Genomic DNA, 55,602 nt, shown 5'->3' with positions numbered 1-55,602 from the left:
GCGATCTTCTGGCCGATATGGCCGGACTTGCCGACGCCCGCGACAATGACGTGCCGGTCGGTCGCCATGATCAGGTCCGCAGCCTCGGCGATGGACGGACCGATGCCCGCCTCCAGCTGCTCCAGCGCGTCCCGCTCGATGCGGATCGTGTTGCGGGCGAGATCTAGATCGGATTCCTGGGCCACGGGCACTGCTCCTGCTGGACTGGCGCCCGCGTTTTCCGGCAAGCCGGACGCGGTGACAAGCCTACTTGGCCAGTTGGCGGCGGCGATACTCCTCCGGAGAGAAGGCTGGCGCCTCCAGGACCGGGGCTTCAGCATAGTAGCGTCCGAGCGAGGTTTTCTCCGGATCGATCGGCAGGGCTTGCTCTACCGCCTCAGATGCAGACTCAGCTGCCAGGACAGGTGCGTCCATCGCGGGGGCTGCCGGTGTATCGTCGGCGTCGCCCTGTGCGGATTCAGCCGGCAAGGCATCGCTTGCCGCCAGTTGTTGGGCAGCGGCCTCCGTTGCGAGGATGACCGACAGCGGCTTGCCGTTCAGCATGGGCTCTGCGGCGGCTTCGGGGCTGAGCGGCTCCTCCAGCATGGCGAAGGCGAGGCGTGTGCGCAGCTCCGGATCGTCGGCCGGCAGCGAGTAGGAGCTGAAAGCGGCTTCCAGCAGGGCTTCGACGTGGCGGTCGCGGGCACGGGCCGTCGTACCGCCAAGCATGACGGCAATGATGCGGTGGCCGTCGCGTTTGGCCGAGGCCATGAGATTGAAGCCTGAGGCGCGGGTGTAGCCGGTCTTGATCCCGTCCACGCCGTCCACATCGCCGAGCAGGTTGTTGTGGTTCTTGTAGGTCTTGCCACCCCAACTGAACTTCTCGGTCGCGAAATAATGATAGTAGTCGGCGTGATCCGTCAGCATCGCGTCGGCCAGCAAGGCCATGTCCCGCGCTGTGCTGAGCTGGCGGGTGTCTGGCAGGCCGGATGCGTTGACGAAGCGGGTGTTCTCCAGCCCGAGCGACTTGGCCTTCACGGTCATCAGCTGGGCAAAGCGGCTTTCGGTTCCGCCCAGACGCTCGGCGACGACAACGGCGACATCATTGGCGGATTTGGTGATCAGGGCGCCGATGGCATCGCGCACCTTGATGGTGGAGCCGGTTCTCAATTTGAGATTCGATGGGGCCTGGGCTGCGGCATAGCGGGAAACGACCATGCGCTCATCCAGGGAGACTTCGCCGCTCTTGAGCGCGTCGAACAGCATGTAAAGCGTCATGACCTTGGTCAGCGAAGCCGGGTAACGCGGTTCATCGGCGTGGCGATCATGCAACACCTGCTGGGTGTCGGCATCGATCACGATCGCGGCATATTTTTCTGCCAGGGCCGTTCCGCCACCGAACGCCATGACCATCATGATCGCTGCGGTGCACACGGCTCGGGTCAGGGCTGCGAAAGCGCGCAGGAACATTCAGGTCTCCCGATTGTTAACCCCGGCCCTCCGGGATTTAACTTAGAATCGTGCAAATCCCTTGACCACACCTTAACGGCACATGGGCGCCCGGATTGCGAAATCGTAATCGAAGCGATGCAATAAACATGCAGAATGCCTTATGCTGCAGCGCACAAAAATTTATTGCGGGAGCGAAGAAAAAGCGGTATAAGCTCCCCTAGGGTAAGCGCAGGGTAGTATATAAAGGAACGATCGATGACGAAGGCAAAGACGGCCACCACCACCGCAAAGCGCGCAAAGGCCGAGGCGAGTGCAAAAATGGACACCACAACGAAAATGCTCGACGAGGGCATGGAACAGCTTTCCGGTTTTGCAGGCATGTTCGGCGAGTACGCCGAATCCGGCCTGAAAGCTTTCAGCGAGCGCACGGCGGCTTCGACCGACATGGCGCGCCAGCTGGGCAGCCGGAACATGGATTTCTTCACCAAGTCGCTGGAACAGGGTGTTGAAGCCACTCAGGCGATCACTTCGGCGAAAGACGTTCGCGAAGTCATGGAAATCCAGGCTGGATTTGCGAAAAACATGTTTTCCGCGTATACGAAGGAAATGAATGCGCAGGCAGAACTCTGCATGTCTGCATGGCGCAGCGCAGCAAAGCCGTTCATGGGTTTCGCTGCGAAGTAAGCTTCTGGGATCGGGCCTCACCGCTTGGTTGTAGAGTGCAGTAGACTGGAAAGAGCCGGACCTGATTGGTCCGGTTCTTTTGTTCTGGAAACGCGTTTTCGCCGATCCGTGCCTGGGAAAATTGCCGGAAAAACAGGATTGGCGAGTCTCGCCGCACACGGTTAGATGCCTCTCATGTCACGACTGCCTGATCTGATCGAGTTTCCGGCGCTGAAGCGCCCCGCCCGGCCGAACAATTGCCTCGTGGCGCCGGAGGGGTTCACCGGCATGGTTCAGATTGATGAGACGGCGCCTGTCTTCGACAAGACGCCGAAGCAGGTCTTCAATGCCGTGATGGACCTGGTGCTGGAACGGGTCGAGTGGCGCTTGCGGGCCTCGGACCCCGATACGCTGCGGATATCCTTCATTGCGGTGACCCCGCTGATGAAATTCAAGGACGATGTCTATGTGCAGGCTGTGCCCGTGGACGGGCAGGCTGACCGCTCCAGTGTGGCGATCTATTCCGGTTCGCGTATTGGGTATTCCGATCTCGGAACCAATGCCAAACGGGTGAAGGAACTGCTCGAATTGATAGGTACACGCTGAGCACGCATGCCCTAAAAGCAGGCAGGAAATGAATTTGCGGCCTGTCACATCTTCAATCTTGCCCTGAACCGTATATCTTAAGAGTCATGAGCAAGGGCATTCCGCATTTCCGAATGAACGATCCCGAGCCGCCGGCACCGCCCGGCGACGGAGGAACTGGCGATGATGGGATCGAGTATGGCCTGTCCACGCAAACGCGTGTGCGGACCAAGAAACCCTCGCTCTATCGTGTGCTTTTGCTCAACGATGACTACACGCCGATGGAATTCGTCGTGTTCATTCTCGAACGGTTCTTCAACCGATCGCGCGAGCAGGCGACCCGCATCATGCTTCACGTGCATCAGAAGGGTGTCGGACTGTGCGGGGTCTACACATATGAGGTGGCCGAAACAAAGGTTGCCCAGGTGCTTGACCTTGCGAAGCGGCACGAACACCCTCTCCAATGTGTCATGGAGAAAGACGACTAGACCTCTAACCCCGGAAGGCTTCCACATTGCCACGCTTGTCCCCCTCCCTGGAAACGGCTCTTGAAAAGGCCCTCACCCTGGCCTCCGAACGGGAGCATGAGTACGCCACACTCGAGCACCTCCTGCTGGCTCTGACAGAGGATGAGCACGCCAAAGAAGTGATGGGGGCCTGCAAGGTTGATATAGAGACCCTGACCTCGGAACTGGTCCGCTACATCGATGACGAGCTGACCAGCCTGATCGTGGAAGACGGGGAAGGCCGCGTTCAGCCGACGGCCGCCTTCCAGCGCGTGGTTCAGCGCGCCATCCTTCATGTCGAAAGCTCTGGCCGGGATGAAGTGACCGGTGCCAACGTGCTGGTCTCGATCTTCTCCGAGCGCGAAAGCCACGCTGCCTACTTCCTGCAGGAGCAGGACATGACCCGCTATGACGCGGTGAACTTCATTTCCCATGGCGTTGCCAAACAGCCTGGCATGTCGCGCCCGTCCAGCCCGCGTGGCGCCGAGCCGTCCGAAGAGGAAGCGGTGAAACAGGGGCACGAGGCGCTCGATGCCTACTGTGTGAACCTCAACGCCAAGGCCCGCGCCGGCAAGATCGATCCGCTGATCGGCCGCGACATGGAAATCAATCGTTGCATCGAAGTTCTTTGCCGGCGGAACAAGAACAACCCGATCCTCGTGGGTGACCCGGGCGTCGGCAAGACGGCCATTGCCGAGGGCCTGGCCAAGAAGATTGTCGACGGTGAAGCCCCGGAGATCCTGGATGAGGCCATCATCTGGTCGCTCGACATGGGGGCCCTCCTGGCAGGTACCCGCTATCGCGGTGACTTCGAGGAACGCCTGAAATCGGTGATGAAGGAGCTGGAGCAGCAGGATAAAGCCATCCTGTTCATCGACGAGATCCACACGATCATCGGCGCCGGGGCCACTTCCGGCGGCGCAATGGACGCGTCGAACCTGCTGAAGCCCGCCCTTCAGAGCGGCGGTTTGCGCTGCATGGGCTCGACCACGTTCAAGGAATACAAGCAGCATTTCGAGAAGGACCGCGCCCTGTCCCGCCGGTTCCGGAAGATCGACGTGGTGGAGCCGACCGTGGCAGACGCCATCAAGATCCTGACGGGTCTGAAGTCCCGCTTCGAGGATTTCCACGGCCTTCGGTATACCAATGACGCGATCAAATCGGCGGTCGAACTGTCTGACCGCTACATCACGGATCGCAAGCTGCCGGACAAGGCCATTGACGTCGTCGATGAGGCAGGCGCCGCCCAGTGGCTGCTGCCGACCAGCAAGCGGAAGAAGACGGTTGGCGTGCGCGACATCGAGGCCGTCGTGGCCAAGATTGCCCGCATTCCCCCGAAACAGGTGTCCAGCGACGATGCCGAGGCGCTCCGCTCGCTGGAGACCGATCTCAAGCGTGTGGTCTATGGCCAGGATGAAGCCATCGAAGCCCTGTCTGCCTCGATCAAGCTCGCTCGGGCAGGCCTGCGCGAACCGAACAAGCCGATTGGCTCCTACCTGTTCGCCGGTCCGACCGGTGTCGGCAAGACCGAAGTGGCCAAACAGCTCGCCTCCATCATGGGCGTCGAGATGCTGCGCTTCGACATGTCGGAATATATGGAGCGGCACACCGTCTCCCGCCTGATCGGCGCGCCTCCGGGCTATGTCGGTTATGATGAGGGCGGCCTTCTGACCGATGGCGTGGACCAGCACCCGCACTGCGTGCTGTTGCTCGATGAGATCGAGAAGGCTCACCCGGACCTGTTCAATATCCTGCTTCAGGTGATGGACAATGGCTCGCTGACCGATGCCAACGGCCGCAAGGTCGACTTCCGCAATGTGGTTGTGATCATGACCACCAATGCGGGCGCATCGGACGCGGCGAAGAACGCCATTGGTTTCGGTGCCGGCAAGAAGGACGACGAGCAGGACGAAGCGATCAAGCGCCTGTTCACCCCGGAATTCCGCAACCGCCTCGATTCGATCATAACATTCGGCGGCCTGACGCCGGAGATCATCGACCGCGTGGTCGAGAAGTTCATCCTGCAGCTGGAAGTCCAGTTGGAAGACCGCAACGTTTCGATCGAGATCTCCAAGCCGGCCCGCGACTGGCTCGCCAAGCGCGGTTTCGACGCCGACATGGGGGCCCGGCCGCTGGCCCGGACGATCCAGGAGCACGTCAAGAAGCCGATGGCGGAGGAACTCCTCTTCGGCGAGTTGCAGAAGGGCGGCGTTGTCCACATCGACATCGACAAGGACGACGACAGCAAGCTGGCCTTCAAATACGTGGCCGAAAAGCCGAAGAAGAAGAAACCGGCTGCGAAGAAAGGCTCGCAGGAGCCTGCATAACCTGATCAACGGCGGGCGCTTCAGTTGCCGCGACGTTATGGGGCCGTACCGGAGGGTACGGCCCTTTTCGTACTCGCATCCGGCGTGAGCGGTGCTTATGCTCCCGGCAAAACATACCGGGAGGAATTCAGATGACAGCGAACGTCGACGGGCGGTGCGATCCGCGTTTTGAGGAAGTGAAACGCGAATTCGAAAAGAACTTCGCGGAGCGGGAAGAAGTCGGCGCGTCGGTCTGCCTGTCCGTGAACGGCGAAACGCTTGTGGATCTCTGGGGCGGCATGGCCAATCCGGAAACGAATGACCCGTGGCAGGAAGACACGATCTCCATTGTCTTTTCCTGTTCCAAGGCAGCCACCGCGATCTGTGCTCATATCCTGATCGACCGGGGGCAGCTCGATCCCGAGGCGCTGGTTTCGGAATACTGGCCGGAATTTGCGAAGAACGGGAAAGAGAAGACGACGGTTCAGATGATGCTGAACCATGAAAGCGCCCTGCCAACACTGCGCGACCCGGTAAAGCCGGGCGGCTTTGCCGACTGGGACTATATGGTCCAGCGCATGGCAGATGAGGAACCGTTCTGGGAGCCCGGCACACGTAATGGCTATCACATGATCAATTTCGGCTGGACGGTCGGCGAACTCGTCCGCCGTGTGTCCGGCAAGTCGCTGGGCACATTTTTCCGGGAAGAAGTCGCTGAGAAGACCGGTGCCCGCTTCTGGCTGGGCCTTCCGGAAACGGAGGATGTGCACATTGCCCCGATCCGCCAATATGTGCCGAAGCCGGGTGACGAGGCGACCGAGTTCGGGATCAAGCTGATGACAGACCCGGAATCGATCCAGCACAAGAGCTTCATGAATAACGGCGGATGGGACTTCAATGACCGCAAGGGCCAGACCGCTGAAATCGGTGGCGGAGGCGGCCTGTCGAATGCGCGCGGACAAGTGGCGATGTACACGCCGCTCGCCACGAATGACGGGTCGCTGGTGTCGGAAGACCGGCTCAACAACATGACCATGGTGTCGACCGCGACCCATCGCGATGCGACGCTTCTGATCCCCACCCGGTTTGCATCCGGCTTCATGAAGTCGATGGACAACCGGCGGCGCAAGATGGGGCCGGGCACCAGCGCCATTCTGGGAGAGCGGGCGTTTGGCCATGTCGGGGCTGGCGGCTCCATCGGGTTTGCCGATCCGGATTGCGGACTCGCCTTCAGCTACACGATGAACCAGATGGGCAATGGCATCCTGCTGAACGACCGTGGGCAGAGTCTCATTGATGCGGCCTACCGCTCGCTCGGTTATCGGACGAATTCGCCCGGCGCCTGGGTGAAATAGTCCGCGTTTCCGGATTCGCCTGCTGCATGATACTCTTTCCGCGAGGGTGGAGGAGGATCAGGCGTGATGCGCTATGCCGGACTGTGCTCAGTACTGCTTTTGATTCCTGCTGCATGTGACGATGCGGTGGGGTCCGGTTACCCGGATGACACCTCCTCGGCCGTGATCGAGGCGACCAGGGCGGAAAGGGCGCCTGCGGAGGCGCCGGTCAGCGGGTCTGAAGCAAATGCTGCAGACACCGATGATATGTCTTCCTCACGCTCAGTGAGCGATCCGGAAGAGCGGGCCGCTTCACTCGGCCTGACACAGGAAGCCGATTACACGTGCAACCAGGAGAGTGTCAGCGCGCACGTCGTGTTCTACGGCGATGAAGACCTGACAGCTGTTCTGATTCCGGGCAAGGTGAATGTCCCGCTTTACCTCGACTGTTCACCTACCCGGATTGGTCCGGAGTGCAGCGACGGCCAGTTCACAGCCCAGTTCAACGTGCTGGATGACACGGCCCTGTTCTACGCGCTGGAAGACGGGGCGCCGCTGACATGCTCGATGGCGCAGCCCGATTTGCCGCCAGACCTGGAATAGCTGCTGCCCGTATCGACGCCGGACATCAGCCTTCGTCGTCGGCTTCGCCCATGCCGCGGCGCTTGCCGCTCTGTTCGATCATCTGCTGTGCCCGGGCGACACGCTCGCTGCGAGCGGGCGGTGCCATGATTTCCGGCGGATCGGTTTCCTGCATATAGATCGTCCGGCTCGGGAAGGCGAAGCTGGTGCCGGCCTTTTCAATGATATCCATCACCGCGACGGCAAACTCTTCCTTGATCGCCAGCCACTCACCCCAGTCCTTGGTCTTGGTGAAGGTGTAGATGAGGAAATCGATGGAGCTGGCATTGAAATTGTCGACCCGCACGAAGAGCGCCGCTTCCGGCGGTTTGACGAACCGGTCATCGTTCCAAAGCCAGGCTTCGATCTCGTCGCGGACATATTTCAGCTGGTCGACCGTTGTGCGGTACTCAACGCCAATGGCCCATTTGATCCGCCGGTAGGTCATCCGGGAGAAGTTTGTTACGGCCGCATCGGACAAGGCGCTGTTGGGCACATAGACCGGGCTCTTGTCGAACCGGCGGACCAGCGTGGAGCGGAAATTGATCTTCTCCACCGTCCCCTCGACGACGCCATCCACCTTGATCCATTCGCCGGGCACGAAGCGTTTTTCCGTAATGATCAGGATGCCGGATATGAGGTTCTTGAACAGATCCTGCGCGCCAAGACCGACGGCGATGCCGAGGACGCCAAGGCCGGCCAGAAGCGGCGCAATCTGGATCCCCCATTGTTCGGCTACCGCGCCAAGACCCAGAACCACCAGCAGGACCTGAAGCGCCTTTACCATCCAGTCGACCGCGGCTGAGGAGAGCGCGTTGCGCAGTGTCCCGAACATGAACTCGAATGCGTTCACGGCGCGGGCCAGTGTCCAGAAAACGGCTAGCGTGATTACCGAGCGCAGGATGCGGTTGGCATAGACTTCCGCCTCACCGGAAATATCGGTGACCTGCAGCGCGATATAGATGCCGATGATCACCGGCACGACTTTCAGCGGGGTCGAGATCGAATTGACCAGAGCATCATCAAGACGCGTCTTGGTGCCCGCTGTGAGCCGCATGATCGTCGAGACGATGATCCGCGCGAACAGGCCGCGTACCAACAGAGCAATGACGACGATCAGGACGGCGGTAAAAATCTCGCCATAGGTCAGGCCGTAATCGCCCTGGTTCCATACCGTGGCGATATAGCTGGCGGCGTCCCGGGCCCATTGCGGTGCATTCTGGTCAAACCAGCCGCCGATGGACTGGAACTGGGCGGTATTTTCCATTCTGAATTCCCCCTGGGGATTGGCTTCCCTGTGGTGTCAGTGGCGCAAACTGCCCCGACTCCTGTGTTTCGGTGGCTGCGGCACATGGCCCTCGCGCCATTCGCCGGGCTGCAGGCTGCCGAGTTCCCATTCTCCGATGCGGACACGGATCAGACGCAGTGTCGGGTGGCCGACCGCGGCGGTCATGCGGCGGACCTGGCGGTTACGCCCTTCCGTGATCGTCAGTTCAATCCAGCTGTCCGGCACGGACTTCCTGTAACGGATCGGCGGCACGCGCGGCCAGAGAGTCTCGGGCGCGGGCAGGGCGCTGGCCTTTGCCGGTGCGGTCAGGCCATCCGAGAGGTCCACGCCATCGCGCAGGCGCTGAAGGGCGTCGTCGTCCGGAATGCCTTCAACCTGCGCCCAATAGGTCTTGGGCATCTTGTTCGCCGGATTGGCGATCCGGTGTTGCAGGCGGCCGTCATTGGTGAGGATCATCAGGCCTTCGGAATCCTGGTCCAGCCGACCAGCTGGGTAGACACCCGGAATATCGATCAGCTCCGACAGGGTGCGCCGCTTCGAACCGGCATTGCCCCTGTCGGTGAACTGGGAGAGCACGCCAAAAGGCTTGTTCAGCAGGATGACGCGCGTTTCCTGGTCGGCTTCCCGCCTCACGCGGCAACCACCTCGTGTAACGCTTTCAGCGTCGTCAGCAGACCTTCGGCATCTGTGATCGGCAGGCAGCTCGGTCCGTCGCACAGGGCCTTGTCCGGATCTGTGTGGAATTCGAGGAAGACGCCGTCGGCGCCAGCCGCGATCGCCGCCTTGGCAATGATCGCCACGCCTTCCCGGCGCCCGCCGGTGGAAGCGCCCGCCGTGCGTGGGTCGGCGCCCGGAAGCTGCACCGCGTGGGTCGCGTCGATAGTGACCGGGCAGCCGAGCTTCTGCATCTCGGGAATGCCCAGCATGTCGACGACCAGATTGTTGTAGCCGAAGCTGGAGCCGCGCTCGCAAAGGATGATGCCGACGTCTGCCGCCTCGCCGATCTTGGAAACGATATTCTTCGTATCCCATGGCGCGATGAACTGGGCTTTTTTCACCTGAACGATACCGCCTGCAGCTGCGGTGGCTTTGGCCGTGGCGACGACGAGGTCTGTCTGGCGGCACAGAAAGGCCGGGATCTGGACGATGTCGACCACTTCGGCGACCGGTTCGGCCTGGCTGGGCTCATGCAGGTCGGCGCAGATTGGCACGCCGAGCTTGGCTTTCACGCTGGCCAGCGTCTTCAGGCCGGCTTCCATGCCCGGTCCGCGATAGGATTTGATCGAGGAGCGATTCGCCTTGTCGAAGCTGGCCTTGAATACGTAAGGCAGGCCCAGTGCATCACAGACCCGCTTCAGCTCCGTGCCGATTTCCAGCGCGAGGCCCTCATCTTCCAGCACGTTCAGGCCAGCGATCACGGAGAGCGGCTTGCCTGTCCCGATGGTCCATCCGGAGGCGGCGTGGGTGAGGACGGTCATGGGCAGGTCTCCGTTCGGGTGTTTGCAGCCAGATAGCCGAATTGGGCGCCCGCGCGAACCCGTTTCGGCCAGCGAAGGCTGTCAGGGGCCAGGAAATCTGCTCCAGAATCAAAGAAGCCGCCCTGATGAGGGCGGCTCCCGTGAGTCCGTTGAGGACAATGGTCCCGGCAGCGTCGCAGCTGACCGGTACAAATCTCTAGGCGCTGACCAGAGGCTGCTCCAGCCAGACACCATAGGACTTGGACCACTTGGCCTCACCTGGTTTCTCACTCGACATGGATCACCTCCTTTCAGGCGCGCAACAGGCGCGTACTTGTGCCCGGGACCATCCCGGACGACTCGGAGTTAAGCATGATTTGCGCCATGCAAAAGTTAAGAACGCGACTTTTTGGCCCAAATTTGCGTGATGAACAGAAAACGCCCGGATGCCGGGAAGACATCCGGGCGTTCACCAAGCGGGCAGGACGCCCGATCGGCCTTAATCGTAGGCGAGCGCGCCGACGACGAGGCCAATGATTGCGCCTGTCGCCACCGAGGCCAGAATCGCGTCTCCGCGATCATAATCGTGCACCCAGTAGTATCCGGGCGGTGGGGCATAGAGGCCATAACGGTCATAGTCGCGAATATAAACCGTGCGCGGGTGCGGGCGGTAATAGCCTCCAATCCGGTAAGGCGAGATGTAGCCCGAACGGAAATAGGGGCCCGTGCGGTAGCCATACGTCACATAGGAACTATAGCGCGGCGGGGGCGCATAATAGTGCCGGACGGGGGGGCGATACGCATAGCTCGGCGGGTGATGGCTGCGGCGATAATCATGGCGGTCACGCCACTCATACCGGCTGCGGTCCCGGCGATAATCATGGTGGTCACCGCGGTAGTCCCTGCGATCACCGCGATAGTCGTGCCGGTCACCGCGGTCCCTTCGGCTGCGGTCATGATCCCGGTCACCGCGGTCCCAGCCGCCCCGGTCGCGACCCCGGTCAGGATCGGCGCTGGCGATGGGAGCGATGGTCAGGCCGGCAACGGCCAGTGCCGCCATGGCTTTTCCAAATGTATTCATCAGTTTCATGGCAGGCCGAGCCTCCGTTGAAATGGCCGGCCGCTCTGTGATCGGCTGGCCGTCTGGTTGTCGCGCATTGCGCATTGGAGCAAACTTATGTTTTCCGGCCTGAACGGTCTCTGAACGAGGGGTTAAGCTTTATCCATGTCCGATTTCGGGGATCTTCGGGTGTCAGACGCGCTCACCGTACCGGCCTGGGAGCTTTCGGAATCCTTCGTCCGCGCGTCCGGCCCGGGCGGCCAGCATGTGAACAAGGTTTCGACCGCCGTTCAGCTGACCTGGCACGTCGAGGCGTCATCCCTGCCATCGGAGGTCAAAGAGCGATTTGCAAAGCTGTTTGGCAGCCGCATGACCAATGATGGCCGCCTCATTCTGGAAGCCAGCAGCCATCGCAGCCAGGTGCTGAATCGGGAAGCTGCCCGCAAACGGCTGGCGGAGATGATTCTCAAGGCCAGTCAGAAGCCAAAGCGGCGGATCCGCACCAAACCGACCAAGGGGAGTATTCGCCGTCGCATCGCTGCGAAGAAACAGCGCGGCGAGATCAAGTCCCTGAGGGGCAATGTCGACCGGACGGAAGAATAGGGCTCAGCGCGCTGAATCGAGCGAAACCCGCAGCCTGTTCAGCAAGGGCAGCAGCTGCTTCCATTCCTTCTGTGACAGGACCGCCGGTTCGCTTTTCGTCGCATCAAGTGCTTTCACGGCCTTGTTCCGGGCCTTGGTACCAGCAGGGCTGACAGAGACCCGTCGGATACGCCGGTCGTCCGGATCGGGAACCAGTGTCACGAGCCTTTTTTCTTCCAGCTTTTTCACGGTGGACGACATGGTCGGCTGCGACACCTGAAGCGCGCGCGCGAGTTCTCCGATCGTCTGTTGGGTCTCCAGCCGTAACAGATGGTTCAGCACGGCGAACTGCGCCGTTGTCAGACCATCGGGCAGGCGTCGGGCGAAGGCGTTATCGGCGAGATGAGCGATGATGGAAATCTCCGTCATCACCGCAAATTCCAAAGGGTCTCCGGCGAGCCCGGCCGGCCGGCTCATGCGATGATCCGCGATTCAAGCGGCCAGCGCGGGGAAGGGGCTTGCCCACCTGCATAGCCGAGCCGGAACAGGCCCTGCACCCGGCCTGGCAGCGTGACGCCGAACCGTTCATGGATTTCAGAGAAGGGCCCGGCCATTTCGCTGTATTCTTCGAGCGCCTGAGAAAGCGGCTGGAAACCGACCCCGACAGCCGCTGCGGCCAGTTGCAGTCGGATCCAGAACGCGCCGCTGTCCAGCTGTTCGGCACGTGAGTTACCGGGCGTCGTGAACCAGAGGAAGGTCGGCGCGCTCTCGATCAGGCCATTGTACATGGAGAGGGTTGAATTCCATGCGGCCGAGCCGGTTTCGCCCATGCTGTCCTGCGTCAGGATACCGGTCATGCGGTAGGCTTCCATCATCGGGCCTGAAAGGGAAATGCCATCAGGATTGGTATTGATCTGTTCAGCTCCGATACGGGTGAGGTCGGCGCTCTCGCGGCATGTCTCGGGTTTGCGCAATTCGATTTCCCATGCACGCTTGCAGACGTCTTTCAGCCAGTTGGCGGTTTCCGGATCGCTGCTTGCATCCACCTTCATCGCTTCGAGGTCCGGCTGGGCGGTCGAGATTTCCATCAGGGCGGCCAGCCTGTCGGAAGGCACCGGACGGCCCGGGTCGAATTTCGCGCGGGCTGTGCGCCGCCGCAGCGCATAGCCGAACAGGGGATCGCGTTCGACATCGGCATCTTCAACAAAACGCACATGCGCGATGGGGCGCTCGTCCAGCCGGATGCCAGGCTCACCTTCAGGAAATTTGGTGATTTCCAGCCTGTGGCCCTGTTCGGCGGCCGCTTGCCGTAACAGTTCCAGAAATGCGCCAAGGCCGATCGTGGTCTGCCGGTCTGGCGGATCTGTCTCCGGCAGGCGGCGGTCCAGATCACAGAACAGGGTCAGACTGTCTTCTCCTTCCAGCCGGATCATCCAGGGCTGAAGATTGTGCGGACTTGGCGCAAGAATGGCGTAGGCGGCCGCATTCAGGCGGGCGTCTCCAAACCCTTGCGTCGCCTGCTGCCATGGCTCCCGCGCGGGCGCGATATTGCTCATGGCTGAGAGGCCGGCATATCCGCCGCCAAGGACAAGAATACTGGCACCGCCAGTGACCAGAAGTGCGCGCCGGGAAAGCATCACGGCCTCCTTTCATGATGATATATAGATATCTATATAAAATCTCAGAAGAAGGCAACCCCGAGGATTGCCTGTTCTGGAGGGATCAGCCGCAGCAGCCGCCAGGGGAGGCCGAAGCTTCGTCTGCGGTCGTGGCTGCAAACACGTCTGGCGCAGCGCACCCAGGGAACAAACCGTAGTGCGCGGCGCCGTCACCGATCACGTCGAACCAGGGCGCAAAGCGCGTGTCCATCAGCATCGCCAGCGTATTGCCGCAGACAGGAAAGACACGGCCGGCTTCGATACTGTGTTCCGCGTCAAGCACGAACACCTGCTCCATGCCGGGTATGCCGCCTTTGTAGATGACGGCCTGACCGTAGTCTTCACACGCGGCATCCAGACCCTCCAGCTTGATGAGTCGGGCGGTGACCGAGGCGAACCGGATCGGGCCGAGCTTGTCCTTCAGGACCGGGTCGATAATGCCGAGACGGCGATGGTTCACCGTGCGCGGATCCGTGAAGCCGGCGGCTTTCACGATAGACTGGAAGTCCCCCCAATAAAGCGCGCCGGACAGGCACTCGCCATAGAGCACCGGATCGGCGGCAAGATCGGCCGGGATACGCCGGTCAGCATAGACGTCTGAGAAATAGAGTTCCCCGCCGGGTTTCAGCAGACGGTGTGCCTGGCGGAAGACTTCCGGCTTGTCAGTACAGAGATTGATGACGCAGTTGGAAATGATCAGGTCGAAAGAGCCGGGCTCCAGGTCCAGCTCACCGAGCTTTTCAAGATAGCCTTTCACGAACCTTGTGTTCGGCGTGTCATAACCGAACTGTTCGGCGTGCCAGGCCTCGTGCGCGTGGGCGGTCTCCAGCTGCGCGTCGGTCATGTCGACGCCAGTCACGTGGCCGCCCGGGCCGACCAGCTTCGCCAGCGCAAAGACGTCGCGTCCGGCGCCGCAGCCAAGGTCGAGCACTTTCAGGCCTTCCAGCACGGTCGGAATGGCCAGGCCACAGCCATAGTATTTCGCCGCGACCTCGTCATGCACCGCCGCGAGGGCTTCAGAGACATGTGGGGGCGGGCGGTCGGCGGTGGTGCAGGCGTCGGTTTTCAGATCGTTCGAACCGGAGAGCGTTTCGCCATAATAGGTTTTTACGATGTCCTGAATCTGGTTCATGCCGCGGCTCCTTCTGACGGTTGCCCCTGCTTATAAAAGCAGGCGCTGTCAGACGAATAACATTCTGGTGTGCGGGATCTCAGCGCTTGCTGCCTTTTTTCGAAGGCGGCTTCTGGAATCCGGCTGGCCTGTCGGCATAGGGGTTCTTGCCTTGACGCACGAACAAGCGGATCGGCACGCCGTGCAGGTCAAAATCGCTCCGCAGCTCATTGATCAGGTAGCGTTTATAGGTTTCCGGCATCTGGTCGCCGCGCGAGGCAATCAGCACGAAAGTCGGCGGGCGTGATTTCATCTGAGCCATGTAGCGCGGCTTGATGCGCTTGCCCTGAACGGCTGGAGGCGGATGGCGCTCGATCGTGTGGCGCAGCCAACGGTTCAGGTCGCCGGTCTTCACGCGCGCCGTCCAGTCCTTGTGAACCTGCAGCACCGCCGGCATGAGCCGGTCGACATGCTTGCCAGTCAGGCCGGAGAGAAACACGACCGGCGCACCGCCGGCGTTCGGCATCAGCCGGTTGGCGATGTCGCGGATATGCCGGGCGGCGCCGTCCTGATCCTTCACCGTGTCCCACTTGGACACGACAAGCACGAGGCCGCGCCCCTCACGCAGGCAGAGGTCAGCAATTTGCAGGTCCTGCTTCTCCAGCGCATCGTGAGGATCCATCACCAGCGCAACGATCTCTGCATATTTCAGGGAGCGGATGGTTTCGGCCGTGGACATGCGCTCCAGCCGTTCCTGCACTTTACTCTTCCGGCGCAGGCCAGCCGTATCGACGAGACGAATGCGGCGGCCTTCCCACTCCCAGTCGAGCGTGACGGAGTCGCGTGTGATGCCGGCTTCCGGGCCTGTCAGCAGGCGGTCGGACTTCAGGAGCTGATTGATCAGGGTTGATTTGCCGGCATTCGGGCGACCGACAATGGCGAGCTTGACGGGCTTGTCGGCCCGCGGCGGTTCCGGTTCCACATCGACATCGGCGTCTTCGATGGCCGCGACGAGGTCGTCGTCGGAGAGCGTTTCATCGTCGATGTCGATATGGGCGAGCTTTTCGAGAATGTCTTCGCCGCCGCCGCGCGCATAGTCGGGCTCCGGCTCCTCCATCGCCTTCTCGAAGGCTTCTTCTCCGAGCGCGCGGCGGATGGCGTCGAAGAGTTCGGCAAAACCTTCGCCATGCTCTGCTGACAGGCCGATCGGCTCACCGAAGCCAAGCGACCAGGCCTCCATGACGCCCGCTTCGCCCTGGCGGCCTTCCGCCTTGTTTGCCGCCAGAACAATCGGCAGTCCGGATTTGCGGAGCAGCTGAGCGAAGTTTTCGTCGTCCGGCGTGATGCCGACACGTGCATCGACGAGGAAAAGGCACAGCTCTGCTTCCGCGATGGCGGCCTCGGTCTGGGCGCGCATGCGGGATTCCAGGCTGTCGTCATGGACGCTTTCATAGCCGGCCGTATCGATCAGGATCAACGGCATCGAGGCGAGGTTGCCCTCGGCCTCCTTGCGGTCGCGGGTGACGCCCGGCTGGTCATCGACGAGCGCAATCTTCTTGCCGGCGAGCCGGTTGAAGAGCGTGGACTTTCCGACGTTCGGACGTCCGACAATGGCGAGTTTGAGCGGCATGGCAGGCCCGTAACATAAGCGGGGTTCGCGCCTGCCGGCGCCGCCCCTTACTTGATTGCGATCAGTTTGGCATCATCCGTCAGAACAATGAGTTTGTCCTGAGCGGCGATGGGTTCGAGGTAAACGCGGTCACCCAGTTTGAGAGAGCCAACTTCTTCGCCGGTTTGCGGCGAATAAGCGAGCAGGTGTCCGGTCGATGAGACGACCAGGACCCGGCCGGATGCGACGATCGGACCGGAATAGGAGATGCGCTTTTTCTTCTTTTCCTGCTTTTCGAACTGGCGCAGCTGGACAACCCAGTAGGCCTCGCCCGAGGAGGAGTTGAGGCAGGCAAGTTTTCCATCCGTTCCGAGTACGAACATATGCTCGCCGGTGACGGCTGGAGGCTGGACCGAGCCGATCTGCTTGGACCAGATGCGCTGGCCGCTGCGGCCATCGATGGCGATCGTGATGCCTGACTGGCTGGAAGCATAGACGAGCCCGCCAGCGAGCACCGGACGTGAGCCGATGTCATTGATCTCGGAAATAGGGGTGAACCGCCCGGCGCTGGAAATGGCATCCGTCCACAGGCGGCGGCCATTCGAGGCGAGATATGCGATGACTTCACCGGAAGAGAAAGGCGCGATCACAAAGTCTTCCACGGCGGCGGGGCTGGGGCTGCCCAGCACGCGGGCCGTTTCGGAGATTGCCTGATCGGACCATTCGATTTCGCCGCTGTCCATCGACAGGGCGTAGATTTCGTTATTGTTGGACTCGACGAAGATTCGGCCATCCTTGATGGTCGGCGCGCCAGTCATCGGTGCGCTCAGTGTGTTCTTCCACTTTTCTTCACCCGTATTGGCATCGAGCGCAGTGACATAACCGAAGCCGCTGGCAACGATCAGGGAGTCACCCTGGACAGCAAGACCGCCGCCGAGCGCGGCCTTGTCGCGCTTGGTCAGGCCTTTCAGCTTCTTGCGCCATTTCGTGTTGCCGCTTGCCAGATCGGTTGCGACCACAGCCTGCTCGGAATCGAGTGTGAACACAGTCGTCTCGCTGGCGACCGGCGGCGTGGAGATTGCCGACTTCTTGCCGGAACCCTTGCCGACACCATTGCGCCAGGCAACCGACAGCGTCTCCGCGGCCTTGATGTGCCCGATCACCTTTTCGGCATTCGAGCCGGCCTGGGGCCAGGCCGTGACGTCCTGCGCAGGCGGCAGGTTGATGGTTTCAGTGGCGAGTTCCGGGTTGGCCTCAAGCTCGGTATCCGACAGGACCATGGTGATCCGTCCGGCTTTTTCGGCCTCAGCCAGTTCCTTTGCCTTGTTGTTTCCGAAATTGAAGCTGGGCAGGCTGGAGCAGGCCGTCAGGCCAAGGACGCCGAGTGCGGCTCCGGCCAGCAGGAACTTGCGGGTTGGGGTCATTGACCGGTCTCCTCGGTGGTTTCGGACGGCTCGGTAGGGGCTGCCGCTTCAGCAGGTGTCTCGATGGCTGTTTCTTCCGGGATCGGGATCGCCGCGAGGGCAATCTCTGCGCGCCGGACGACACCTTGCGGCGCAGCGGCATCGAACTTCAGCCGGTTATAGGCAGTCCGGGCCCGGGCTGGGTCCCCCTCGGCATAGGCCTTCGCAGCGATCAGTTCGCGGGCGAGGGCGCCAAGGCCGGACTCTTCTTCTTTCAGATCGCCCAGCAGGGTTTCCAGCTCTGCCAGCGAAACGGTATCGGCCCTGGCATAGGCGGCTTTCAGCAGTGCGGCGCGCTCGAAGGGCGTTCCGTCTGCCTTGCCGGAAGTCGCCAGTACTTCGGTGGCGCCAGCAGCGTCACCGCTGCCTTCATAAAGGGTCTGGGCCAGAAAGTTTGCCGCCAGCGGCGACAGGCTCGATTCCTCGTTCACCAGTTCGCGGAAGCCGGCTTCGGCATCGGTATAGTCGCCGTCTGCCAGTTGCGTTGTTGCCTGTTCGAAGGCTTTCGCCCGTTCGGCGCGGACTTGGGCGAAGTGCGGATGAAGCACGAATTCATTCAGGGCGACCGCACCGATCAGGAGCGCTGCACCGCCATAGACAAAGAGGCGATAGCGCTTCCAGATGGTCTCGATCTTGTCCTGGCGAAGGCTTTCGTCGACTTCTTCAAAAATGTCGCTCAAGGGGCCGCTCCGGTCGGGGTTCACAATTCTGGCGGGAACCTAGACGTCGCCGCCGCTGGCTGCAATGTGCCAGCGCTGTTCTGGTCAAGGTTTTCGCAGGCTGTAGGTTTCAGCTTTTCCGGGGAATTTGCGGGTCCGGACGTCGTCGGCATAGGCTTTCACGGCGGTTTCCGTCTCGGTGCGCAGGTCGGCGTAGCGGCGGACGAATTTTGGCGCCCAGTCGAACAGGCCCAGCATGTCCTGCGCAACCAGGACCTGCCCGTCGCAGGCAGCTGAGGCGCCGATGCCGATCGTGGGGCAGCTGACTTCTGCGGTGATTTCCGCCGCCAGGTCTTCTGCGACCCCTTCGATGACGATGGCGAAAGCGCCGGCGCGGTCGGCCGCGCGGGCTTCATTGATGACGATCTCGCGCTCGGTTTCGGTCCGGCCCTTGGCGCGGAAGCCGCCATCGACATTGATCGCCTGCGGGCGCAGGCCGACATGACCCATGACCGGAATGCCGCGCTCGACCAGGTGCGCGATCTGCTTGGCGGCATAGGCGCCGCTTTCGATCTTCACTGCCTGGCAGCCGGTTTCCTTCATGATCCGTACCGCGTTCAGGAAGGCCTGGTCCTCGCTGGTTTCGTAACTGCCAAAGGGCATATCCACGACGACGAAGGCCTGCTGCGAGCCGCGCATCACGGCCTGGCCGTGCAGGATCATCATTTCCATCGTCACGCCGACGGTGGAGGGCAGGCCATGGACGACCATGCCGAGGCTGTCGCCGACGAGCAGCATGTCCACATGCGGGTCCATCAGTTCGGCCATCGGCGCGTCATAGGCCGTCAGCATGACCAGCGGCGTACCGCCCTTGGCCCTGGCGATGTCCTTGACGGTCTTGCGGGTGATCTCAGTTTGCTTTGACATGCGCAGCGGCTTATCCGCTCCCGCAGGTGCGGGCAAGAATTCCTTCTGGGATTACAAGGAAGTTATCTGGGAGCCAAAAACACGGCGATGCGACACAGAACATGGAAACTGGCTCTGGTTTATGGCGCTGCTGCTTTTGTGTTCGGCTTCTTTTTCGGCGCTCTGCGGGAGCTTGTTTTCATGCCGTGGTTGGGGGATCCGGCGGCCCACTGGCTGGAGTTTCCGCTGGTGACCAGCGCCATCTGCTTTCTCGGATACAGATCTGGCCGGGGGATCGGTTTCCGGACGGACACCTGGACTGTTGGACTGGGCGGTGTTGCGGTGCTGCTCTTGATCGAAAGCGGTTTCGCCCTCGGCCTGTTGCGCCAGCCGCCGGATGAGTACCTGGCTTCCTTCGATATCCGTCGGGGTGCGCTATTCCCCATCGGTCTTGCCGCAATGGCGCTGGCGCCCCGGTTTGGTTGGCGGACCTGCTAGCGGCCCGGCATGACCACCGGAACGCCGATCAGGGCTGCATGCAGGTAGCCCACAAACGCCACATAAAGCACGATGCCACCGATGACCGAAGCCACATCGGGCCACAGTTTGGTCGGCGCATCCGGGGCAGGTCCGGTATCACCGCGGCGTTTCACCATGACCCGGTCGAAGATGGCGAAGGTGAGGAATGCGGTGAACAGGAGGAAGGCGTTCAGCTGGCCGGTGGCGAAAAAGTGCCCGAACGCCCAAAGCTTTACTGCGACCAGCATCGGGTGCTTCGCCCATTTCTTGATCCGGCCAACCGGCAGCTGCGAGGCCACGATCAGAATGAAGGCCGGCGGCATAAGGGCAAAATTGACGTGCTTGCCCCAGCTCGGCGGGGAATAGACCAGACCCATGCCGCGGGTCTCGTTGAAGCCGACACAGATGAGGAAGAAGCCGATGATGGAGACGAAGGTATAGGTCCCCATGAAGGGCCCGTATCCCATCTTCTTCTTGAGATCCTTGCCCGGTTCCCGCGACCGCACAGCCGAAAAGACGTGCGCGCCGAAAAAGATCACCAGACCGAGAATGAATATCGCCATGAGGGGCCCTCCCTGAAGGGAGCTTACGGCGAGTTGGCAGAATCCGGAAGGGGCTTCAGCCCTCGCTGGCGTCCTTGATCCAGACCTCGACCTGGCCTTTCAGTTTCAGGGTCAGGGGCTTGCCCTTGCGGTCGAGCGCCTTGCCGGCGGCGACTTTGATCCAGCCTTCGGAGATGCAGTACTCCTCGACATTGGTTTTTTCCGTGCCGTTGAAGCGCACACCGATCTCCTTCTGGAGGAGCTCCGGATCGTGGAACGGGCTGTCGGGGTCGACGCAGAGGCGGTCAGGAAGCTGGTCAGTCATGGCAGCGGTTTTAGCGCGGGCCGCGCCCACGGCAAGAGGGGGCAGACAGGAATGACATGACGCCAACCTGCAGCGGCGAGAAACCTGTTGGATTGGCTGGCAGGTCCCGCAATGGCGGCAACAGATCGCGCCAGGTTCTGGCGGGACAGGGCGGGGCCAGCCCGACATGTTAAACAGATGCTTAACCAAGCCCGCAAATTCGCGCCCGGAATCCACCGAAGATTAGGGTTTCCCGTCTAGTCAGAGGAGACCAAACGGGCGGAGAACATGCTCAAAAGAACCAACATCAACGCGTACCGGACGATGCTTCAGAACGCGCGCACGCCGGAAGAAGCTGTGATGATGGAGCAGCTGCGGGCCATCTCGCAGAATATTCCCGCACTCTACATGATGCTGACGGTCGCTGCCGTCGCGCTCGGTGCGACCTTCGTTGGCAATGCCCCGGATTTCCTGACGTTGGGTGTCCCGGTTATTTTTGTTGCACTTAGCACTGTGCGCCTCTCTTTCTGGAAATTCGGCAATAGCCGGCTGGAGCATCCGGACGAGGCGCGCGTTAAACTCAAACAGGTCGAAGTGCTCACGGCCGCCTTGTTTCTCATCCTGGGAATCTGGGTCTGGGCGCTTCTGCCGTATGGCGACAGTCAGGAACGGCTTTACCTGTCCTTCTTCACGGCCTTCACGGGGGCGTCTTCGACGATCTGTGCCATTTCCCGGCCGAGGCTGGTCGGCGTGTGCCTGTTCATGACGCTCGGCGTTTTCTGTGTGCTGTTCTTCGACTGGAGTGAGCGGTTTTATTTCTATGCGACCATGCAGCTGGGGGTCACCTACCTTGTGTTCTTCCTGGCTTCGCGGACCTACAAGCTGCGCCTGGCCCAGTCGGTCGTGCTGCTCAACCGGCTGAATGCGGAAAACCGCCGTTCGTCGGAGTTGGCCCATACCAACGAGTCCATGGCGTTGACCGACATGCTGACCGGCCTGCCAAACCGGCGGCAGTTCTTCATCGATGTTGAGGCCGCATATGATCCGAAGACAGATAAAATGCTTCCGGTTATCGGCCTGATTGACCTGGATGGGTTCAAGCCGATCAACGACGTGTTCGGCCATACTGCGGGCGACGCCGTGCTGGTGGAGACGGCCCGCCGCCTGAAACGCGTGCTGGGTGACAAGGCGAGCGTGTCGCGTCTCGGCGGGGATGAGTTTGCATACATCCTGCCAAAGACCGTGAGCCAGAAAGACGCCAAACGCATCGCCCAACAGATCGTCAACGCCATGAACGAGCCTGTTCGCTTGCCGAACAAGGATATCAGCCGCGTATCGGCTTCGGTCGGCTATTCCTCGCGTTCCTTCCCGGTGCAGACTGCTCACGACCTGATGGAGCAGGCAGACTTTGCGCTGTTCCGCGCCAAGGAGCACAAGGTGGGGCAGGCGGTTGAATTTTCGGCCAGCCATGCCGAAACGCAGCTACGTGAAGCTGTCGTGCACCAGGCGCTCAAGAAGGCCGACCTCGACAACGAACTGCGTCTTGTCTTCCAGCCCATCGTGAACTCCACTGAAGGCGAGGTGACCCGGTGCGAAGCGCTGGCCCGCTGGGATAGTCCGGAGCTAGGATCTGTGCCGCCGCTCGAATTCGTGGCCATTGCCGAGAAGATGGGCATGACTCAGCAGCTGACCCGAGTCGTGGTCCGCAAGGCACTGGACCATCTGCGCCACTGGCCGGAACTGCCGTCCATGTCGGTGAACCTGTCCGCGCAGGATATCATCAGCCGCGAGACGAGCGATGCGCTGGTGGCAATGATCCTGGCAGAACCGGAAACCGTGCGCCATCGCCTGGTTCTGGAAGTGACGGAATCCTCCCTTCTGAACGACATGGAAGAAGCGCGCTACAATCTCATGAAGTTCCGCTTCATGGGCCTGAAGATCGCGCTCGACGATTTCGGTACGGGATATTCCTCGCTGCGCTACCTTCAGGAACTGGAATTCGACATTGTGAAGATCGACCGCAGCTTCGGCGCAGCCATCAACACGACTGCACGTGGCCTGGGTCTTGTCGCCACGATCCAGCATCTCTGCCGGTCGCTGTCGATCGAGTGCATCATCGAAGGCATTGAAACCAGCGAACAGCTGGAGATTGCACGCAGTGCCGGGTGCCGCCTGGTACAGGGCTATCTCTATGCCCCGCCGCTGGAAGCGCGTGAGCTGCACGCCTACCTCATTGGCGAAAAGCGTTTCCCGACTTACCGGGAATTGCTGGAAGGATCGCAGCGCGACGTCGCGTAAGCCGTTGGTTTCGCGGCGGTGGTCTTCTGAAATTCCCTCAGTCTGGTCTTGCCGGTTTGGCAGGGCGGGCGCATGCTTCCCGGCATAACAAAATACCGGGAGGACATCATGAAAGATCTGGCAGGCAAGGTTGCCTTTGTAACGGGGGCCGCATCCGGCATTGGGCTCGGCATCACCACCGCTTTGGCGCAGGCCGGCGTGAAGGTGATGATGTGCGACATCGAGAAAGACGCGCTGGATGAGGCCATCAGCGGGTTGAAGCAGACCAATGCCGATGTCGACGGCGTGATCGCGGACGTCTCCCTGAAAGACCAGCTACAGGCTGGCGCCGACGCGACGATGGAGCGCTATGGCCGCGTGGATATTCTGGTTAACAATGCCGGCGTGGGCGGGGGCGGACGCTATGGCGAATGGACTGATGAAGGCTGGAACTGGACCATCGGGGTGAACCTGATGTCGGTCGTGTGGGGGATCGAGATCTTCGGGCCTCTGATTGAGGCGCATGGCGAAGGCGGGCAGATCGTTTCGACGGCGTCGATTGCGGGCTTCCTGCCGGTCACGAACCCGCCCTACAATGTCACCAAGTTCGGCGTCGTTGCCTTGAGCGAAGGCCTGCGGACGGAACTGGAGCCGCGGGGTATTGGCGTGTCTGTGCTGTGTCCTGGTTTCATCCGGACAAAGATCATGGATTCCTCGCGCAATGTGCCGGCCCGCTTTGCCGGCGCGCGGGACACTACGGGCCAGAGTGCAGATCTCGACCATTCCGAATTCGCTCAGATGGCACGTGACGCGATCGCCCATGGCATTGATCCGCTTTATGTGGGTGAGCTTGTCCGTGAGGGGATCGAAGGCAATTGGGCCTACATCTTCACCGACAATGAGTTCGAGCCTGCCATCATGGAGCGCTTCGACAATGTGAAGGCCGGGTTCGACCGCATCCGCGGCCGGGTTCCGCGGCACTAGGGCGTGTCTGTCTTGCGCAGGGCAATTGTGCCAGCGCTGTTGAAACAGTTCCGGATCAACCGGGCTCAGGGAGAATAATGTGACACTCAAGGCAATCAGTGCCGGCTTCGGCCGGACCGGGACGATGTCCCTCAAACTCGCGCTCGAGCAACTGGGCTTCGGGCCGTGCCACCACATGATCGAAGTGATCGAGAATGGCGAGAAACAGGTGCCGCTGTGGAACGATGCGCTGGCCGGCAAGCCGGACTTCGACGCCATCTACAAGGGCTACAACTCGGCCGTCGACTGGCCCTCGGCGGCGTTCTGGAAGGAGCTGGCGGATTACTATCCGGATGCGAAGATCATCCTGTCTTCGCGATCTGCCGAGAGCTGGTATGGCAGCATTTCCGAGACCATCCTTGCTACCGTCTGGGCGCCGGAGAATTGGCCGTCGCAGGCCGTGGAATGGTTCACAATGGTCAGCAAGGTGCTGGAGCGCAGCTTCGGCGGCGCAAAGACGAAGGAAGAGCTGATCGAGGCCTTCCACCAGCACGAAGCTGCCGTGAAAGCCGCGATCCCCGCCGAGCGCCTGCTCGTCCATTCGGCCAAAGACGGCTGGGAACCGCTCTGCGCCTTCCTCGGTGTGCCGGTACCGGCAGGCGATTATCCCCGCACCAACAGCAAGGAAGAATTCTTCCAGCACATGAAGAAGGCCGACGAGATGTAGTCCCTGCTGGCCTAGTAACTCTTCGGCAAGCCCAGCACACGTTCGGCGATGAAGTTCAGGATCATTTCGCGGCTGACCGGGGCGATGCGGGCGAGCATCGCTTCGCGCATCATGCGCTCGACATGGTATTCCTTCGCATAGCCCATGCCGCCATGGGTGAGCACGGCTGTCTCGCAGGCGCGGAAGCCGGCTTCGGTGCCGAGATATTTCGAAGCGTTCGCTTCGGCGCCGCATTCCTCGCCCTTGTCGTAAAGGCCGGCGGCCTTGTAGGCGAGGAGTTCGGCGGCGGAGAGCTCCGCCCATGATTTCGCCAGCGGATGCTGGATGCCCTGGTTCTGGCCAATCGGGCGGCCGAACACGACGCGCTCATTGGCATAACGTGCGGCGCGCTCCAGAGCGGCGAAGCCGAGGCCGACGCTTTCCACGGCGAACAGCACGCGTTCGGGGTTCAGGCCCTGCAGCAGGTATTTGAAGCCTGCGCCTTCCTCGCCGATCAGATGCTCCTTCGGCACTTCGAGATTGTCGATGAAGAGCGTGTTACACTCCACCGCCTTGCGGCCCATTTTCGGGATGGGGTTTGCTTCGATCCGATTGCGGTTAAGATCGGTGTAGAAGAGCGACAGGCCGAGATGCGGCTTCGCGCATTGGTCCTTCGGCGTGGTGCGCGCGATGATCAGGATCTTGTCGGCACGCTGGGCGCCGGTCGTCCAGATCTTGCGGCCATTGATGACATAGCCATTGTTCGTACGCTCGGCCCGGGTCTCCAAACTGGACGTGTCGAGGCCGGAATTCGGCTCGGTCACGGCGAAGCACATTTTCTCCTCGCCAGAGATGATCTTCGGCAGGCTCTCCTGCTTCAGTTCGGGATTGCCGAACTTTTCCAGCGGCTTCGGCCCGAAGATGTTGAGATGGATCGCCGAGGCGCCTGAGAATCCTGCGCCCGTGCGGGTGACGGTCTGCATCATCAGCGCCGCTTCAGTGAGGCCAAGGCCTGCGCCGCCATATTCTTCCGGGAAGGCGATGCCGAGCCAGCCGCCCTTGGCCATGGCATCGCAGAACTCTTCCGGCCAGTTGCCGGTTTCGTCCACTTTGCCCCAGTATTCGTCGTCGAACGGCTCCAGTGTCTTCTCGACGGCCGCCTTGATGGCTTCCTGATCCTCGCTCATCGGCGCAATCTGGTACATCCGGTGTCTCCTCTTGTCGGAGGGAGACTTATTCTGACTGTTGCGCTGCGTCCAGAGTCAGGGCGTCGCGGCTATTGTCACTCGAATGGCTCGAAAATGATATCGCGGGTCACCAGGATGCGGACAGGCCAGCCGGGACGAATTCGAAGCGTTGGCTGGATGGAGAGATTTCGATCAACGACCCGCTGACCAGCATCGGAAATGCTATCGCCAAACCCACGCCGGATGGCGCGTTCAAGGCCATCATCATCCTTGCCGAATTCAGCGCCCATTCCGAGTATTGTTGCCAGACCCGCTGCGGCCAGGACCTTGTTCCAGTGATTGTCTGTTCGATCAGAGAGCCCTGCGGCGCCGGCTGCATCTGCGCCCGGCTCTGAGATCCGGATCGAGCGTCCATCCGGGAACAATATCCTGTCCCAGACGAGAAGTGCACGTGATTGGCCGAAAGAGATTTCTGACTGATAGCGACCGATCAGGCGGGAGCCCTGCGGGATGAGGAGGTGGTTGCCGGATATGGAATCATACACCGGCTGGGTCACCTGTGCGATGACTGTTCCGGGCAGGTCACTATTGATGCCGGTCACCAGGGAGGCCGAAATCAGCGATCCGGCCATCAGCTGGAAGGGGGATGCGGGCGTTTCGACGCCATGAGGATTGTAGATGTCATCATCGGCATGGCTGTCAGCAAATGCGATCTTCCGATCCTGCAAATTGGTATTCGCGTCCGGGCTGCGGCGGGCTGAAGGATCTCCGGCGCGTGAAGCAAGCGCCAGCAGTTCTGAGCCGAATGGCTCGCTCATTCGGCCGGGTGATTGGTGATCCGGCATCGGACTCTGCAGGGACACGTCGAAAAAGACCCCCGCCTTGAGCGCCTGGTCTGCAAGCTTTGCTTCTGTGAGCCTTCGGGCGCGGGCGGCCTCGTCTTCCTGTGATGGCCGGAAGTCCGGATCAGGCGGAACCTGCCATTCGGGCTGCAATCCCCATTCCTGCTCTTCGGCCACCACGGTGGCGCCAAGATCGCCGGAGAGCGGGGCGCCGAGCCGGGGGATATCCGGGTTCCAGTTCGCATAAGAGGCGGGCAATTCCGTCAGACCATCGGGTGTGCGTTTGGTAACGGTATTGAAGAGCTCTGTATGATCGGCCGTCTCAAGACTTCCGGCCGGCGCGAAGGCAACCGAGACAGCGGCAAAAATCCCCAGAACACAGATTGCTGCACCCACCATGAGGACCTTGCGATTGATGCGTGTGACGGGGCGGATCTTTGCCTTGAGTTTCAACGTGTCGGATTGTTTCGGGAAGGGAGGAGGTTCACTCATTTCCGGTCACCGAACAAAGCGGCAAAACCAACTGGCTCCTTGCCTCTGCGCAGACGTACGACGGTCTGCGGCGTTGTGCCGAGACGAAGTTCCGCTGCCTGGAAGAGATGATCGACAATATAGTATGAGCCGCGAATACGATAATTGATGAGTTCGGCGTTGCCTTTCCTGCCGAGAACAAAGAGCGGCGGAGCATCTGTCATTGCAAGATCTGCCGGCATCTGAATAAAGACCTGTCGTCCGTCATCGAACACCCGGACCGGACGCCAGTCTGGCCTGTCGCCTTCAATGCGATAGTCGAAGTTCAGGTCGCTGAGGTTGAGGCTGGGCGAGACCGATTCTGCCTGGCGTGACCGGGCGCTTTCATTGCGGTATGTCAGAATGGCCAGCTCATCGGCTGGATAGCGCCAGGACAGGGCAGCCATATAGCTGGTTTCGAGACTGGTCAGCTCCAGATGATAGGTCCGCCTGTCTGTTGCGATCATGAGGTTTGTGGTGAGGCCGGAGGCGACGGGCTTCACCAGAATATGGGTCCGGGTGTCATTACCTGATCCGGATGAGGTGTCACCAACCACCCAGCGCACAGTATCACCGGCAGATACCGAAACCAGTGTTTCTCCGGGTTGGAGAGCGATATCGGACACCTGTCCCGGGCTGGCATAGAGGCAGTAGAGCGCCCCTTCTGTATAAGGATAGACATGTATCGCGTTGAAATAGCCATCAGCCGTCGGTTCGAGCCGGGCCGCGTGCGTTCCCTTCGCAATGATTTCAGCGGCAGGCAGGCTTGTTGCAGCAGGCGAGGGGTCGAGGGGTTTCAGCTGGCCGGGCAGAGGAAGTGGTATTGCTGTCTCCACAATTTCGACGGGGCGTTCCGGCGTGTCGGCATTGAGCGCTGCAGCAACGAAGTCCTGCCGCTCAGGCGGGCCGGAATAGGTTTCCGGAGATGTTGCGCAGGCGGAGGCAAGCAGGCAGGCGAGAACGTTAAGCGGAGGGCGGATCATTTGTTGTCTCCTGTGACAAGATCTTCGCCCCAATTGAGGCTGTGGACATATATTCCGAGTGGATTGACGCGAAGGGTTTCAGCGTCGTGCGGCGGATCCTGAATCAGGGTGAACAGGCCGGTGTAGCGCCGGGCAATCGTCAGCGCGCCGTTTTCATAGGTTTTTTCGACCCAGCGCGCCTGGAAGCTGTCATCGGAAACACGGACAACCGAGACAACTTCAACCGCACGCGATTTTCTGCCGATGTCGGCAAACGGATCATTGTCCCGGGCATATTCATTCAGGGTGATGGCAGCTTTGTCGGTGACAAAATCATAGGCTTTCAGCCAGTTTTGTCGAACGACGACCGGGTCGATGGAAAGGCTTCGCAGATACTCGATAAAGTTTGCAAGGTGGTGGGCAACCCTGTCGAGACAGGCATAGGCCGGCCTGGAGGCTTGTTTGACCGGCGACATGCGATGACGTCCTCGGCAGTCTTGCTGGCGATCGGATCATCCGGATTCCAAAGGGCGGCGAAATAGGCGCGCATCGCCATCAGACCGCCATGATCGGAGTGAACTCGCGAACAGTGAGCGTTTCATCCGTCAGGAGCAGGCCGTTAAATTCCAGCCAGCAATGTGCAGAGAAAGGGGAGAGCCGTACACCGAATACCCAATCGGCACACAAGCCGGCCGCGCTCAGATAGTGGAGCAGCGCGAGGCTTGTGTATCGGCATGCATCCCGGGTGGAGAACACGAAAGGCGCAAAAGTATGAAATTCACGCGCGAGATCTGCAACGACGTCGGAAGTGTCGAGACTGACTGATTTAGACTTGGATTTCCAGCCTCTCGCTCTGGTAATCTGATCCTGGAAGGCACCGCTATGGCAGGCGGCGGATGCTGCCCGCATGGAGCCTAGCATGGCAGGAACCCTGTGCGCCCTGAACCGCCATTCGACCTGGTCGAGGTCGAAAAGGGAGCGATCCGGAGCAGGCCATTGGAACAAATCGATCCGGTCAGAACCTGTGAATGTCGCCTGCAGGATGCCCTTTTTTACAAGAAAGTTGCCAAAAGAGAGTGCCTCAACGCCCAGAGCAGGCTCCGGGAACACGGCACAAATTTCCTGAAACAAGACAGCTTGCGCTTCAGTCAGGCAGGCATAGCGGTCTCTGCAAAGATCCAGGAAGACATGCGTGCCTCCGGTGTGACAGCAATGAATGCCCGGTGCCAGGCGGAAGGGTCTGTAAGACGTGTTTCTTCCGGGGTTTGGAAACCGGCGCTGGGACGAAGCGGATGTGCAGCCCGAAGGTGATGAAAAATCCGGCATCTGGAAGCTCCGATTACGGAACGCTGGCGAATCCTGCACTGAGCAAGAGACGCCAGCTGGAGGAACGTTCCGGGTCGACCCTGGTCAGGGCCGGGTCAGGTCAGGGCTGAACCTTGGACAACCCTTCTTCGATTTCGACACCCTGGCCGTAAAAGCCTCTGGTTTCCTCGGAAACCGCTCCGAGTTCGATCATCTCGAACACGTCTTCATTGGATGTCTGCTGGTCATCATGGGTCATGATGGATCTCCTTTCTTGGGTGACTGCCGCCGAAACAACGGCAGGTAGAAAATGGGCCCTCAATAAGGTGGAGTCAACGCGCCGTAACCTTAAAAAGAGTTCATAAAGTTTAATAAAAACAAATATCTACCCCTCACGCCCCGGGGCGCGACTCGCAAAGGCTGGCAGAGCGCACCTTAGTCAGGTATCGCGCTCATGATCTCAGGCCCATAGGTCCTGCGGAGAGCTGATAGCCGACAGGAGAGAACATGATCGGGTCTGGATGGATCCCGGTCGCAGAGCCTGTGGGGAGCCTGTTTCATCATACTGATCGCCTGGCTGCGTCTACCTTGACGCAGAAGTCTGAGTGACCGCATGGCGGCGTAGAATGTGCGGGTGTGCGGATTAGTCATGTACAGGGCAGGCGATGAGAGCACCGAGGAAAAATCCTTGTCCGGCTTGCGCCAGTCCCGTCCGTAGGTTTCGGAAAGCAGCTTATCCGGATTATCAGGGATGCTCCAACTGGCTCCCAGCCAGACTTTTCTGGAAACCCCGAATCCGGAAAACCGCCACTGTATCTCGCCGGGATGGTCGCTCAGCCCGCAGAGCCTGTAAGGCCCCTCTGCCTCATAGAGGAAGAGGTCGACCGCCACCTTTCCAATTGTCAGACCGATATAACGATCGCCCGCCCGGGCGGATCTGGCCAGCTGGACTGATGGATGGTTTCGCAGGATTGCTGTGATGTCGGGGCGGGCATCACGGTCGCAGAGGATTCCGATATCTGCATCCCGGTCATGAGGCAAAGGCGCGCCGTTCCGGACAAAGCCAAGCAGTGTGCCGCCGGTCAGAAAGCCCGTCAGTCCCTGAGCGTTCAGCAAGGTTATGACGTCCTGAACCGCCTGAGCGGCTTTCGCGGGTTGGAAGAAATCTCGGCGCGCAGAGGGTTCAGCGTGCCGGGCAAGGGACCCGGCAAGGGCTTCTGATGCAAAGAATGCTGCGTCTTCATAGGCTCCGTCGGCGTAAAGAGCGCGTGCGAGATTTTCGCTTGCTTGTCCATTGGAGCTGAAATCTTCAAACCGGCCGACGGCAAAGCGGACCGCATCTGCTGAGCGACCTGCGCAGATCAGCGCTTTCGTGCAGTGCCTCAACAGGCTGGAATTGGCCTGGGGACGCTTGCATATTTCAAGAAGCGCAATGGCAGCATGCTGAATAGAGGAGAGCCGTTCATCTTCCCGCGACGTGATATCGGCGATGGAATTCCAGCTTCTCCACGCCATTGGGTCGTGATGAGTGCTTGTAGAAAAAGCTTCGATAGCCTGCTGGCGTTCACCGAGTGCGGCCAGGCACAGACCTCGTATATGATGAGCATGCGGATTACGAGGTTGGTGGAACAGAATGAAATCGCATTCCGGCAACGCCGCTGAAGACTTGCCGGATCGGTAGAGGGCTACGGCAAGCAGGAATTTCGCTTGCAGGTCATCTGATCGTGTATCGGTGACCTTTCGGAGGATTGACGCTGCGGCGTCGGGGTGTCCTTCCGTCATCATGCGCCGGGCCGCCTCAATCTTCATACTTCGGGAGCCCGCCGTGTTCGATAGCGAGTACCGGTCGTTTGCGCCGTCCATCAAATTCTCCTGAGATGTCACAGGACATGTCAAAACCGGGAAAGCGCAATCGAACCCGGCGCTGCCCGGAGAATTGAAGTATAAGGAAGAATGACGTAAAAAGCGAATCCAAATACAACCAAAGCGAGAAATCAAAGGCCGGGAGTGACAAGCATGGGCAGCATGACGACTTGCAGGGCAGGGGCCGCTTGGCCTTGCCGTCAGGCAGGTTTATCGAAAGGCCGGGCACGCAATGCTTTCTCCTTTTTGGCGCAAGAAAAACAACCAAAAGGAGATATCGGTGTGCTACCCAGATTAGGCATTGTGCGATCCCGTCTTTGAGATAGATTTCCGGGTCTGACGAGAAAAAGGCATCCTGAATGCGCGACTATGATGGCTCCGCGGTGCTTGACGCAATCCGGTCTGTACAATCCATGCAGACGGTCGAGGACACAATTGCTGTATTGTCCGGATTTATTGAGCACTATGGGTTTGAGCGCATATTTCTTGGGCAATTGGTAAACCCGGCAAACGTTCCGCTCAAGGAAATCCTGTATGTCTCTGACTGGCCGGATGAACTGAAGGAACACCGTCGGAACCAGATGGCGATCCTGCATGATCCGATCGCGATCTGTGCTTTGCGCTCAAAGCGGCCATTCTCCTGGGCCGAAGCCCGTGATCATGCCTCCCGGGCGGGCCGGATGGTTGTGGATATGGTCCACGATTATGGCATTACCGATGGCATGATGTTCCCGATGCACGCCCTGCACAGCGTGTCGGGCGGTGTCTCCCTTGGCGGCTCCAACAAGTTGGATCTTTCAGCCACTCAGGTGAAGGAACTCGAGATTGTCTGCCAGACAGTCTATTATCATCTGGAAGATCTGCTCGGGCCGTTTCCCTACCAAAAGGTCGCCCAGCTCACACGCCGTGAAACCGAATGCGTTCAGTTTGCCGCGGCCGGCAAGTCCAACTGGGAAATCGCACAGATTTTAGGCATTCAGGAAGACACGGTGAAGAAGACTTTGCGCCGGGCCGGTGACAAGCTCGAAACCGTGAACCGGGCGCATCTGGTTGCTTCGGCAATCGCAAAGAACCAGATTTTTCCCTGATCAAGTCCCCGAAAGGGGACATTCCCAATCTCTCCATTCAGCCCAGACTGTCTCCTGGCTTCAGGAGATTGTTGGCATGTTCAGGATCATCACACCCGAAAAGCGTGAAGCGAACCGCGATCTCCTCGATGAGATGTATCGCATGCGCTACCGGATCGTCGTCGATGAATGGGGGTGGGATATTCCCGGGATTTCACCCGGATACGACAAGGACCAGTTTGATACCGATAGCACAGTCTATGTGATCGTGCAGGATGATCATGGGCAGGTGGTGGCAACGTCCCGGATCAACCCGACCACGAAGCCGCATATGCTGAGCGAGTTGTTCGCTGATTATTGTGACCTGCAGCCCTTTCCGGTTGGTCCTGATGTCTGGGAGTGCTCGCGTTTTGTTACGGACAGATCGCTGATGCCGGACCCGGTCGAGGATTTCCGCTTTCGCTGCCGGTTGGGAATTGGCCTGACAGTTTTCTGCATCGACAAGAGGATTTCCCGTCTGAGCTGGCTCACGCATCAGAAATTCTACAACCTCGTCCAGCGCGTTTGGGCCACAGAGCCGCTGGGCTTGCCAAGACGGGAAGGGGATGATTGGGCCTGGATCCCGGCTGTTTCAAAGATCGATCAGGAAACACTCGACCGGCAATTGGACAGGTTTCGCAATGCTGAGGACATTGTTGCGCAATATATGTCCCCGAAGCGGCGGGCATCTGCAGGGAGGGTCGGATGAGCAACCAGGCCAGTTCTATCTCACCCGATCAGCGTTCAGCGTTCGAACGGGACGGCGTAATCTGCTTACGGAATGTCCTTACCCCAAAAGAAATCCGTCACCTTCAGAATGCTGTCGCACGACAGATTTCTGGCCTGAGGACGTCTCCGACAGGATATGACTTCGAGGCGCTGGCAAGCCAGGTCTGGGACCCGGAAGGGCAAGTCGATACCGGCGCAGCAGAACGTTTCGACATGGCCGTGATGAAGGAAATGGTGCGGGAAGATCTGTCCGCCAGACCCCTACAGGAAGACGGGCTGTCCGAAGGACAAGGCATGTTTTTCTATGATGTGGCGGCCTGGAAATCTGATCGAGGCGTCCGCGAGGTTGCTTTTGATTCACGGCTGCCTGAACTGGTCAGTGATCTGCTTGGGGCCCGCTACCTGAATTTCTGGGAGGATACGACGTTTGTCAAAGCCCCTCATACGCGCCAGAAAACGGCATTTCATCAGGACCTTGCCTATTTCCAGATCGATGGGGAGCAATGCGTCATTGTCTGGATCGCTCTGGACCCGGTGACGCAGGAAAGCGGAGCGATGCAATATGTCCGCGGCTCGCACAATTGGGGTGAAACCTATGCGCCGAACGTATTCATTTCGCAGACACCGTTTCGCTCCTCTCCTGAAAAGCGGTGTCCGGATATTGAAGCGGAGCCGGACAAATATGACATCGTGTCTTTTGATGTTGCGCCAGGTGATGTGATTATTCATCACGTCAAGACAGTGCATGGTTCTGGCGGCAACCGGTCCGATAATTGGCGCAGGGCTGTGTCATTTCGTTATTGCGGAGATGAAGTGCGCTATCTGGACCGTCAGGGCGCAATCCAGCAAGTTGGCGTGACCCACGAACTCAATGATGGCGACAGGCTTTTCTCGGAAGACTATCCTGTTGTCTGGCCAAAGCCCTGGCCGTCACTTTCCTTGTCGGATGTGTATGACCTGCTCGGCCCGGCTGTTCCGTCTTCAGGCATGCTTGATCTTTCGGATGCTGCTTAGAGCTTCCCGATCGGTAAGGATTTTCCTCGTCGAGAGCTTTGTCCTTCACGATCCTCCCGATCGGAAAGAACAGATATGATTACAACAGCCGAAGAATTCGGGAACATGGTAGCGGACGCGCGCAAAACGCTGGGAAGAACCCAGCGTGAGCTCGAACGCGCCATCAGTTCAGGAGCCGCTTCACTGTTGATCTTTACCCGGCAAGCCGACGGCACAGTTTGGGAAGGCCTTTGCCGGGGCCATGGCTGTCAGAGTTTGGCTGCAAAAGCGCGGTTGGCCAAGGCAAGTGACTATTTCACCCAGCCCGTTTCAACCCTTCACATCAAGATCGCGCCGCTTTTCCGTTGGCGGGTAATTCCAAAAATCGGGTCGCTCCGATAGCGCTCAGGAATGTGTGATCATGGCTGACGAGCAGGATGGCGCCATCCCAGGCGTTCAGGCCGGTCTCTAGCGCTTCGATGGCGCGCAGCTCCAGGTGGTTGGTGGGTTCGTCGAGGATCAGCAGATCCGGTGGGGTCTCGCGGGCAAAGACGCAGGCAAGGCCCGCGCGCAGTTTCTCCCCGCCACTCAACGTCCCGGCCACCTGCAGGGCATCGTCATTGCGGAAGCCGAACCGGGCGAGCGCGGCATGGGCGGCATTGGCGCTGAGACCAGGATTCAGCCGGTGCATGTTGTCGACGATTGTTTCACCCGGTGCCAGCAGGCTGACATGCTGGTCCAGCAGGGCGACATTTTCGGTCAGGCGGGAGGCTTTGCCAGTGGTGGGCTGAAGGTCTCCGGTGACGAGACGGAGCAGGGTGGATTTGCCAGACCCGTTCGGCCCGGCGATGGCGACCCGCTCCGGGCCAGTCAGCTGGAAGTCGAGCGGACCGAACAGGTGCCGGTTGCCGAACGCCATTTCGACGTCGCGAAAATCGATCAGGCGACGGCCGGAGGGCAGGCCGCAGGGCGGCAGGTCCATCGTGATCGGCGCAAGGATTTCGATACGAGCGCGGGCGGCGGCGAGATCCTCTTCGCTCTCCGCCATCTGTCTGGCGGCGAGCGTGCTGCCTTTGCCGCGGGTGGCCTCAGCGCGCTCCTGTCGCTTGTCGAGCAGCATTTTGGGGGCATCGCCCTTTGCCCGCGCGGCTCGGCCGGCCTTGTCGCGCCTGTCCTGACGTTCCTTCGCTTGCTGAGCGCTCTTGCGTGTACGTTTCAGCGCGTCGCTGGCGCGGGCGAGATCGGTTTCGGCTGCTTCGCGGGCGGCATTGCGGGCCTCGGCATATTCGCTCCATCCGCCGGAGAATATCGTGATGCCGACAGGGGAAAGGTCCACGATCCGGTCGACCTGTTCCAGAAGGTCCCGGTCGTGGCTGGCGATGAGCATCCCGCCCGGCCAGGTGCGCAGCAGGTTGGAAATCGCCTGACGGCCTTCCGTATCCAGATTGTTGGTCGGTTCGTCCAGCAGCAGCAGGTCTGGTGCTTCGAGGATCTGCCGGGCGAGGGTAACACGCATGCGCTCACCGCCGCTCAAGGTGGCGACAGGTGTTCCCAGTGGGATATCGCGCAAACCCGTATCTGCAAGCGCCTGTTCGACGCGCGATGGCAGCGTCCAGTCTGCCTCTGTGGCATCTTCCACACTGCCCTCACCGGCTTCCAGCCGGGCAAGGCAGGCGAGCGAGTCTGTGACGGCGAGCGCGCCGGCAAGGTCGAACGTTTCGTCCAGCGACTGCTGGAGCATGCCGACGGTCCCATTCAGGTGAATGCTGCCGCTCGCAGGCGGTACCTTGCCGATGATCGCGTGAAGCAGCGTGGACTTGCCGGACCCGTTGCGGCCGACAAGGCCGACACGCTCGCGGCCGAGCGAGAGCGTCAGGTCACGGAAAAGCGGCGTGCCGTCAGGCGTGGAAAGGGAGAGGGAGTCGAGCGTCAGAAAGCTGGTCATGGAAGGGCTGTGAAATGAAGTTGGAACGCAGGGCGAGGCGCTGTGCGTTTTTCATTTCGGGCATCCTTCAGTTTTCGGGCGGGGCTCGCCGAGCGGTCGACTTAGCGGACAGGCATCGCGATTTCAAGAGCGTGGGAATAATTTTCAGGCAGCGGCGCAGAGCCGGTTCGGTGCAAAGCTTTCATGCAGCGGGCTCAGCGGCTTGCAGAGCATGAGGTCGGCAATGATCCGTGCCGTGATCGGCGCAAGCAGGATGCCGTTCCGATAATGGCCCGCGGCCACAAACAGGCCGGGCGAGGCTGTCTGGCCGATCATCGGGGCGCGGTCCGGCGTACCGGGACGGATGCCGGCCCAGGTCTCGATGACGGGAAGGTCTTCAAGCACCGGGCAGAGGCGCGCGGCGCGGGTATGGAGGGCGGCAATGGCTTCCGGCTCGGGCGCTTCGGTGGCAACGCCTGGCTCCACCGTCGCGCCGATGATCACACGGTCTGCTTTGGGGGCGATATAGATCGCGCCGCAGCGCAGGGTCGTTTCGGGTGAGCCATAACCATGCGCGACCGACAGCATCTGGCCGCCATAGCAGTCGATCTGGTCGAGGGCTGGATCCCAGTTCACGAGGCTGAACGGCTGGCCATTCTCTTCCACCTTGATGGCGGCGGTGTTCCAGCCGCCGGCGGCGAGGATCAGGTCATGTCCTTCCAGCGTCAGGCGTCCGCCTTCGCTGCGCAATGGCGCGGCCTCGCTGCGCAGCGTGGCGAGCGGGCTGCGCTGCAGTGCCATGATCAGGGCACGGACGACAGCGCGATTGTCAACCTGGCCATCGGTCGGCATCTGCAGAGCGGCAATCAGGTCTTTCGCTATGGAAGGCTCCAGCAGGTGCGCTGTCGCAGGCGGGAGTTCCTCATGCGCAATGCCGCGCGCGTCGAGAGCGCGGGCGAGTTTGTGCATGGCGGCTGTCTCTGCCTTGTCGAAGGCGAGGGCGAGGGAGGGACGGCCACTATAACCAGAATCGGTGTCGGCCGCGTGGGCAAGATCGACGGAAAAATCCGGCCATAGCTCGGCGGCTTCCATGCAGAGATCGAACAGGTGCGGGTGCACGCCTTCTTCAGCGGCGGCCTCATAGGCTGGGGCCAGCATGCCGGCGGCGGCCCAACTGGCGCCGCGGCCCATCGGGGCGGGATCGTAAAGCGTCACCGGCACGCCGCGTTTGACAGCCAGTTCGAAAGCGGTCGCGAGGCCGATAATGCCAGCGCCAAGGATGGCGACCTTCGGTGTGAAACTCGAAATCGGCGGAGGCAGGGGCGGGCTCATGGGCCTTCATTTAGGCCCTTTGCGCGCGAAGGTGAACTATCCGCTTTGACGCGGCGACAGATGACCTGCGTTCAGGAGCTGATCAGGCGGCGTCGACCTGGTTTTTCTGGACTTCCCAGAAATTGACGAAGGCGTCTGCCCATTTGCGGTCCTGGAAGATGACGGCTTTGGAGACTTCGCCATCCGGCGTGAAAGCCGTGCGCACCATCATGTCAGGCGCATCGCTTCCGTAGCGGTTCCGTCCCAGGAACTGCTGCACGAACGCGTCCACGACAGTTGCCAGAAGGGCGACTTCTTCCGCCGACTTCAAGCCTAGATCCACCACAATGTCGGTCGTCATAACCACCAACCCCCATGTTCCCCGGGTTTCCATTTAGCAAATCAGAAACCATAGGAATTTTGAAGCATTTTCTCCCGGAGCGGGAGATTTCCTTACGCTTGTGCAAAAAACGGGCAAAAAGTCGCGACAAGGGTTTGTTGCGAATTATTCTCAACTATGTTTGATGGCCTTAAAAGCAGAAAACAGGCTCTGATATGACCGGAATTCGCCTATGGCTCACCGCCGCCACCGTGCTCCTCGCCTCATGCGGGAACCCGGGCGCGCCTGCCTCAGATGCAGGCAAACCTGTAGCTGAATCAGGGGACAAGCCCAAAAGCGCGGGCGTCCTCAATGTTTACTCGGCGCGGCACTATGATTCCGACAAGGCGATGTACAAGGCGTTCGAGACCGAGACCGGCATCAAGGTCCGCTTTCGCGAATCGGGCGCGCCGGAACTTCTGGAAACCATGAAGGCTGAAGGCGATGCGAGCCCGGCGGATGTCGTGATTTCGTCCGATGCTGGCACGCTGTACCGCTTTGAAGCAGCCGGTCTGCTGCAGCCTGTTGAGGACGTGACACTGGACGAAAAGATCCCGGCGCACTTCCGCCAGAAGGATGGTTACTGGTTCGGCCTCGCCCGCCGTGTGCGCGTGATCGCGTATGACCCGGAGCGTGTGACGCCCGATGAGGTTGCCCATTACAGCGACCTGGCCGACCCGCGCTTCAAGGGTGAAGTCTGTCAGCGCTCTTCGACCAATATCTACAATCTGTCCCTGATGGGCGAGCTGATCGGCCGGATGGGCCATGACGCGGCCCAGGCCTGGGCTGATGGCGTGGTCGCCAATTTCGCCCGTCCGCCGCAGGGCGGGGACATCACGCAGATCGAATCGATCGCAGCAGGCGAATGCTCCGTCGCGCTGACCAATCACTATTATTATGTCCGAATGACCACCGGCGCGCCGAGCCAGCAGGCTGCCGCTGCCAAGGTAAAGCTCAGCTTCCCGGAACAGGACACGACCGGCACGCATGTGAACGTCACCGGCGCTGGTGTCGCGGCGAATGCCCCGCACCGCGACAACGCCATCAAATTCATTGAATGGCTCGCCAGCACCGATGGCCAGGTTTGGCTGACCGGCGAGACCAAGGAATACCCGATGATCGAAGGCACTCCTCTGCCGGAGGGGCTCGGTGCCTTGCCGGACTTCAAAAAGAGCGACTTCCCGCTGGACGAGCTGGGCACGCACCAGTCCGAAGCGCAGGAGATCTATGACACGGCCGGCTGGAACTGAGGCGGACGCGCTTGGCCGGTCTTCCCCTTCCTGCGCGGGTGTCCATCCTGAAGCGCCTGAACTTCCGTCCTGCTGATGTGCCGGCCATGCTGGCGGGTGTCATCATCTCCGTGCCGGTCGTCTCCGTCCTGGTGGCGGCCCTGTTCATGGGCGGCGGGGAGGCGTGGCAGCACATTCGCGACACGCTGATGGTGTCCTATCTCGGTGGGACGCTGGGGACGTTGGCACTGGCAGCCTTCTTCATGCTGGTCTTCGCCGTGCCTGCGGCGTGGCTGGTGACGATGCATGATTTTCCGGGACGGCCTGTCTTCGAATGGCTGCTGATCCTGCCGCTGGCGGCGCCCGGCTATGTACTGGCCTATGCGTGGGGTGACCTGATGGGCGTTGGCGGCCCGCTTCAGTCAGCCTTGCGTGACCTGACCGGCTGGTCGGCGCGGGACTACTGGTTCCCGTCGATGCGATCGATGCCGGGCCTCGCCTTTGTTTTGGCGAGTGGCCTGTATCCTTATGTGTACCTGACCGCGCGGACGGCCTTTGTGTCCCAGTCCATTTGCGCGCTGGAAGCGGCCCGAAGCCTCGGCGCGTCTCCGCTGCGCAGTTTCTGGAGCGTCGTGTTGCCGGCGGCCCGCCCCGCGATTGCGGCAGGGCTCGCGCTGGCCCTGATGGAGACTGCCGCGGACTATGGCGCTGCGGAATATCTGGGTGTGCCGACGCTGACCTTTGGCATCGTGCGCGCCTGGAAGAGTTTCGGCGAACCGGCTGCGGCTGCGCGCTTGGCCGTGATCCTGCTGGTCCTGGTCGTCGGCCTGTTGCTGGCGGAGCGCTGGAGCCGGGGGCGGGCGGGCAGCCAGCAGAGCTCCACGCGCTGGCGCACCGTTTCCCGTACCAAGCTGCGTGGCCTGACGGGTCTGGGAGCGGCTTTGTTCTGCCTTGTCGGATTTTCCATTGGCTTCCTCGTGCCTGTTTCGCGTCTCGTCTGGCGGGCGCTTGAGGCACGGGAATATGTCGCCCCGGTTGGGGAGGCCCTGAAGAACACGCTCATTCTGGCCGGGGCCGGCGCCGCATTCGGTTTCGTGCTGGCGCTCGTGATCGCATTGGCGGGGCGCGGGAAGGGGCCTGCCGCTGCCTTTGCGCGGCTGACGGCCTCGTCTGCCTATGCCATTCCGGGAGCTGTGCTGGCGCTGGGCGCGCTGGTCGTTCTGGGAGGGCTGGGTTTGACGCTGACAGGGATTGTGCCGGTGCTGGCCTTGGCATGGGTCTATGCCAGCCGGTTCACGACCACCGGCGCAGAACCCATGGTGGCGGCACTTGCCCGTGCGCCTGCCTCTCTTGGTCATGCGGCCGAAAGTCTTGGCGCGTCCCCGCTGCGCAGGGCGCGGGAGGTCGACCTGCCGATCGCGCTTTCCGGTGCAAGTGCCGGCGCGTTGATCCTGTTCGTCGAATGCCTGAAGGAATTACCGGCAACGCTGATGCTTCGCCCGTTCAGCTGGGACACGCTGGCTGTGCGTGCCAATGCCTACGCTTCGGATGAACGCCTTGCGGCGGCGGCCTTGCCGGCATTGCTCATCACGCTGGCGGGTCTGATTCCCGTGATCCTGCTCTCGTGGCGCCTATCCCATTCGCGGCCAGGTGAGCACACGCATGAGTGACAGCCTGTCCGCCATTGGAGTGAGCCGCGCCTATCATGGCGTGCGCGTGGTCGATGCGGTGTCGCTCGATCTGAAGCCCGGCATGGTTACTGCACTGCTGGGCGGATCTGGTGCTGGCAAGTCGACCCTTCTGCGTCTGTTCGCAGGATTGGAACCGGTGGACGAAGGCGAGATCCGGCTCGGCGACCGGGTGCTGTCTTCCACAAAGACAACACTGCCGCCGGACAAGCGGCGCATCGGATTGATCTTTCAGGACTTTGCGCTCTTTCCGCACCTGACGGCGTTGCAGAACGTTGCGTTCGGCCTGAAGCCGCTCGGCAAGGAGGCCGCTAGGGCTGAAGCGCGGGGCTGGCTCGGCCGTCTTGGCCTGACCGAGCGGGCCGATGCCTATCCGCACGAATTGTCAGGTGGTGAGCAGCAGCGCGTGGCCATCGCCCGGGCGCTGGCTCCGAAACCGGCTGCGATCCTGATGGACGAACCGTTCTCCGGCCTCGATCCGGCGCTGAGGGCCAGCGTGCGCGATGAAGCGCTGGAAGCGGTCCGCGCCGCTGGCATTCCGGCGCTGCTGGTGACGCATGATCCGGTCGAAGCGCTGGAGGCGGCAGACCATGTCGCGGTCATGCGCGGAGGCAAGGTGCGTCAGGAAGGCCCGGCGGCCGACGTCTACATGAATCCAGTCAGCGCCGACGTGGCGGCTTCGCTCGGTCCGGTGAACCGGCTCGCCGCAGCGGATGTGCCCGCAGGGCTTGCAGATGTTGCGGATGGAACGGAACTGGTCGTACGCCCGGAAGGCGTTTGCCTCGATTCCAGCTCGGGCGTGCGTGCGAACGTGCTGGCCAGCCAGGTGACCGGGGCGATGACTCGGCTGGTGCTGAATACCGGCGGACAACGCCTTGTGGCGCTTGTCCCACGGGATCAGGCGCCAAAAGCGGGTGAAGACGTGGGAGTCCGGCTCGATCCGGCGCTTTCGTTCATCTTCCCCTCAGCTAAACCCTGACATTTCTGTTATTCTGTAGCTTCCCCCTCGCATTTGCTGGCTGAGACCCGTAGATTCAAGGGAATGGCGGAAAACGGAGACAGGACCCGCATGGCCCGTACTTTCCTGCGATATATCGCAATGGCAGCAGCTTCTTTGACCGTGGCTGTCTCGGCCTCGGCCCAGGGCCTGATCCGGGATGCCGAAATCGAAGAAACGCTGCGCGAGTGGACGGATCCGATCCTCGATGTTGCGGGACTCAATCCGAAAGACGTCGGCCTCTATGTAATCAACGATCCGTCGCTCAACGCGTTTGTGGCGAATGGTCAGAACATCCATATTCATACCGGCCTGATCATCGCGGCGGACACACCCGGACAGATCAAGGGCGTGCTGGCGCACGAGACCTGCCACATCGCTTGCGGCCACACGGTCTCGCGTAGCCGGGCAGCCGGTGTTGCCGCCCGTCCGGCGCTGATCTCGATCGGCCTTGGTATCCTGGCCATTGCAGCCGGGGAGGGCGGAGCCGGCGCAGCCCTGATTGGATCCTCGCAGCAATTCGCGGCGCTGAATTTCTTCGTCCACACACGCTCCGAAGAGTCGATGGCGGATACTGCGGCGGTGTCGTATCTCACAGAACTTGGCGAGTCGCCGGAAGGCATCGTGGAATTCTTCGAGAAATTCCGCGCGCAGGAAGTTATCTCGCAAGCCCGCCGCTATCCGTATTTCCGCTCCCACCCGTTGGCATCGGACCGGATCCGCAATGTGCGGATGCTGGCGGATGAGTCCCCCACGCGAGATGTTCCGCCTACGGACCGGGAGCAGTATCAATATGAGATGATGCGCGCCAAGCTGATCGGTTTCCTCGACACCCCTGGTAAAGTGCGCCGGGAGTATCCCGATGCCGACCAGAGCGAACCGGCACGCTATGCCCGGTCGATCGCTGCCATGCAGGCATCCGACATTCAGGTTGCGCTGGACGATATCAATTCTCTTCTGGTGGACGAGCCCGAGAACCCGTACTTCTGGGAATTGAAAGGCCAGATCCTGTTTGAGGGCGGTCGCGCCGCTGACTCGGTTGAGCCGCACCGCAAATCCCTTGAATTCAAACCTGGCCAGCCACTGCTCCTGATCAATTATGCACGGTCCCTGAATGCCCGTGCTGAACCAGGCGATGTGGAAGAGGCGGAGTCTGCCCTGCGGGATGCGCTGATCGCTGAACCGGACAATGCGTTTGCCTGGCAACAACTGGCCATCACGTTGGAAAAACAGGGGCGCCGCGCCGAAGCGCAGCTGGCCACTGCTGAGTCCGCCTATGCGGTCGGCGACCTGCAACGTGCGAACATTTTCGCGCATCGCGCCCGAGATCAGCTGGATCGCAACACGGTGAATTATCGCCGTGCCGACGACATTCTGCTGATCACGGACCCGAACAATCCCGACAATCGCGATTTTTATAATCGCGTTGCCCGGCGCGGGGTGAACCAGTTCTCAATTACAGTCGGTGAGCACTGAAACCGTTCAACTTTCTGTCAGGACTGATGGACGGGCGGGCCTTCGCCAGTATAGTCCCGCTGAAATGAAACAGCCCCTGACGGGCCTGGAAAGGTATTGATGATGATCCGCCCCCTGCTTGCGACCACCGCTGTCGCCATGGTCGCCATGACCCCAGCTTGCGCCGAAGGCAACAAGGCCCCGGTCACCATGGAGCGTGCCGAGCTTGAGACGATTATTCACGAATATATCGTGACGCATCCCGAAGTGATCGAGGAGGCGATCATCGCCCTGAATGCCCGCGACCGGGCAGAGGCTGCCAAGGCGGCACAGGAGGCGATCAGCCAGAACAAGGACAAGCTGTACAGTCTGGATACGGACCACTTCATCGGTCCGGCGGATGCGCCGGTGACCGTCGTGGAGTTTTTCGATTACCGCTGTGGCTACTGCAAGCGCTCCCTGCCATTCGTTCAGGCATTGCCTGAAGAGTTCGACAACAAGGTGCGTGTTGTCTTCAAGGAATACCCGATCTTCGGCGGCATCAGCGAAACCGCAGCCCTGGCTGCGCTCGCGGCAGGCAAGCAGGACAAGTATTACGACATGCACGCAGCTCTGATGAACCTGAAGTCGAACGATCAGCTGACCGAAGCCAAGATCGACGAACTCGCCGAGGAGATCGGTGTGGACGTCCGCAAGATGCGGGCGGACATGCAATCGGTCGCGCTGAAGAAGCAGCTGGACGACATGCAGCGTCTCGGTCACGCGCTGAACCTGGATGGTACGCCGGGCTTCTACATCGGTGACACGGCCATCGGCGGCGCTGACGAGCAGGGCGTCAAGAATGCTATCAAGGAAGCCCTGAAAGGCTAGGCTGTCAGATCGGCCGAGACTGGTCGTATGGACTGTCGAGCGAGAAGGCGGGGATCCGGGCGACCAGTTCGCCGCCTTCCTCATCCACAAGGTCATAGGTGCCCCGCATCATGCCGGACGGGGCGGATAGCGGCGCGCCGGAGGTGTAGCTGAAGCGCTCACCCGGGCCGAGGGTTGGCGTCTGGCCGATGACGCCTTCGCCGTCGACTGCCTGCAGTCGGCCCATCGCATCGACAATTTCCCAGTGCCGCCGGATAATGGTCCAGGTGCGGTCGCTCTCGTTTTCCACATCGACTGTGTAGGACCACATGAAGCGGCCGGCTGCCGGTTCGGACTCGTCATACATGAATTTCGGGCGCACGCGGATGCGCACTCCGTCGGTGACGTGTTCGTACTGGGGTGGGGGCGACCTTCGAGCCATTCGGTGAAATTGCCCGCTGTTTGTTTACACCTTGTTAAGAGCCTGGATCAGGTCCGATTCAAGGTCATCGGCATCTTCCAGGCCCACTGAAAAGCGGATCCAGGAGCGGTCGAGCCCCATGGTTGCCTGTTCCTCGTCGCTGAGGGCGCGGTGCGTCGTGGTCGACGGGTGGCAAGCCAGGGATTTGGTGTCGCCCAGATTGTTGCAGATATCGACCAGCTCCAGCGCGTTGAGGAACCGGAAAGCCGCTTCCTGTCCTCCTTTTACCGACAGGGCCATCATCGTGCCGCCCATGCGCATCTGCTTTTTATGGACCTCGTAATGCGGGTGATCCTTGCGATGCGGGTAGCGCACCGCGGCGATGGCCGGATGGTCTGCAATGGCGTCGGCAAGGCGCGCGGCGCTGCGGCTTTGCGCTTCGACGCGCAGCTGCAGGGTTTCAAGGCCTTTCAGCACGACCCAGGCGTTAAACGGCGAAGCGGCCGGGCCCATATGGCGCAGCCACGGATCGTAGATTTCGGTCATTCGCGCTTGGTCGCAGAGGATGGCGCCGGCCATGACACGGCCCTGGCCATCCATGTGCTTGGTGGCGGAATAGACGACCACATCGGCGCCAAGTTCCAGCGGCTTCTGCAGGATCGGTGTGGCGAAGACATTGTCCACCACGAGCAGGGCGCCGGCCTTGCGGCAGAGTTCGGAGACGGCAGCAATATCCACACCGTCCAGCAACGGGTTTGCCGGGCTTTCAATCAGCACCAGCTGGCAGCCCTTGGCGATTTCTCGTTCCCAGGCGTCCAGATCGGCGCCATCCACGAAAACGGTCTCGATCCCGTACTTCGGCATCTGGTTGGCGATAATCCAGCGGCAGGAGCCGAACAGGGCCTTCGCCGCTACGACGCGGTCACCCGTTTTCAGCGGGGCCATGATGGCCGAGGAGATGGCGCCCATGCCGGATCCGGTCACACGGCAGGTTTCTGCCCCCTCGATCAGGGCGAGGCGCTGTTGCAGCATCTCGCAGGTCGGGCTGCCATAGCGGGAATAGACGAAACCCGGCTCTTCACCCGCCATGCGGCGCATCGCCTGTTCGGCGCTGTCATAGGCATAACCGGAGGTGAGATAGAGCGCTTCGGCGATCTCCCCATGCTCGGAGCGCATGAGGCCGCCACGCACCGCCTTGGTGGCAGGTTTCCAGCCTTTTTTGGCGTCTCCGCCTGATGCGTCTGCCATGGCAGCTTATTCCTTGTGTTTCCGTGTTTCGCCCTTATGCCTGAGAGGGCGAGGGGTGCAAGAGATGCCACAGGATACAGGTGTTCTTCCCGACCGGGAAATCGAGGCGCTGGTAGCTTCCGGCGCCATCCGGACGGACACGCCGCTGGACGAAGGACAGGTCCAGCCGGCGAGCCTGGACCTGCGCCTGGCCGAGGATGCCTACCGTCTGCGGGCGAGCTTCCTGCCGGGCAAGGAGCGCACGGTCGCCGAGATGCTGCAGGAACCCGGCATTCACCTGCATCGGATCGACCTGACGCAGGAAGGCGCTGTATTGGAGACGGGCTGCGTCTATCTCGTGCCCCTTCAGGAGCATTTGCGCCTGCCAGCGGGCATTGCGGCGCGGGCGAACCCGAAAAGCTCAACTGGCCGGATCGATGTGTTCACCCGGCTGGTGACGAATCGGTCCCGCGCCTTTGACGAAGTGCCGACCGGCTATTCCGGTCCGCTCTATCTCGAAGTGTCCCCGCGGACGTTTCCAATCATGGTGCGGCCGGGCGACCGGCTGGCGCAGGTCCGGTTCAAGAAGAAAAAACCCGAGGCGCTGAAAGAGAAAGTTGTCTCCATCGATCTGGAGCCACCGGCAGGACAGCCAGCCGGATATCGAGCGAAACACCATTCTGGCGTGGTGGACCTGCGAGCCATCGGCGCGCATGACGCGGCCCAGTTCTGGGAACCGGTCTATCCGCGGGACGGGCGTATCGTGCTGAACCCTGAAGAATTCTACATCCTTGTGTCACGCGAGACGGTGAAGGTGGCGCCGAACGAGGCCGCGGAGATGGCGCCCATTGCGCCGGAGCTCGGCGAGTTCCGCGCGCATTATGCCGGTTTCTTCGATCCGGGTTTCGGCACCAATACGGGCGGCAGCCGGGCTGTGCTGGAAGTGCGCTCGCGTGATGTGCCCTTCATTCTTGAACACGGCCAGCCGGTGGCCAAACTGATCTACGAGCCGATGCTGGGTAAGCCTGGCGCGCTCTATGGCGGCAAGGGATCAAACTATCAGGGGCAGGGCCTGAAACTGTCGAAACACTTCCGGCTTTAAATGCTGTCGCGCGGTGTCGCCGTCAGTTCGCTGATGCGGGCGACGAGCGGATCGATTGCGGACTTGTCCATATAGTCGAACCCGTGGAGTTCGTCCTTCCGGCCTTCCGGATCCTTGTTCATCATGGCGCCGATCTTCAGCACTGTGCGGGTCCACCAGCCCAGGGAGTCCATGTCGAGCCGTCCCTGGAAGGCGAATGGTTCTGCATGGGAGACAAGGCTGGCAGGCAGGCTGTCATGCACCCAGCCGTCAAGTTTCGGACCGGGCGCGGCGCCGGACACCGTATACAAAAGCACCGGGCGGTTCAGGAGTGCAGGCAAGTGTTTGGCGACCCATTTCCGGATGGTCAGCTTGTAGATGATGACCGAGCTGCCCAGCACCAGGAAATCGAACTCCGACGGGGCGACGCTCGCATGTTTGATGTTGAACACCGGCAGGCCTGTCGCTTCGCTGATCCAGTCGGCATATTGCGCTGTGCTGCCATACTGGCCGGAATAAAATATCGCGCCTTTCATGCTGCCTCCGTTCCGGGACAAATGACAGGGATCGCCCGGCTTCTGGTGCGCAGCATACGTTATTCCCGGGGAATGCGAAACCACGCCCCGGGAAGTTCGTTTTACATTATCAGATTACGGCATATTTTTTTCGACTCGCCGGCGGTCAGGCTGGCTCCTGTTCCAGTGCCGGCCATCCAGGCCATGTAACGTGCGCGAAATATCGGGCTGTCATCCGGTCGAGATAGGCCACAAGATTGTCATGCTTGCGGACCAGGCCGTTCAGCGGCGTGTTGAAGAACTCCGTCGCACACGAGATCAGTACGGCGGCGACCGCGGCATCGGCACAGGTTGGCTGGTCACCCAGCAAATAATCCTGCTCGCCAAGCTGCATGGCGATGGCACCGATATCCCAGTCCGCGAGTTGCATGCGCTCGGCTTCCGTGAAGCGGCCAGTGCCTTCGCTCATATTGGTGGCGGCGACGCCGTCGCGGACTTCCTTCAGCACGGCCTGGCGGGCCGGGGCGGGGACATCAGCGAAGAACTGGGCCGGGCCTTTGTTGAAATTGTCCTCCTTCATCCAGCGCTCATAGGCCATGATCTTGTTCAGCTGGCCCTCGGCCATTCGCTCGAGTGCCCAGCTGAGCGCGATGTCCTTGCCGCTCATGCCGTCATAGAGGCCCTTGCCGAGCTTCGTTTCGTAATAATGGCGGATGAAATTGCTGTCTTCGATCAACTGGCCATCATCGATGACGTAAGGAGCCTTGTGCTTCGGCACGGCGTCGAGGTCTGCGATGGCGCGGGTGAAATCGACGCCCAGCATCTGAAGCTGGATATCGGCCTTCATGACATAGGGGCTGGGCGAGGGGCAGTCGAACATTGGCCCCCATCCGTAAAGCGTGATCATCGTCTTTCTCCTGGTTCGGGTTGCGATGAGGACTTGATACGGGAGGCCTGCTGACAGCATGGTGTCAGCAGCGTGGCAGTAGGGTCCTTTTCATGAGACGCACCGAGAGACTGTTCCAGATCATCCAGATCCTCCGCCGGAAGAACCGCCCCGTGACGGGACGGGAACTCGCGGAAGAGCTTGAAACCAGCCTGCGTACGCTCTACCGCGACATGGCAGAGCTGATCGCGCAGCGTGTGCCGATCCGCGGGGAGGCAGGCACGGGCTATGTGCTGGACTCCGGATATGACATGCCGCCGCTGATGCTGACGACGGACGAACTGGAGGCTGCCGTGCTGGGGGCGCGCTGGGTGGCAGCACGCGGGGATGCGCGGCTGGTTCGCGGGGCGGAAGACCTGATCGCAAAACTCTCGACCGCCGTGCCGCTGGACCTCCAGCCCGTCATCATGGATGCGGGGCTTGTGCCGGTCAGTTTCCGCAAGCGGCCTGAGGATTCCTTCGATGTGGCACTGGTCCGCGAAGCGATCCGGACACAGAAGAAGCTGGACCTCAGTTATTCCGATGAGGCTGGTAAAATAACCCGTCGCACGGTCTGGCCCTTCCTGATCGTCTATGCCGACGATATCCGCATGATGTGCGCCTGGTGCGAACTGCGGGAAGGCTTCCGCCATTTTCGCACCGACCGGGTGAAGCAGGTTGAAATGCTGGAAATACGTTTCCCGGAACGCGTCGCCCGCTTGCGCAAGCGGTGGGAAGCTGTGCGCGAAGAGGAACGAAAACGCGAGACTACTCGTCCAGATTCAGGCGCATCTCGGTAATGTAGGGCGCAAAGCCGGCCTTCTCATAAGCCCGGATCGCCGGTTCATTCGTGGAGTAGACCGTCAGCCGGATCTCGCTGAGGCCGTTTGCCTTGGCCCAGCCTGTGAGATGATCGATCAGGATCTTGTTCAGGCCGCGTCCGCGATATTCCGGGCGGACGAACATGAAGCCCAGGAAGGCATGGTATTCGTGCTGGATATAGTGTTTTGAACGCTGTTTGTGGGCATAGCCGGACGCAACGATCTCGCCATCCAGTTCGACCACGGCAACGTCTGCATCATCGGAATCGATCAGTTCTCCGATGTCGTAATAGCTGATCGGGTCCGGCTTCAGCGTGTGATCATACGGCCGCTCAGCCGTGATGATGCCCTGTTCGAATTCTTTCAGGAGCGGCAGGTCTTCGCTTGTGGCGGACCGGACAGCAGGTTTCTCCGGCATCAATGTGCGGCGGCCACTTCGCGATAGTTGACCAGCTGGCCCGTACGGGTCTCGTCCTTGCTGACGAGCTTCACCAGTTCAGCGGACACATCGTCCGCTGACGGAATGCTCATCGGGTCTTCGCCCGGCATGGCTTCGGCGCGCATGCCGGTGCGGGTGCCACCTGGATTGAACAGGTTCGCGCGCAAAGGCAGGTTTTCCTGCTCGTCGGCCCAGCCAAGCACCATGGCCTCAAGACCCGCCTTCGCGGCCTGGTAAGGTCCCCAGAAAGCGCGGGGGTGACGGGCAACGCCAGAGGTGACGAAAACGGTGCGCGGGGCTTCCGACTTGTGCAGCCATGGGCCGAGCACCCGGATCAGGTGGAAATTGGCGGTCAGGTTCACCGCGATTGTTTCCTCGAAGCTGCGCGGGCCGCAGGTCTCCAGCGGTCCCAGTGTGCCAAGGATGCCGGCATTCGCCACCAGGCCGTCGAGGCGTCCGAACTGTTCGCCGATCACTTTGCCAAGCGTCTCGATCCCCTTGGTGTCTTTCAGGTCCATCGGCACCAGAACGGCTTCGCTGCCAAGTGCGCGGATCTCGTCGTCCAGCTTTTCGAGGGCCAGTTTCGAGCGGGCAATGGCAATGACGATGTCACCCTGTTTCGCGAGATGCAGGGCGGCGGACCGGCCGATGCCGCGGGAGGCGCCGGTAACGAGGATGAGGCGGGGTTGGGTCATGCCGCGCGTCTAGCGCAGGCCTTACGCGTCGTCCAGCAGGGAGAGCTGACGCTCCTTGTCGCTCTCGTCATGTTCGTAATCGACCAGCGGGGTGGGGTATTCGCCGGTGAAGCAGTGGTCGGCGAACTGCGGCATCATATTGTTGCGCACCGGCTCGCCGATGGCGTGGTAGAGACCCGGAACCGACAGGAAGCCGAGGGAGTCCACCTTCAGCTCACGCACCATTTCCTCATGGGTGTGGATCGCGGCGAACAGTTCGGACTTCGCGGCCATGTCGATACCGTAGAAATCCGGGTTCACGATCGGCGGGCTGGCGGAGCGGAAGTGGATCTCCTTGGCGCCTGCCTCTTTCACCATCTGCACGATCTTCTTCGACGTGTTGCCACGGACGATGGAGTCGTCGACCAGCACAACGCGCTTGCCTTCCAGCACAGCCTTGTTCGGGCTGTGCTTCTTGGAGATCGCGCTCTGGCGGCCGGTCTGGGTCGGCTGGATGAAGGTCCGGCCCACATAGTGGTTCCGGATGATGCCCATCTGGAAGGGGATGCCGGAGGCTTCTGAGAAGCCGAGCGCGGCAGGTACGCCGGAATCCGGCACCGGCACGACCACATCGGCTTCGCACGGCGTTTCCGCGGCCAGCTGGTGGCCCATGCGGCGGCGCACTTCATAAACAGAGCGGCCCTGAACGATACTGTCAGGGCGCGCAAAGTAGACATATTCGAAGATGCAGGGGCTGGCAGGGCGGGCCTGGGCGAAGCGATGGGATTCAATGCCCTTGTCGGAAATGACAACAACTTCGCCATTCTCAACTTCGCGCACGAATTCGGCACCGATGATGTCGAGCGCGCAGGTTTCAGAAGCCAGCACATACGCATCGCCAAGGCGGCCGAGCACCAGCGGGCGCAGGCCCACCGGATCGCGTGCGCCGATCAGCTTCTTGCCGGTCAGGCCGACCAGGGCATAGCCGCCCTCAATCTTCTGCAGGGCGTCGATCAGGCGGTCGAGGAAACGCGGACGGCTGGAGCGGGCAACGAGGTGCAGGATCACCTCGGTGTCCATGGTGGACTGGAAGATCGCCCCATCCTGGACCAGCTGGTAGCGCAGCTCGCGGGAATTCGTCAGGTTGCCGTTATGGGCAACGGCAAAGCCGCCGCCGGCAAGATCCGCGAAGATCGGCTGGATGTTGCGAAGCATCGGCCGGCCTTGCGTGGAATAACGGTTGTGGCCGATTGCGGCATGGCCCGGCAGGCGCGCCCGCAGGTCTCCGCCAAAATGCTCACCCACCATGCCCATATGGCGCTCGGAGGGGAAACGCTTGCCGTCGAAAGAGGTGATGCCGCAGGCTTCCTGTCCGCGGTGCTGCAGCGCGTGCAGGCCAAGCGCAGTCAGAAGACTCGCTTCGTGATTTCCGAAAATACCGAAGACGCCACACTCTTCGCGGGGCTTGTCGTCATCGTGATCAAAGTGGACCATACGACATGCGCTCCTGGATGACAGACTTGCGACAGGGGCCTATTGCCCGTTTTCCTCCTCAGAGGAAAGGGGGACTTGCACTTCTTTTCCCACCTTGGCTGCTTCAACATTCACGAAATCGGCCAGATTCCGCAGCGGCGGATAGGTGATTCCGTTCTGGATGAAGCTTGGAATCCGGCTCTGTTCGAGCACGAGTCCCAGAAGGACTACAAAGAAAACAAGGGCTACGAAGCCTCGCAGCACGCCGAACACGGCGCCGGCCACATGGTCGAACATGCCAATGCCTTCTGCACCGTGGATATTTTTGGAAAGTCGCTGCCCGAGCCAGGCAATCAGCACATAAACGATGATGAAGGCGACGATCAGCAGAATCACGTCCGCCGTCCAGGGCGCGAGATTCGGCGGCAGCAGGGCGGAAAGATCGTCGTGGAAGAAGACGCGGGCGTAATAGGCGGCGGCCAGCGCGCCGATAAATGCGCCGAGCGTAGCCAATTCCCTTAGAAATCCACGGGCAAACCCCATGATCCCTGAGATCACGACAACCGCCAGCGCGATTCCGTCGAAAGCTGTAATGGACTCAAGCATTCAGTGCGTCCGGGGCAAGCAACTCCACAAGGTCGATAAGCCGTTTAATCGGCGTCACGGTCAAGCCATCCACTGCGGTCGGCGCACCTTCCGGCACGAATGCGCGCTCGAAACCGAGCCGTTCGGCTTCTTTGAGGCGCTGTTCCATGCGGGCAACCGGGCGGACGGCGCCGGACAGGGCGACTTCGCCGAAGAAAACGCTGCGTTCCGGCGCCGGGTTGGCAGACAGGGAAGTGAGCAGGGCCGCGGCGGCGGAGAGGTCGCCGGCGGGTTCCATAATCTTGTAACCTCCGGCCACGGAGAGATAGACGTCCATGCCCGCCATCGTGACGCCGCAGCGCGCTTCCAGCACGGCCAGCAACATGGCGAGGCGTCCGGAATCCCACCCGACCACGCTGCGCCGCGGTGTGCCATAGGCGCTTTTGGCGACAAGGGCCTGCACTTCTGCCAGTACGGGTCGCGAGCCCTCCATGGCTGCGAATACTGCTGCGCCGCCTTCGCTCTCGCCATCTGCGCTGAGGAACAGGGCCGAGGGTTCCTTGGCGGGGGCGAGCCCATATTGGTGCATCTCGAAGATGCCGATCTCGTCGGTCGGACCGAACCGGTTCTTCACAGCGCGCAGGATGCGGAACTGGTGGCCGCGTTCACCCTCGAAATAGAAGACGGCGTCCACCATGTGTTCCACAACGCGCGGGCCCGCGATGGTGCCTTCCTTGGTGACATGGCCGACGAGGACAAGCGCCGCGCCGGACTTCTTCGCCCAACGGGTCAGCTCCTGCGCGCAGGCCCGTACCTGGGCGACCGAGCCGGGGGCCGCTTCCAGACTGTCGGACCAGAGTGTCTGGATCGAGTCGATCACGACAAAGTCCGGCTCGGCAGCCTTCAGGGCGCTTATGATCTTGCGTAAGTCCGTTTCCGTCGCGAGCTGGACAGGGCTTTCGGCCACTTTGAGACGCTTTGCGCGGTCCTGAATCTGGGGCGCGGCTTCCTCGCCAGAGACATAGACTGTCTTCAGCCCGTTGCGGGCGAGGCGTGCGGCAACCTGCAGCAACAGGGTCGATTTGCCGATACCGGGATCACCGCCGATCAGCGTCGCAGACGAGGGGACAATGCCGCCGCCGAACACGCGGTCCAGCTCGTCGACGCCCATGACAATGCGCGCCGGCGCCTCGGCCGTGTCGTTCAGCGCAACGAATTCGACCTTGCCGGAGCGTTTGGAGCCTGTCTTCGGCGCTGCGAGGCCGCCAGGTACTCCGCCGGTGACTTCTTCCACCAGCGTGTTCCACTCCCCGCAACCATTACACTTGCCACTCCATTTGGAGTGAACCTCCCCACAGGACTGGCAAACAAAGGCGGTGGTAGCGGTTTTGGCCATGATGTCGGGATAGGCGGGTTCGCGGGCTGAAGAAAGACCTTAAAGCGCGGGCTGGATGGGGCCTTCGGCGCGTCCGTGTACGAACTGGTCGACATACGGGTTGCCGCTATTGTCGACGTCTGACGCCTTGCCGCGCCAGATGATCTCACCCTCGAACAGCATGGCCACTTCATCAGCGATCTTTCGAGCCGACGCCATGTCGTGGGTGATGGTCACTGTCGCCGCGCCGAGGCCGCGCACCTGCTCGATGATGAGGTCATTGATCGCGTCTGCCGTGATCGGGTCGAGACCTGTTGTTGGCTCGTCGAAGAAGATCAGGTCCGGCTTGGAAATGATGGAGCGGGCGAGTGAGACGCGTTTCTGCATGCCGCCGGAAATCTCTGCCGGGTAAAGGTCGGCCACATCTGACCCGAGGCGCACCTTGCTGAGCGTCTCGATGGCGCGGTCTTTCGCCTTGGCGCGGCTGACCACGCCGGAATTCACGAGGCGGAAGGCGACATTCTCCCAGACTGTGAGCGAGTCGAACAGCGCGCCGGACTGGAACAGCATGCCGACCCGCTCGCGCATGCGGGCACGGGTCTTGCCCTTTGCCTGGGTCACGTCTTCGCCGTTGAAGAGGATCTTGCCGGAGTCCGGTGTCATCAGGCCGAGCGCATTCTTCAGCATGACGGATTTGCCCGAGCCGGAGCCGCCGATCACGACAAGGCTCTCACCGGGGGCGACATCCAGCGTCACGCCGCGCAGGACGTGGTTCTTGCCGAACCGCTTCTCGACATTCTGCAGGCTGAGAATGGGTGTCGTCACAGGCCGACCTCCACGAAGATGGTCGACATGATGTAGTTTGAGGCAAGCACCAGGACGGCGGCGCCGACCATGGAGAGGGTCGCTGCGCGGCCCACACCCGTCGCGCCCGCCTTGGACCTGTCGCCCTGATAACAACCCATCAGCGCGATCACGGCGCCGAACACCACCGCCTTGATCAGGCCGGTCAGGATGTCGTTACGGGTGACGAAGTCGAGCGTGTTGCGAAGGTAGACCGTGGAGTCGAAGCCGAGGCCAAAGACAGACACAGCCCAGCCGCCCATGACGCCGATAATGTCAGCGACCAGCACAAGCAGTGGCAAGGCGATCAGCGCGGCAAGGAAGCGAGGGGCATAGAGGTAGCGGTACGGCGATGCGGACAGGGATTCCAGCGCATCAATCTGCTCGGTCACGCGCATGGCACCGATCTCTGCGGAGATACCGGCAGAGACCCTTCCTGCGAGCATCAGTGCGGTGATCGTCGCGCCAAGTTCGCGCGTAATGCCGAGCACCACGATGTTCGGAACGAACTGTTCTGCGCCGAAGCGGCCACTTCCCTGATAGATGTTCAGGGCGAGCGCGGCGCCAATAAAGATGGCGGACATGCCCACGACCGGCAGGGAGAAAAAGCCAATCTGGACGATCTGCTTCCAGATCTGGCCAATATACCAGCGCGGCGAGAAGGCCGCAGCCTTTACCCTGGCGGAGAATACAGCCAGTCGGCCGATCTCCCCGAAGAGGCCGAGTGCTGCTGCGCCGATCCAGGCCAGCGGATTGGGTATCCCGCGATTACGGGTAGAGGCGTTCGACACGTGTCCCGAGTCCTGTGAGTAGCTCATAGCCGAGCGTGTTGGCCCGTGCGGCCTGGTCTTCGAGTTTGGCATGCGAGCCAAGGAATTCAACGCGGCGGCCTGCTTTTGCCGCCTGCTGTGCTTTGGATACATCAATTGTGATGAGGTCCATCGACACCCGGCCGGTGACGGGGCAAGGCTGATCATCCAGCCAGCCGATGAAACAGTTGGAGGCAGACCTCGGAATGCCGTCGGCATAACCGAGGCCGGCCGTGGCGAGCATCATATCCTGCGGCGCCTTGAATGTCGCGCCATATCCTACGGTTTCACCTGCCTTGACGGAGAACACGCTGAGGATCTCTGCCTCCAGCGTAACGGCGTGCTGCAGTTGCACGCGGGCTGGGGGGGTCGTGCCGCCGTAAAGGGCAAGGCCGGGTCGTGTGAGCTGAAAGCCGTAATCGCGGCCAAGATAACAGCCGGCCGAATTGGCGAGGCTTGCCGGAACGCCGGGGAAGGCGGCTGCGATATCGCTGAAGGCGACGAGCTGGGCGGCGTTCATTTCATGGTCCGGCTC

The 55,602-nt window shown here is 61.1% G+C and carries 58 protein-coding genes (2 of these 58 running past the window's edge); 21 read left to right on the top strand and 37 right to left on the bottom strand.

The genetic code is table 11. The features are described 5' to 3' along the window. Positions 1–185: the 5' portion of an SIS domain-containing protein gene (locus HY17_RS06335; RefSeq protein WP_233348671.1), read on the bottom strand. 778 nt of this gene lie to the left of the window's left edge; the window shows 185 of its 963 coding nt (coding positions 1–185); the start codon lies at positions 183–185; its stop codon lies beyond the left edge, outside the window. A gap of 61 nt (positions 186–246) precedes the next feature. After that, positions 247–1,449 carry a D-alanyl-D-alanine carboxypeptidase family protein gene (locus HY17_RS06330; protein WP_051599762.1) on the bottom strand — a complete coding sequence of 401 codons (1,203 nt, stop codon included), beginning with the start codon at positions 1,447–1,449 and terminating at the stop codon, positions 247–249. Between the two features lie 237 nt (positions 1,450–1,686). Here HY17_RS06330 and HY17_RS06325 point away from each other — a divergent pair, with 237 nt between their 5' ends. The 6 genes from HY17_RS06325 (at position 1,687) to HY17_RS06300 (ending at position 7,428) form a co-directional block, all read left to right on the top strand. After that, complete coding sequence (locus HY17_RS06325; RefSeq protein ID WP_034764393.1) at positions 1,687–2,115, top strand: phasin family protein; 429 nt, start codon at positions 1,687–1,689, stop codon at positions 2,113–2,115. A gap of 174 nt (positions 2,116–2,289) precedes the next feature. Further along, positions 2,290–2,700, top strand: a complete 411-nt coding sequence (locus tag HY17_RS06320) for a DUF1499 domain-containing protein (RefSeq protein ID WP_158531526.1) — start codon at positions 2,290–2,292, stop codon at positions 2,698–2,700. An 86-nt stretch (positions 2,701–2,786) separates the two neighbouring features. After that, complete coding sequence (gene clpS / locus HY17_RS06315; RefSeq protein ID WP_034764389.1) at positions 2,787–3,167, top strand: ATP-dependent Clp protease adapter ClpS; 381 nt, start codon at positions 2,787–2,789, stop codon at positions 3,165–3,167. Between the two features lie 26 nt (positions 3,168–3,193). Then, positions 3,194–5,512, top strand: coding sequence for an ATP-dependent Clp protease ATP-binding subunit ClpA (gene clpA / locus HY17_RS06310; protein WP_034764387.1), 2,319 nt, complete (start codon positions 3,194–3,196; stop codon positions 5,510–5,512). Positions 5,513–5,643: 131 nt separating this feature from the next. Continuing rightward, positions 5,644–6,846 (top strand): serine hydrolase domain-containing protein, encoded by a 1,203-nt coding sequence (locus HY17_RS06305; protein WP_034764385.1) that lies wholly within the window; start codon positions 5,644–5,646, stop codon positions 6,844–6,846. A gap of 63 nt (positions 6,847–6,909) precedes the next feature. Next, the gene (locus tag HY17_RS06300) at positions 6,910–7,428 is read left to right on the top strand and encodes a hypothetical protein (protein ID WP_139068755.1); all 519 of its coding nucleotides are present in this window, start codon (positions 6,910–6,912) and stop codon (positions 7,426–7,428) included. Between the two features lie 25 nt (positions 7,429–7,453). Here HY17_RS06300 and HY17_RS06295 read toward each other — a convergent pair whose 3' ends face one another. From HY17_RS06295 to HY17_RS06280, 4 genes are all read right to left on the bottom strand, one after another. Further along, positions 7,454–8,713 (bottom strand): mechanosensitive ion channel family protein, encoded by a 1,260-nt coding sequence (locus HY17_RS06295; protein WP_051599761.1) that lies wholly within the window; start codon positions 8,711–8,713, stop codon positions 7,454–7,456. A 36-nt stretch (positions 8,714–8,749) separates the two neighbouring features. Further along, entirely contained in the window at positions 8,750–9,367 is a 618-nt protein-coding gene (locus tag HY17_RS06290; RefSeq protein ID WP_051599760.1) for a pseudouridine synthase, read from the bottom strand. Beyond that, the gene (gene kdsA / locus HY17_RS06285) at positions 9,364–10,212 is read right to left on the bottom strand and encodes a 3-deoxy-8-phosphooctulonate synthase (protein ID WP_034764381.1); all 849 of its coding nucleotides are present in this window, start codon (positions 10,210–10,212) and stop codon (positions 9,364–9,366) included. Before kdsA ends, HY17_RS06290 begins: the two co-directional genes overlap by 4 nt. Positions 10,213–10,690: 478 nt before the next feature. After that, positions 10,691–11,281, bottom strand: a complete 591-nt coding sequence (locus tag HY17_RS06280; RefSeq protein ID WP_197020237.1) for an RcnB family protein — start codon at positions 11,279–11,281, stop codon at positions 10,691–10,693. A gap of 135 nt (positions 11,282–11,416) precedes the next feature. On the opposite strand from HY17_RS06280, the gene arfB reads away from it, so the two are divergent. Beyond that, positions 11,417–11,854, top strand: coding sequence for an alternative ribosome rescue aminoacyl-tRNA hydrolase ArfB (gene arfB / locus HY17_RS06275; protein WP_034764379.1), 438 nt, complete (start codon positions 11,417–11,419; stop codon positions 11,852–11,854). Between the two features lie 3 nt (positions 11,855–11,857). Here the strand turns inward: arfB and HY17_RS06270 are convergent, their stop codons facing one another. From HY17_RS06270 to panB, 7 genes are all read right to left on the bottom strand, one after another. Beyond that, positions 11,858–12,310, bottom strand: a complete 453-nt coding sequence (locus HY17_RS06270) for a MarR family winged helix-turn-helix transcriptional regulator (protein ID WP_081813012.1) — start codon at positions 12,308–12,310, stop codon at positions 11,858–11,860. After that, entirely contained in the window at positions 12,307–13,470 is a 1,164-nt protein-coding gene (locus HY17_RS06265) for a nitroreductase family protein (protein ID WP_034764377.1), read from the bottom strand. The genes HY17_RS06270 and HY17_RS06265 overlap by 4 nt, the downstream gene beginning before the upstream one ends. 85 nt (positions 13,471–13,555) lie before the next feature. Then, on the bottom strand, positions 13,556–14,623 hold the full coding sequence (locus HY17_RS06260) for a methyltransferase domain-containing protein (protein ID WP_034764375.1): 1,068 nt from the start codon (positions 14,621–14,623) through the stop codon (positions 13,556–13,558). 79 nt (positions 14,624–14,702) lie between these two features. Then, complete coding sequence (gene der / locus HY17_RS06255) at positions 14,703–16,232, bottom strand: ribosome biogenesis GTPase Der (protein ID WP_034764372.1); 1,530 nt, start codon at positions 16,230–16,232, stop codon at positions 14,703–14,705. A 47-nt stretch (positions 16,233–16,279) separates the two neighbouring features. Beyond that, a complete protein-coding gene (locus tag HY17_RS06250; protein ID WP_034764367.1) occupies positions 16,280–17,635 on the bottom strand; it encodes a PQQ-like beta-propeller repeat protein in 1,356 nt (451 codons plus the stop codon). After that, positions 17,632–18,354 (bottom strand): hypothetical protein, encoded by a 723-nt coding sequence (locus tag HY17_RS06245; RefSeq protein WP_051599757.1) that lies wholly within the window; start codon positions 18,352–18,354, stop codon positions 17,632–17,634. The genes HY17_RS06250 and HY17_RS06245 overlap by 4 nt, the downstream gene beginning before the upstream one ends. An 84-nt stretch (positions 18,355–18,438) precedes the next feature. Beyond that, positions 18,439–19,260, bottom strand: coding sequence for a 3-methyl-2-oxobutanoate hydroxymethyltransferase (gene panB, locus HY17_RS06240; RefSeq protein ID WP_034764364.1), 822 nt, complete (start codon positions 19,258–19,260; stop codon positions 18,439–18,441). 87 nt (positions 19,261–19,347) lie between these two features. Here panB and HY17_RS06235 point away from each other — a divergent pair, with 87 nt between their 5' ends. Further along, positions 19,348–19,737 carry a hypothetical protein gene (locus tag HY17_RS06235; RefSeq protein WP_034764361.1) on the top strand — a complete coding sequence of 130 codons (390 nt, stop codon included), beginning with the start codon at positions 19,348–19,350 and terminating at the stop codon, positions 19,735–19,737. Here the strand turns inward: HY17_RS06235 and HY17_RS06230 are convergent. Beyond that, positions 19,734–20,321 (bottom strand): NnrU family protein, encoded by a 588-nt coding sequence (locus HY17_RS06230; RefSeq protein ID WP_034764358.1) that lies wholly within the window; start codon positions 20,319–20,321, stop codon positions 19,734–19,736. The genes HY17_RS06235 and HY17_RS06230 overlap by 4 nt on opposite strands. 55 nt (positions 20,322–20,376) lie before the next feature. Next, positions 20,377–20,625: a DUF3297 family protein gene (locus HY17_RS06225; RefSeq protein WP_034764355.1), complete on the bottom strand. Its 249-nt coding sequence runs from the start codon at positions 20,623–20,625 to the stop codon at positions 20,377–20,379. Between the two features lie 267 nt (positions 20,626–20,892). Here HY17_RS06225 and HY17_RS06220 point away from each other — a divergent pair, with 267 nt between their 5' ends. From HY17_RS06220 to HY17_RS06210, 3 genes are all read left to right on the top strand, one after another. After that, entirely contained in the window at positions 20,893–22,902 is a 2,010-nt protein-coding gene (locus HY17_RS06220) for a bifunctional diguanylate cyclase/phosphodiesterase (RefSeq protein WP_034764351.1), read from the top strand. Positions 22,903–23,010: 108 nt separating this feature from the next. Beyond that, positions 23,011–23,865 (top strand): SDR family NAD(P)-dependent oxidoreductase, encoded by an 855-nt coding sequence (locus tag HY17_RS06215; RefSeq protein WP_034764479.1) that lies wholly within the window; start codon positions 23,011–23,013, stop codon positions 23,863–23,865. Positions 23,866–23,944: 79 nt separating this feature from the next. Further along, entirely contained in the window at positions 23,945–24,571 is a 627-nt protein-coding gene (locus HY17_RS06210) for a sulfotransferase family protein (RefSeq protein WP_034764348.1), read from the top strand. 11 nt (positions 24,572–24,582) lie between these two features. On the opposite strand, the gene HY17_RS06205 is transcribed toward HY17_RS06210, so the two are convergent. From HY17_RS06205 to HY17_RS06180, 7 genes are all read right to left on the bottom strand, one after another. Next, the gene (locus tag HY17_RS06205) at positions 24,583–25,755 is read right to left on the bottom strand and encodes an acyl-CoA dehydrogenase family protein (protein WP_197020236.1); all 1,173 of its coding nucleotides are present in this window, start codon (positions 25,753–25,755) and stop codon (positions 24,583–24,585) included. Between the two features lie 77 nt (positions 25,756–25,832). Continuing rightward, complete coding sequence (locus HY17_RS06200; RefSeq protein WP_034764345.1) at positions 25,833–27,071, bottom strand: TrbI/VirB10 family protein; 1,239 nt, start codon at positions 27,069–27,071, stop codon at positions 25,833–25,835. Beyond that, positions 27,068–28,072: a P-type conjugative transfer protein TrbG gene (gene trbG / locus HY17_RS06195; RefSeq protein ID WP_034764341.1), complete on the bottom strand. Its 1,005-nt coding sequence runs from the start codon at positions 28,070–28,072 to the stop codon at positions 27,068–27,070. Before trbG ends, HY17_RS06200 begins: the two co-directional genes overlap by 4 nt. Next, the gene (trbF, locus tag HY17_RS06190) at positions 28,069–28,527 is read right to left on the bottom strand and encodes a conjugal transfer protein TrbF (RefSeq protein ID WP_081813011.1); all 459 of its coding nucleotides are present in this window, start codon (positions 28,525–28,527) and stop codon (positions 28,069–28,071) included. The genes trbG and trbF overlap by 4 nt, the downstream gene beginning before the upstream one ends. 79 nt (positions 28,528–28,606) lie before the next feature. Further along, complete coding sequence (locus HY17_RS06185) at positions 28,607–29,161, bottom strand: lasso peptide biosynthesis B2 protein (protein WP_197020235.1); 555 nt, start codon at positions 29,159–29,161, stop codon at positions 28,607–28,609. A 316-nt stretch (positions 29,162–29,477) separates the two neighbouring features. After that, the gene (locus tag HY17_RS20180) at positions 29,478–29,615 is read right to left on the bottom strand and encodes a hypothetical protein (RefSeq protein WP_155843540.1); all 138 of its coding nucleotides are present in this window, start codon (positions 29,613–29,615) and stop codon (positions 29,478–29,480) included. A gap of 176 nt (positions 29,616–29,791) precedes the next feature. Then, a complete protein-coding gene (locus HY17_RS06180) occupies positions 29,792–31,219 on the bottom strand; it encodes a tetratricopeptide repeat protein (protein ID WP_034764335.1) in 1,428 nt (475 codons plus the stop codon). A 359-nt stretch (positions 31,220–31,578) separates the two neighbouring features. On the opposite strand from HY17_RS06180, the gene HY17_RS06175 reads away from it, so the two are divergent. The 3 genes from HY17_RS06175 (at position 31,579) to HY17_RS19255 (ending at position 34,068) form a co-directional block, all read left to right on the top strand. Further along, on the top strand, positions 31,579–32,307 hold the full coding sequence (locus tag HY17_RS06175) for a LuxR family transcriptional regulator (protein ID WP_034764333.1): 729 nt from the start codon (positions 31,579–31,581) through the stop codon (positions 32,305–32,307). A gap of 76 nt (positions 32,308–32,383) precedes the next feature. Further along, positions 32,384–33,034, top strand: coding sequence for an acyl-homoserine-lactone synthase (locus HY17_RS19260; protein ID WP_051599756.1), 651 nt, complete (start codon positions 32,384–32,386; stop codon positions 33,032–33,034). After that, positions 33,031–34,068, top strand: a complete 1,038-nt coding sequence (locus HY17_RS19255; RefSeq protein ID WP_051599755.1) for a phytanoyl-CoA dioxygenase family protein — start codon at positions 33,031–33,033, stop codon at positions 34,066–34,068. The genes HY17_RS19260 and HY17_RS19255 overlap by 4 nt, the downstream gene beginning before the upstream one ends. A gap of 322 nt (positions 34,069–34,390) precedes the next feature. Here HY17_RS19255 and HY17_RS06160 read toward each other — a convergent pair whose 3' ends face one another. From HY17_RS06160 to HY17_RS06150, 3 genes are all read right to left on the bottom strand, one after another. Further along, positions 34,391–35,992 carry an ABC-F family ATP-binding cassette domain-containing protein gene (locus HY17_RS06160; protein ID WP_034764331.1) on the bottom strand — a complete coding sequence of 534 codons (1,602 nt, stop codon included), beginning with the start codon at positions 35,990–35,992 and terminating at the stop codon, positions 34,391–34,393. A 144-nt stretch (positions 35,993–36,136) separates the two neighbouring features. Then, positions 36,137–37,303, bottom strand: a complete 1,167-nt coding sequence (locus HY17_RS06155; RefSeq protein WP_034764329.1) for an FAD-binding oxidoreductase — start codon at positions 37,301–37,303, stop codon at positions 36,137–36,139. 82 nt (positions 37,304–37,385) lie between these two features. After that, complete coding sequence (locus tag HY17_RS06150) at positions 37,386–37,643, bottom strand: hypothetical protein (RefSeq protein ID WP_034764327.1); 258 nt, start codon at positions 37,641–37,643, stop codon at positions 37,386–37,388. 194 nt (positions 37,644–37,837) lie between these two features. Between HY17_RS06150 and HY17_RS06145 the strand changes: the two genes are divergently transcribed. The 5 genes from HY17_RS06145 to HY17_RS06125 all read left to right on the top strand — a co-directional run bounded on the left by HY17_RS06145 (position 37,838) and on the right by HY17_RS06125 (position 43,900). Further along, on the top strand, positions 37,838–38,911 hold the full coding sequence (locus HY17_RS06145; RefSeq protein ID WP_034764325.1) for an extracellular solute-binding protein: 1,074 nt from the start codon (positions 37,838–37,840) through the stop codon (positions 38,909–38,911). An 11-nt stretch (positions 38,912–38,922) separates the two neighbouring features. Continuing rightward, entirely contained in the window at positions 38,923–40,560 is a 1,638-nt protein-coding gene (locus HY17_RS06140; RefSeq protein WP_233348669.1) for an iron ABC transporter permease, read from the top strand. Continuing rightward, on the top strand, positions 40,553–41,557 hold the full coding sequence (locus HY17_RS06135; RefSeq protein ID WP_034764320.1) for an ABC transporter ATP-binding protein: 1,005 nt from the start codon (positions 40,553–40,555) through the stop codon (positions 41,555–41,557). Before HY17_RS06140 ends, HY17_RS06135 begins: the two co-directional genes overlap by 8 nt. A gap of 90 nt (positions 41,558–41,647) precedes the next feature. Then, a complete protein-coding gene (locus HY17_RS06130; RefSeq protein ID WP_051599754.1) occupies positions 41,648–43,051 on the top strand; it encodes a M48 family metalloprotease in 1,404 nt (467 codons plus the stop codon). A 99-nt stretch (positions 43,052–43,150) separates the two neighbouring features. Continuing rightward, on the top strand, positions 43,151–43,900 hold the full coding sequence (locus HY17_RS06125; protein WP_034764317.1) for a DsbA family protein: 750 nt from the start codon (positions 43,151–43,153) through the stop codon (positions 43,898–43,900). 4 nt (positions 43,901–43,904) lie between these two features. On the opposite strand, the gene apaG is transcribed toward HY17_RS06125, so the two are convergent. After that, on the bottom strand, positions 43,905–44,321 hold the full coding sequence (gene apaG / locus HY17_RS06120; RefSeq protein WP_034764314.1) for a Co2+/Mg2+ efflux protein ApaG: 417 nt from the start codon (positions 44,319–44,321) through the stop codon (positions 43,905–43,907). A 24-nt stretch (positions 44,322–44,345) separates the two neighbouring features. Continuing rightward, on the bottom strand, positions 44,346–45,548 hold the full coding sequence (gene metZ / locus HY17_RS06115; protein WP_034764311.1) for an O-succinylhomoserine sulfhydrylase: 1,203 nt from the start codon (positions 45,546–45,548) through the stop codon (positions 44,346–44,348). Positions 45,549–45,612: 64 nt separating this feature from the next. Between metZ and HY17_RS06110 the strand changes: the two genes are divergently transcribed. Beyond that, positions 45,613–46,629, top strand: coding sequence for a 2'-deoxycytidine 5'-triphosphate deaminase (locus HY17_RS06110; RefSeq protein WP_034764308.1), 1,017 nt, complete (start codon positions 45,613–45,615; stop codon positions 46,627–46,629). On the opposite strand, the gene HY17_RS06105 is transcribed toward HY17_RS06110, so the two are convergent. Both HY17_RS06105 and HY17_RS06100 read right to left on the bottom strand, forming a co-directional pair. Further along, positions 46,626–47,144 carry a flavodoxin domain-containing protein gene (locus tag HY17_RS06105; protein WP_034764305.1) on the bottom strand — a complete coding sequence of 173 codons (519 nt, stop codon included), beginning with the start codon at positions 47,142–47,144 and terminating at the stop codon, positions 46,626–46,628. The two genes, HY17_RS06110 and HY17_RS06105, sit on opposite strands and share 4 nt — an antisense overlap. Positions 47,145–47,289: 145 nt before the next feature. Next, positions 47,290–48,030: a glutathione S-transferase family protein gene (locus HY17_RS06100; protein ID WP_065382750.1), complete on the bottom strand. Its 741-nt coding sequence runs from the start codon at positions 48,028–48,030 to the stop codon at positions 47,290–47,292. Between the two features lie 92 nt (positions 48,031–48,122). Here HY17_RS06100 and HY17_RS06095 point away from each other — a divergent pair, with 92 nt between their 5' ends. Then, positions 48,123–48,848, top strand: a complete 726-nt coding sequence (locus tag HY17_RS06095; protein WP_034764301.1) for a YafY family protein — start codon at positions 48,123–48,125, stop codon at positions 48,846–48,848. Here the strand turns inward: HY17_RS06095 and HY17_RS06090 are convergent. The 8 genes in view from HY17_RS06090 to alr are tightly spaced (at most 39 nt apart) and all read right to left on the bottom strand, a layout consistent with a single transcriptional unit that may run on beyond the window. Then, positions 48,817–49,287, bottom strand: coding sequence for a GNAT family N-acetyltransferase (locus HY17_RS06090; protein ID WP_034764297.1), 471 nt, complete (start codon positions 49,285–49,287; stop codon positions 48,817–48,819). The genes HY17_RS06095 and HY17_RS06090 overlap by 32 nt on opposite strands. Continuing rightward, on the bottom strand, positions 49,287–50,003 hold the full coding sequence (locus tag HY17_RS06085; RefSeq protein WP_034764294.1) for an SDR family NAD(P)-dependent oxidoreductase: 717 nt from the start codon (positions 50,001–50,003) through the stop codon (positions 49,287–49,289). The genes HY17_RS06090 and HY17_RS06085 overlap by 1 nt, the downstream gene beginning before the upstream one ends. Positions 50,004–50,024: 21 nt before the next feature. Then, complete coding sequence (purF, locus tag HY17_RS06080) at positions 50,025–51,476, bottom strand: amidophosphoribosyltransferase (RefSeq protein WP_034764289.1); 1,452 nt, start codon at positions 51,474–51,476, stop codon at positions 50,025–50,027. 39 nt (positions 51,477–51,515) lie between these two features. Then, entirely contained in the window at positions 51,516–52,061 is a 546-nt protein-coding gene (locus tag HY17_RS06075; protein ID WP_051599752.1) for a CvpA family protein, read from the bottom strand. After that, a complete protein-coding gene (radA, locus tag HY17_RS06070; RefSeq protein WP_034764284.1) occupies positions 52,054–53,436 on the bottom strand; it encodes a DNA repair protein RadA in 1,383 nt (460 codons plus the stop codon). The genes HY17_RS06075 and radA overlap by 8 nt, the downstream gene beginning before the upstream one ends. 39 nt (positions 53,437–53,475) lie before the next feature. Beyond that, the gene (locus tag HY17_RS06065) at positions 53,476–54,240 is read right to left on the bottom strand and encodes an ABC transporter ATP-binding protein (protein ID WP_034764279.1); all 765 of its coding nucleotides are present in this window, start codon (positions 54,238–54,240) and stop codon (positions 53,476–53,478) included. Beyond that, positions 54,237–55,049, bottom strand: coding sequence for an ABC transporter permease (locus tag HY17_RS06060; RefSeq protein ID WP_051599751.1), 813 nt, complete (start codon positions 55,047–55,049; stop codon positions 54,237–54,239). The genes HY17_RS06065 and HY17_RS06060 overlap by 4 nt, the downstream gene beginning before the upstream one ends. Continuing rightward, positions 55,027–55,602: the 3' portion of an alanine racemase gene (gene alr / locus HY17_RS06055; protein ID WP_034764276.1), read on the bottom strand. Its footprint extends 480 nt past the window's final position; the window shows 576 of its 1,056 coding nt (coding positions 481–1,056); its start codon lies beyond the right edge, outside the window; it ends in the stop codon at positions 55,027–55,029. Before alr ends, HY17_RS06060 begins: the two co-directional genes overlap by 23 nt.

Source organism: Hyphomonas sp. CY54-11-8, from assembly GCF_000682735.1.
Classification (GTDB): Bacteria; Pseudomonadota; Alphaproteobacteria; order Caulobacterales; family Hyphomonadaceae; genus Hyphomonas.
This window is presented reverse-complemented; position numbering and strand designations above follow the sequence as displayed.

What these genes read in the sequence shown, in the direction of transcription:
- der (WP_034764372.1), bottom strand. Translation starts at nt 16,232, where the DNA reads ATGCCGCTCAAACTCGCCATTGTCGGACGTCCGAACGTCGGAAAGTCC.
- HY17_RS06160 (WP_034764331.1), bottom strand. Translation starts at nt 35,992, where the DNA reads ATGACCAGCTTTCTGACGCTCGACTCCCTCTCCCTTTCCACGCCTGAC.
- HY17_RS06265 (WP_034764377.1), bottom strand. Translation starts at nt 13,470, where the DNA reads ATGCTTTCCCGGCGCGCACTTCTGGTCACTGGCGGTGCCAGTATTCTT.
- HY17_RS06260 (WP_034764375.1), bottom strand. Translation starts at nt 14,623, where the DNA reads ATGAACCAGATTCAGGACATCGTAAAAACCTATTATGGCGAAACGCTC.
- trbF (WP_081813011.1), bottom strand. Translation starts at nt 28,527, where the DNA reads ATGTCGCCGGTCAAACAAGCCTCCAGGCCGGCCTATGCCTGTCTCGAC.
- HY17_RS06155 (WP_034764329.1), bottom strand. Translation starts at nt 37,303, where the DNA reads ATGAGCCCGCCCCTGCCTCCGCCGATTTCGAGTTTCACACCGAAGGTC.
- HY17_RS06105 (WP_034764305.1), bottom strand. Translation starts at nt 47,144, where the DNA reads ATGAAAGGCGCGATATTTTATTCCGGCCAGTATGGCAGCACAGCGCAA.
- apaG (WP_034764314.1), bottom strand. Translation starts at nt 44,321, where the DNA reads ATGGCTCGAAGGTCGCCCCCACCCCAGTACGAACACGTCACCGACGGA.
- HY17_RS06270 (WP_081813012.1), bottom strand. Translation starts at nt 12,310, where the DNA reads ATGAGCCGGCCGGCCGGGCTCGCCGGAGACCCTTTGGAATTTGCGGTG.
- HY17_RS06205 (WP_197020236.1), bottom strand. Translation starts at nt 25,755, where the DNA reads ATGTACCAGATTGCGCCGATGAGCGAGGATCAGGAAGCCATCAAGGCG.
- HY17_RS06215 (WP_034764479.1), top strand. Translation starts at nt 23,011, where the DNA reads ATGAAAGATCTGGCAGGCAAGGTTGCCTTTGTAACGGGGGCCGCATCC.
- HY17_RS06150 (WP_034764327.1), bottom strand. Translation starts at nt 37,643, where the DNA reads ATGACGACCGACATTGTGGTGGATCTAGGCTTGAAGTCGGCGGAAGAA.
- HY17_RS06130 (WP_051599754.1), top strand. Translation starts at nt 41,648, where the DNA reads ATGGCCCGTACTTTCCTGCGATATATCGCAATGGCAGCAGCTTCTTTG.
- HY17_RS06135 (WP_034764320.1), top strand. Translation starts at nt 40,553, where the DNA reads ATGAGTGACAGCCTGTCCGCCATTGGAGTGAGCCGCGCCTATCATGGC.
- HY17_RS06220 (WP_034764351.1), top strand. Translation starts at nt 20,893, where the DNA reads ATGCTCAAAAGAACCAACATCAACGCGTACCGGACGATGCTTCAGAAC.
- HY17_RS19255 (WP_051599755.1), top strand. Translation starts at nt 33,031, where the DNA reads ATGAGCAACCAGGCCAGTTCTATCTCACCCGATCAGCGTTCAGCGTTC.
- HY17_RS06180 (WP_034764335.1), bottom strand. Translation starts at nt 31,219, where the DNA reads ATGGACGGCGCAAACGACCGGTACTCGCTATCGAACACGGCGGGCTCC.
- HY17_RS06085 (WP_034764294.1), bottom strand. Translation starts at nt 50,003, where the DNA reads ATGACCCAACCCCGCCTCATCCTCGTTACCGGCGCCTCCCGCGGCATC.
- HY17_RS06235 (WP_034764361.1), top strand. Translation starts at nt 19,348, where the DNA reads ATGCGACACAGAACATGGAAACTGGCTCTGGTTTATGGCGCTGCTGCT.
- purF (WP_034764289.1), bottom strand. Translation starts at nt 51,476, where the DNA reads ATGGTCCACTTTGATCACGATGACGACAAGCCCCGCGAAGAGTGTGGC.
- HY17_RS06250 (WP_034764367.1), bottom strand. Translation starts at nt 17,635, where the DNA reads ATGACCCCAACCCGCAAGTTCCTGCTGGCCGGAGCCGCACTCGGCGTC.
- HY17_RS06175 (WP_034764333.1), top strand. Translation starts at nt 31,579, where the DNA reads ATGCGCGACTATGATGGCTCCGCGGTGCTTGACGCAATCCGGTCTGTA.
- HY17_RS06325 (WP_034764393.1), top strand. Translation starts at nt 1,687, where the DNA reads ATGACGAAGGCAAAGACGGCCACCACCACCGCAAAGCGCGCAAAGGCC.
- HY17_RS06100 (WP_065382750.1), bottom strand. Translation starts at nt 48,030, where the DNA reads ATGATCACGCTTTACGGATGGGGGCCAATGTTCGACTGCCCCTCGCCC.
- metZ (WP_034764311.1), bottom strand. Translation starts at nt 45,548, where the DNA reads ATGGCAGACGCATCAGGCGGAGACGCCAAAAAAGGCTGGAAACCTGCC.
- HY17_RS19260 (WP_051599756.1), top strand. Translation starts at nt 32,384, where the DNA reads ATGTTCAGGATCATCACACCCGAAAAGCGTGAAGCGAACCGCGATCTC.
- kdsA (WP_034764381.1), bottom strand. Translation starts at nt 10,212, where the DNA reads ATGACCGTCCTCACCCACGCCGCCTCCGGATGGACCATCGGGACAGGC.
- HY17_RS06110 (WP_034764308.1), top strand. Translation starts at nt 45,613, where the DNA reads ATGCCACAGGATACAGGTGTTCTTCCCGACCGGGAAATCGAGGCGCTG.
- radA (WP_034764284.1), bottom strand. Translation starts at nt 53,436, where the DNA reads ATGGCCAAAACCGCTACCACCGCCTTTGTTTGCCAGTCCTGTGGGGAG.
- HY17_RS06090 (WP_034764297.1), bottom strand. Translation starts at nt 49,287, where the DNA reads ATGCCGGAGAAACCTGCTGTCCGGTCCGCCACAAGCGAAGACCTGCCG.
- arfB (WP_034764379.1), top strand. Translation starts at nt 11,417, where the DNA reads ATGTCCGATTTCGGGGATCTTCGGGTGTCAGACGCGCTCACCGTACCG.
- HY17_RS06075 (WP_051599752.1), bottom strand. Translation starts at nt 52,061, where the DNA reads ATGCTTGAGTCCATTACAGCTTTCGACGGAATCGCGCTGGCGGTTGTC.
- HY17_RS06330 (WP_051599762.1), bottom strand. Translation starts at nt 1,449, where the DNA reads ATGTTCCTGCGCGCTTTCGCAGCCCTGACCCGAGCCGTGTGCACCGCA.
- HY17_RS06125 (WP_034764317.1), top strand. Translation starts at nt 43,151, where the DNA reads ATGATGATCCGCCCCCTGCTTGCGACCACCGCTGTCGCCATGGTCGCC.
- HY17_RS06320 (WP_158531526.1), top strand. Translation starts at nt 2,290, where the DNA reads ATGTCACGACTGCCTGATCTGATCGAGTTTCCGGCGCTGAAGCGCCCC.
- HY17_RS06225 (WP_034764355.1), bottom strand. Translation starts at nt 20,625, where the DNA reads ATGACTGACCAGCTTCCTGACCGCCTCTGCGTCGACCCCGACAGCCCG.
- panB (WP_034764364.1), bottom strand. Translation starts at nt 19,260, where the DNA reads ATGTCAAAGCAAACTGAGATCACCCGCAAGACCGTCAAGGACATCGCC.
- HY17_RS06200 (WP_034764345.1), bottom strand. Translation starts at nt 27,071, where the DNA reads ATGAGTGAACCTCCTCCCTTCCCGAAACAATCCGACACGTTGAAACTC.
- HY17_RS06095 (WP_034764301.1), top strand. Translation starts at nt 48,123, where the DNA reads ATGAGACGCACCGAGAGACTGTTCCAGATCATCCAGATCCTCCGCCGG.
- HY17_RS20180 (WP_155843540.1), bottom strand. Translation starts at nt 29,615, where the DNA reads ATGACCCATGATGACCAGCAGACATCCAATGAAGACGTGTTCGAGATG.
- clpS (WP_034764389.1), top strand. Translation starts at nt 2,787, where the DNA reads ATGAGCAAGGGCATTCCGCATTTCCGAATGAACGATCCCGAGCCGCCG.
- trbG (WP_034764341.1), bottom strand. Translation starts at nt 28,072, where the DNA reads ATGATCCGCCCTCCGCTTAACGTTCTCGCCTGCCTGCTTGCCTCCGCC.
- HY17_RS06305 (WP_034764385.1), top strand. Translation starts at nt 5,644, where the DNA reads ATGACAGCGAACGTCGACGGGCGGTGCGATCCGCGTTTTGAGGAAGTG.
- HY17_RS06145 (WP_034764325.1), top strand. Translation starts at nt 37,838, where the DNA reads ATGACCGGAATTCGCCTATGGCTCACCGCCGCCACCGTGCTCCTCGCC.
- HY17_RS06230 (WP_034764358.1), bottom strand. Translation starts at nt 20,321, where the DNA reads ATGGCGATATTCATTCTCGGTCTGGTGATCTTTTTCGGCGCGCACGTC.
- HY17_RS06295 (WP_051599761.1), bottom strand. Translation starts at nt 8,713, where the DNA reads ATGGAAAATACCGCCCAGTTCCAGTCCATCGGCGGCTGGTTTGACCAG.
- HY17_RS06280 (WP_197020237.1), bottom strand. Translation starts at nt 11,281, where the DNA reads ATGAAACTGATGAATACATTTGGAAAAGCCATGGCGGCACTGGCCGTT.